General features: G+C 61.2%; 58 protein-coding genes (1 of these 58 running past the window's edge). 27 read left to right on the plus strand and 31 right to left on the minus strand.

Going from position 1 to position 54,847, the window contains the following annotated elements; genetic code table 11:
• Positions 1–59, plus strand: the 3' portion of a protein-coding gene (locus tag JAO85_RS16030; RefSeq protein ID WP_012839638.1) for a 5-carboxymethyl-2-hydroxymuconate Delta-isomerase. 307 nt of this gene lie to the left of the window's left edge; the window shows 59 of its 366 coding nt (coding positions 308–366); its start codon lies beyond the left edge, outside the window; the stop codon is at positions 57–59.
• Positions 60–180: 121 nt separating this feature from the next.
• Positions 181–864, plus strand: coding sequence for a tRNA-uridine aminocarboxypropyltransferase (locus JAO85_RS16035; RefSeq protein WP_039049692.1), 684 nt, complete (start codon positions 181–183; stop codon positions 862–864).
• A 27-nt stretch (positions 865–891) separates the two neighbouring features.
• On the opposite strand, the gene yiaA is transcribed toward JAO85_RS16035, so the two are convergent.
• The 6 genes from yiaA to JAO85_RS16065 form a co-directional block, all read right to left on the minus strand.
• Entirely contained in the window at positions 892–1,410 is a 519-nt protein-coding gene (gene yiaA / locus JAO85_RS16040) for an inner membrane protein YiaA (protein WP_003065781.1), read from the minus strand.
• Between the two features lie 253 nt (positions 1,411–1,663).
• Positions 1,664–2,236, minus strand: a complete 573-nt coding sequence (locus tag JAO85_RS16045; RefSeq protein ID WP_003065778.1) for a DUF4274 domain-containing protein — start codon at positions 2,234–2,236, stop codon at positions 1,664–1,666.
• Positions 2,237–2,285: 49 nt separating this feature from the next.
• Positions 2,286–2,918: an aminotransferase class IV gene (locus JAO85_RS16050; RefSeq protein WP_039049690.1), complete on the minus strand. Its 633-nt coding sequence runs from the start codon at positions 2,916–2,918 to the stop codon at positions 2,286–2,288.
• On the minus strand, positions 2,915–4,099 hold the full coding sequence (pabB, locus tag JAO85_RS16055) for an aminodeoxychorismate synthase component I (protein WP_202788510.1): 1,185 nt from the start codon (positions 4,097–4,099) through the stop codon (positions 2,915–2,917). The genes JAO85_RS16050 and pabB overlap by 4 nt, the downstream gene beginning before the upstream one ends.
• A gap of 162 nt (positions 4,100–4,261) precedes the next feature.
• Positions 4,262–4,561 carry a DUF4148 domain-containing protein gene (locus JAO85_RS16060; protein WP_003065771.1) on the minus strand — a complete coding sequence of 100 codons (300 nt, stop codon included), beginning with the start codon at positions 4,559–4,561 and terminating at the stop codon, positions 4,262–4,264.
• A 129-nt stretch (positions 4,562–4,690) separates the two neighbouring features.
• A complete protein-coding gene (locus JAO85_RS16065; RefSeq protein WP_039049688.1) occupies positions 4,691–5,425 on the minus strand; it encodes a Crp/Fnr family transcriptional regulator in 735 nt (244 codons plus the stop codon).
• Positions 5,426–5,629: 204 nt separating this feature from the next.
• Between JAO85_RS16065 and panB the strand changes: the two genes are divergently transcribed.
• Both panB and panC read left to right on the plus strand, forming a co-directional pair.
• On the plus strand, positions 5,630–6,499 hold the full coding sequence (gene panB, locus JAO85_RS16070) for a 3-methyl-2-oxobutanoate hydroxymethyltransferase (protein WP_039049687.1): 870 nt from the start codon (positions 5,630–5,632) through the stop codon (positions 6,497–6,499).
• Between the two features lie 40 nt (positions 6,500–6,539).
• Positions 6,540–7,379: a pantoate--beta-alanine ligase gene (panC, locus tag JAO85_RS16075; RefSeq protein ID WP_202788511.1), complete on the plus strand. Its 840-nt coding sequence runs from the start codon at positions 6,540–6,542 to the stop codon at positions 7,377–7,379.
• Positions 7,380–7,532: 153 nt separating this feature from the next.
• On the opposite strand, the gene JAO85_RS16080 is transcribed toward panC, so the two are convergent.
• Positions 7,533–7,934, minus strand: a complete 402-nt coding sequence (locus tag JAO85_RS16080) for a hypothetical protein (RefSeq protein ID WP_012839647.1) — start codon at positions 7,932–7,934, stop codon at positions 7,533–7,535.
• Between the two features lie 98 nt (positions 7,935–8,032).
• Between JAO85_RS16080 and JAO85_RS16085 the strand changes: the two genes are divergently transcribed.
• Both JAO85_RS16085 and JAO85_RS16090 read left to right on the plus strand, forming a co-directional pair.
• Positions 8,033–8,482 (plus strand): MaoC family dehydratase, encoded by a 450-nt coding sequence (locus JAO85_RS16085; RefSeq protein WP_012839648.1) that lies wholly within the window; start codon positions 8,033–8,035, stop codon positions 8,480–8,482.
• 91 nt (positions 8,483–8,573) lie between these two features.
• Positions 8,574–10,055 carry a SulP family inorganic anion transporter gene (locus tag JAO85_RS16090; RefSeq protein WP_202788512.1) on the plus strand — a complete coding sequence of 494 codons (1,482 nt, stop codon included), beginning with the start codon at positions 8,574–8,576 and terminating at the stop codon, positions 10,053–10,055.
• 20 nt (positions 10,056–10,075) lie between these two features.
• Here JAO85_RS16090 and JAO85_RS16095 read toward each other — a convergent pair whose 3' ends face one another.
• Positions 10,076–10,447 (minus strand): polyhydroxyalkanoate granule-associated phasin, encoded by a 372-nt coding sequence (locus JAO85_RS16095; RefSeq protein WP_003066750.1) that lies wholly within the window; start codon positions 10,445–10,447, stop codon positions 10,076–10,078.
• Positions 10,448–10,534: 87 nt separating this feature from the next.
• Complete coding sequence (locus JAO85_RS16100; protein WP_054074903.1) at positions 10,535–11,461, minus strand: LysR family transcriptional regulator; 927 nt, start codon at positions 11,459–11,461, stop codon at positions 10,535–10,537.
• A 106-nt stretch (positions 11,462–11,567) separates the two neighbouring features.
• On the opposite strand from JAO85_RS16100, the gene lysA reads away from it, so the two are divergent.
• Together lysA and JAO85_RS16110 are read left to right on the plus strand one after the other, a co-directional pair.
• Positions 11,568–12,815: a diaminopimelate decarboxylase gene (gene lysA, locus JAO85_RS16105; protein WP_202788513.1), complete on the plus strand. Its 1,248-nt coding sequence runs from the start codon at positions 11,568–11,570 to the stop codon at positions 12,813–12,815.
• A 265-nt stretch (positions 12,816–13,080) separates the two neighbouring features.
• Positions 13,081–13,971 carry a DMT family transporter gene (locus tag JAO85_RS16110; protein ID WP_202788514.1) on the plus strand — a complete coding sequence of 297 codons (891 nt, stop codon included), beginning with the start codon at positions 13,081–13,083 and terminating at the stop codon, positions 13,969–13,971.
• Positions 13,972–14,107: 136 nt separating this feature from the next.
• Here the strand turns inward: JAO85_RS16110 and JAO85_RS16115 are convergent, their stop codons facing one another.
• The 4 genes from JAO85_RS16115 to JAO85_RS16130 form a co-directional block, all read right to left on the minus strand.
• Entirely contained in the window at positions 14,108–15,118 is a 1,011-nt protein-coding gene (locus tag JAO85_RS16115; RefSeq protein WP_039049683.1) for an NAD(P)H-dependent glycerol-3-phosphate dehydrogenase, read from the minus strand.
• Positions 15,119–15,234: 116 nt separating this feature from the next.
• Positions 15,235–15,696, minus strand: a complete 462-nt coding sequence (gene secB / locus JAO85_RS16120) for a protein-export chaperone SecB (protein WP_003066740.1) — start codon at positions 15,694–15,696, stop codon at positions 15,235–15,237.
• 197 nt (positions 15,697–15,893) lie between these two features.
• Positions 15,894–16,151, minus strand: a complete 258-nt coding sequence (gene grxC / locus JAO85_RS16125) for a glutaredoxin 3 (protein ID WP_003066738.1) — start codon at positions 16,149–16,151, stop codon at positions 15,894–15,896.
• Positions 16,152–16,223: 72 nt separating this feature from the next.
• Entirely contained in the window at positions 16,224–16,631 is a 408-nt protein-coding gene (locus tag JAO85_RS16130) for a rhodanese-like domain-containing protein (protein WP_003066735.1), read from the minus strand.
• A 285-nt stretch (positions 16,632–16,916) separates the two neighbouring features.
• Between JAO85_RS16130 and gpmA the strand changes: the two genes are divergently transcribed.
• The 4 genes from gpmA to JAO85_RS16150 all read left to right on the plus strand — a co-directional run bounded on the left by gpmA (position 16,917) and on the right by JAO85_RS16150 (position 20,633).
• Positions 16,917–17,660 (plus strand): 2,3-diphosphoglycerate-dependent phosphoglycerate mutase, encoded by a 744-nt coding sequence (gene gpmA, locus JAO85_RS16135; protein WP_003066733.1) that lies wholly within the window; start codon positions 16,917–16,919, stop codon positions 17,658–17,660.
• Positions 17,661–17,791: 131 nt separating this feature from the next.
• Entirely contained in the window at positions 17,792–19,303 is a 1,512-nt protein-coding gene (locus JAO85_RS16140) for a S41 family peptidase (protein WP_003066730.1), read from the plus strand.
• A gap of 75 nt (positions 19,304–19,378) precedes the next feature.
• Complete coding sequence (locus JAO85_RS16145; protein WP_003066727.1) at positions 19,379–20,146, plus strand: HesA/MoeB/ThiF family protein; 768 nt, start codon at positions 19,379–19,381, stop codon at positions 20,144–20,146.
• Positions 20,147–20,252: 106 nt separating this feature from the next.
• On the plus strand, positions 20,253–20,633 hold the full coding sequence (locus JAO85_RS16150) for a response regulator (RefSeq protein WP_003066723.1): 381 nt from the start codon (positions 20,253–20,255) through the stop codon (positions 20,631–20,633).
• A 53-nt stretch (positions 20,634–20,686) separates the two neighbouring features.
• On the opposite strand, the gene JAO85_RS16155 is transcribed toward JAO85_RS16150, so the two are convergent.
• Positions 20,687–21,319 carry a response regulator transcription factor gene (locus JAO85_RS16155; RefSeq protein WP_003051886.1) on the minus strand — a complete coding sequence of 211 codons (633 nt, stop codon included), beginning with the start codon at positions 21,317–21,319 and terminating at the stop codon, positions 20,687–20,689.
• Between the two features lie 133 nt (positions 21,320–21,452).
• Between JAO85_RS16155 and JAO85_RS16160 the strand changes: the two genes are divergently transcribed.
• The 5 genes from JAO85_RS16160 to JAO85_RS16180 all read left to right on the plus strand — a co-directional run bounded on the left by JAO85_RS16160 (position 21,453) and on the right by JAO85_RS16180 (position 25,384).
• Complete coding sequence (locus tag JAO85_RS16160) at positions 21,453–22,802, plus strand: CHASE3 domain-containing protein (RefSeq protein WP_003066721.1); 1,350 nt, start codon at positions 21,453–21,455, stop codon at positions 22,800–22,802.
• Positions 22,803–22,960: 158 nt separating this feature from the next.
• Complete coding sequence (locus tag JAO85_RS16165; RefSeq protein ID WP_003051882.1) at positions 22,961–23,122, plus strand: DUF1328 domain-containing protein; 162 nt, start codon at positions 22,961–22,963, stop codon at positions 23,120–23,122.
• 161 nt (positions 23,123–23,283) lie between these two features.
• Complete coding sequence (locus tag JAO85_RS16170; protein WP_012839654.1) at positions 23,284–23,826, plus strand: hypothetical protein; 543 nt, start codon at positions 23,284–23,286, stop codon at positions 23,824–23,826.
• Positions 23,827–23,895: 69 nt separating this feature from the next.
• A complete protein-coding gene (locus JAO85_RS16175) occupies positions 23,896–24,216 on the plus strand; it encodes a BON domain-containing protein (RefSeq protein WP_202788515.1) in 321 nt (106 codons plus the stop codon).
• 112 nt (positions 24,217–24,328) lie between these two features.
• Positions 24,329–25,384 carry a putative zinc-binding metallopeptidase gene (locus JAO85_RS16180; protein WP_202788516.1) on the plus strand — a complete coding sequence of 352 codons (1,056 nt, stop codon included), beginning with the start codon at positions 24,329–24,331 and terminating at the stop codon, positions 25,382–25,384.
• A gap of 4 nt (positions 25,385–25,388) precedes the next feature.
• On the opposite strand, the gene coaD is transcribed toward JAO85_RS16180, so the two are convergent.
• The 4 genes from coaD to JAO85_RS16200 all read right to left on the minus strand — a co-directional run bounded on the left by coaD (position 25,389) and on the right by JAO85_RS16200 (position 29,554).
• On the minus strand, positions 25,389–25,883 hold the full coding sequence (gene coaD / locus JAO85_RS16185; RefSeq protein WP_003066712.1) for a pantetheine-phosphate adenylyltransferase: 495 nt from the start codon (positions 25,881–25,883) through the stop codon (positions 25,389–25,391).
• 160 nt (positions 25,884–26,043) lie between these two features.
• Positions 26,044–26,754 (minus strand): 16S rRNA (guanine(966)-N(2))-methyltransferase RsmD, encoded by a 711-nt coding sequence (rsmD, locus tag JAO85_RS16190; RefSeq protein WP_003066710.1) that lies wholly within the window; start codon positions 26,752–26,754, stop codon positions 26,044–26,046.
• Positions 26,751–28,103, minus strand: a complete 1,353-nt coding sequence (locus tag JAO85_RS16195) for a pitrilysin family protein (protein WP_202788517.1) — start codon at positions 28,101–28,103, stop codon at positions 26,751–26,753. Before JAO85_RS16195 ends, rsmD begins: the two co-directional genes overlap by 4 nt.
• A gap of 17 nt (positions 28,104–28,120) precedes the next feature.
• Positions 28,121–29,554, minus strand: coding sequence for a pitrilysin family protein (locus tag JAO85_RS16200; RefSeq protein WP_202788537.1), 1,434 nt, complete (start codon positions 29,552–29,554; stop codon positions 28,121–28,123).
• A 64-nt stretch (positions 29,555–29,618) separates the two neighbouring features.
• On the opposite strand from JAO85_RS16200, the gene ftsY reads away from it, so the two are divergent.
• Entirely contained in the window at positions 29,619–30,776 is a 1,158-nt protein-coding gene (gene ftsY, locus JAO85_RS16205; protein WP_202788518.1) for a signal recognition particle-docking protein FtsY, read from the plus strand.
• A gap of 107 nt (positions 30,777–30,883) precedes the next feature.
• On the opposite strand, the gene cutA is transcribed toward ftsY, so the two are convergent.
• Together cutA and JAO85_RS16215 are read right to left on the minus strand one after the other, a co-directional pair.
• Complete coding sequence (gene cutA, locus JAO85_RS16210; protein ID WP_003066702.1) at positions 30,884–31,258, minus strand: divalent-cation tolerance protein CutA; 375 nt, start codon at positions 31,256–31,258, stop codon at positions 30,884–30,886.
• A 42-nt stretch (positions 31,259–31,300) separates the two neighbouring features.
• Positions 31,301–32,305, minus strand: coding sequence for a 2-dehydropantoate 2-reductase (locus JAO85_RS16215; RefSeq protein ID WP_202788519.1), 1,005 nt, complete (start codon positions 32,303–32,305; stop codon positions 31,301–31,303).
• A gap of 238 nt (positions 32,306–32,543) precedes the next feature.
• On the opposite strand from JAO85_RS16215, the gene JAO85_RS16220 reads away from it, so the two are divergent.
• Positions 32,544–32,756, plus strand: coding sequence for a hypothetical protein (locus JAO85_RS16220; protein ID WP_003066698.1), 213 nt, complete (start codon positions 32,544–32,546; stop codon positions 32,754–32,756).
• 82 nt (positions 32,757–32,838) lie between these two features.
• On the opposite strand, the gene JAO85_RS16225 is transcribed toward JAO85_RS16220, so the two are convergent.
• The 5 genes from JAO85_RS16225 to JAO85_RS16245 all read right to left on the minus strand — a co-directional run bounded on the left by JAO85_RS16225 (position 32,839) and on the right by JAO85_RS16245 (position 38,605).
• Entirely contained in the window at positions 32,839–34,287 is a 1,449-nt protein-coding gene (locus JAO85_RS16225) for an aldehyde dehydrogenase family protein (RefSeq protein ID WP_202788520.1), read from the minus strand.
• A gap of 114 nt (positions 34,288–34,401) precedes the next feature.
• On the minus strand, positions 34,402–35,331 hold the full coding sequence (locus tag JAO85_RS16230; protein WP_202788521.1) for a dihydrodipicolinate synthase family protein: 930 nt from the start codon (positions 35,329–35,331) through the stop codon (positions 34,402–34,404).
• An 11-nt stretch (positions 35,332–35,342) separates the two neighbouring features.
• Positions 35,343–36,515, minus strand: coding sequence for an L-rhamnonate dehydratase (locus JAO85_RS16235; RefSeq protein ID WP_202788522.1), 1,173 nt, complete (start codon positions 36,513–36,515; stop codon positions 35,343–35,345).
• A 60-nt stretch (positions 36,516–36,575) separates the two neighbouring features.
• Positions 36,576–37,625 carry a 4-hydroxythreonine-4-phosphate dehydrogenase PdxA gene (locus JAO85_RS16240; RefSeq protein ID WP_202788523.1) on the minus strand — a complete coding sequence of 350 codons (1,050 nt, stop codon included), beginning with the start codon at positions 37,623–37,625 and terminating at the stop codon, positions 36,576–36,578.
• Positions 37,626–37,627: 2 nt separating this feature from the next.
• Entirely contained in the window at positions 37,628–38,605 is a 978-nt protein-coding gene (locus tag JAO85_RS16245) for a tripartite tricarboxylate transporter substrate binding protein (protein WP_012839665.1), read from the minus strand.
• A gap of 115 nt (positions 38,606–38,720) precedes the next feature.
• Between JAO85_RS16245 and JAO85_RS16250 the strand changes: the two genes are divergently transcribed.
• A complete protein-coding gene (locus tag JAO85_RS16250; protein ID WP_202788524.1) occupies positions 38,721–39,665 on the plus strand; it encodes a LysR family transcriptional regulator in 945 nt (314 codons plus the stop codon).
• A gap of 152 nt (positions 39,666–39,817) precedes the next feature.
• Here the strand turns inward: JAO85_RS16250 and JAO85_RS16255 are convergent, their stop codons facing one another.
• Positions 39,818–40,762 carry a LysR family transcriptional regulator gene (locus JAO85_RS16255; RefSeq protein ID WP_012839667.1) on the minus strand — a complete coding sequence of 315 codons (945 nt, stop codon included), beginning with the start codon at positions 40,760–40,762 and terminating at the stop codon, positions 39,818–39,820.
• Positions 40,763–40,889: 127 nt separating this feature from the next.
• Between JAO85_RS16255 and JAO85_RS16260 the strand changes: the two genes are divergently transcribed.
• From JAO85_RS16260 to JAO85_RS16270, 3 genes are all read left to right on the plus strand, one after another.
• On the plus strand, positions 40,890–42,464 hold the full coding sequence (locus JAO85_RS16260; RefSeq protein ID WP_012839668.1) for an MFS transporter: 1,575 nt from the start codon (positions 40,890–40,892) through the stop codon (positions 42,462–42,464).
• Between the two features lie 619 nt (positions 42,465–43,083).
• Positions 43,084–43,989: a 3-hydroxyacyl-CoA dehydrogenase family protein gene (locus JAO85_RS16265; protein ID WP_237734884.1), complete on the plus strand. Its 906-nt coding sequence runs from the start codon at positions 43,084–43,086 to the stop codon at positions 43,987–43,989.
• A 12-nt stretch (positions 43,990–44,001) separates the two neighbouring features.
• Positions 44,002–44,817, plus strand: coding sequence for a 3-keto-5-aminohexanoate cleavage protein (locus JAO85_RS16270; RefSeq protein WP_202788539.1), 816 nt, complete (start codon positions 44,002–44,004; stop codon positions 44,815–44,817).
• Between the two features lie 8 nt (positions 44,818–44,825).
• Here JAO85_RS16270 and JAO85_RS16275 read toward each other — a convergent pair whose 3' ends face one another.
• Together JAO85_RS16275 and JAO85_RS16280 are read right to left on the minus strand one after the other, a co-directional pair.
• A complete protein-coding gene (locus JAO85_RS16275; protein WP_202788525.1) occupies positions 44,826–45,512 on the minus strand; it encodes a GntR family transcriptional regulator in 687 nt (228 codons plus the stop codon).
• 6 nt (positions 45,513–45,518) lie between these two features.
• Positions 45,519–47,276 (minus strand): IlvD/Edd family dehydratase, encoded by a 1,758-nt coding sequence (locus JAO85_RS16280; protein ID WP_202788526.1) that lies wholly within the window; start codon positions 47,274–47,276, stop codon positions 45,519–45,521.
• A 111-nt stretch (positions 47,277–47,387) separates the two neighbouring features.
• Between JAO85_RS16280 and JAO85_RS16285 the strand changes: the two genes are divergently transcribed.
• The 4 genes from JAO85_RS16285 to JAO85_RS16300 all read left to right on the plus strand — a co-directional run bounded on the left by JAO85_RS16285 (position 47,388) and on the right by JAO85_RS16300 (position 52,281).
• The gene (locus tag JAO85_RS16285; RefSeq protein WP_202788527.1) at positions 47,388–48,401 is read left to right on the plus strand and encodes a tripartite tricarboxylate transporter substrate binding protein; all 1,014 of its coding nucleotides are present in this window, start codon (positions 47,388–47,390) and stop codon (positions 48,399–48,401) included.
• Between the two features lie 53 nt (positions 48,402–48,454).
• Positions 48,455–49,372, plus strand: coding sequence for a LysR family transcriptional regulator (locus JAO85_RS16290; RefSeq protein ID WP_229228831.1), 918 nt, complete (start codon positions 48,455–48,457; stop codon positions 49,370–49,372).
• 377 nt (positions 49,373–49,749) lie between these two features.
• Positions 49,750–51,537 (plus strand): allophanate hydrolase, encoded by a 1,788-nt coding sequence (gene atzF / locus JAO85_RS16295; protein ID WP_202788528.1) that lies wholly within the window; start codon positions 49,750–49,752, stop codon positions 51,535–51,537.
• Between the two features lie 66 nt (positions 51,538–51,603).
• Positions 51,604–52,281: a GntR family transcriptional regulator gene (locus tag JAO85_RS16300; RefSeq protein ID WP_202788529.1), complete on the plus strand. Its 678-nt coding sequence runs from the start codon at positions 51,604–51,606 to the stop codon at positions 52,279–52,281.
• Positions 52,282–52,311: 30 nt separating this feature from the next.
• Here JAO85_RS16300 and JAO85_RS16305 read toward each other — a convergent pair whose 3' ends face one another.
• From JAO85_RS16305 to JAO85_RS16315, 3 genes are read right to left on the minus strand one after another with little or no spacing between them, the layout of a single operon-like run.
• Positions 52,312–53,109, minus strand: a complete 798-nt coding sequence (locus JAO85_RS16305; protein WP_237734876.1) for an alpha/beta hydrolase — start codon at positions 53,107–53,109, stop codon at positions 52,312–52,314.
• Between the two features lie 14 nt (positions 53,110–53,123).
• Positions 53,124–53,924 (minus strand): ABC transporter ATP-binding protein, encoded by an 801-nt coding sequence (locus JAO85_RS16310; RefSeq protein WP_202788531.1) that lies wholly within the window; start codon positions 53,922–53,924, stop codon positions 53,124–53,126.
• Positions 53,917–54,816, minus strand: coding sequence for an ABC transporter permease (locus tag JAO85_RS16315; RefSeq protein WP_237734877.1), 900 nt, complete (start codon positions 54,814–54,816; stop codon positions 53,917–53,919). Before JAO85_RS16315 ends, JAO85_RS16310 begins: the two co-directional genes overlap by 8 nt.
• Positions 54,817–54,847: the final 31 nt, after the last annotated feature.

The following is a 54,847-nucleotide window of genomic DNA, read 5'->3' on the forward strand; positions in this document are numbered from 1 at the left end:
AGCTGAGCGTGGACGTATCCGATATGGACAAGGCCACCTACTTCAAGGGTCGCCTCTAAGTCCTTCAAGACTCCCGCAACAGCGCCCGCAGCCCATGCTTGCGGGCGTTGCTGTTTCAGGGACATCGGCCTGAATAAAAATCGCCTTGCCTTCTCCAAAGGCACAAACAGCTCTTGAATCATGAGCAGACCTGACTCTCGCCCCCGCTGCCCCCACTGTCACCGAGCGCTGCGCACCTGCATCTGCTCGCTGGCCCAGGCGGTCGCGCATCAGGCCGAAGTGCTGATCCTCATGCATCCCATGGAAGTGCATGAAGCCAAGGGCACGGGGCATTTGCTGCATCTGTGTCTGCCGCATAGCCGGGTGATGGTGGGCGAGGAATTCGATGCCGCCGAGCTGGAAGCGGCTCTCCATGGAAGCTGGACCAGTTGGGCCGATACCGATGGTGCGCCACGCCACAGCCTGCTGCTCTACCCCGATACCGCAGAGCAGGATGCCGCCCTGGGGTTGGCTGCGGCCAGCCCCCTACCCTTGCCCTGGCCGCAGCCGCCAGAGCGCCTTCGGCTGGTGGTCATCGACGGCACCTGGCGCAAAAGCCGCAAGATGCTCTATCTCAATCCTGCTCTGCAAGCCCTGCCGCGCCTGCCCCTCCAAAATGTGGAGGACTCCGGTTACGCCATCCGCAAGGCCCATCTGCCAGGACAGCTCTCCAGCTTCGAGGCAGCGGCCCAGGCCCTGGCACAGCTGCACAACTGGACCGTAGATGGGTCAGCCAATGCAACACTGCATGAAGTCTTCAAGCAGTTTGTGACGCAGCAAATGCAGCTGCGCCAACACAATCAGGCACCCCAAAGGAGCGCCTGATGTTCAGCCGTCAAACGGCTTTTCGACTCAGCGGTTGTTGACCACCTGCTCGGGCACATCGGCAGGCTTGGCGGGATCGGTCACCACCAGAGCGGGGCCGCTGCGCTCGCTCTTGCCGCGCTTGCGCTCTGCTGCTCCATCGTCGGCGCTCAGGCTGTCGCGGGTGTTTTTCTGCACGGCAATCGCACCAAACAGAGCCAGTGCAAAAGCCATGGCATAGAACCCTTTTTCGCTGAGTTGCAACGTGGCGTTGAAGAGACCTGTGCCCAGAAGCAGCACCGCGATGATCAGCGCCACCCAGCTGATGCCGTAGTAAATGCCGGTCACGGCAACGCCTTCGAGCTTGTCGCGCACGGTTTTCTGCAGCGAGATGGCCGAGTACAGGCCCAGCACCAACACGGCAAAGTAAAAGCCTTTCTCGTTGAGCTGCATGGCTGCATTCCACAGCCCGGCCATGAAGGCTACGACACCCAGCAGCAAGGCGGCCCAGGATGCGCCGACAAAGGCGGTTGAAGGCTTGTGGCTGGTGACGGCTTGAGAGTTCATGAGCTTGTCTCGAAAGTTGTGGTGAACGGATAGTAGAAAATCCATTCTCTCAAGCCAAGAGTTTCTTCACAAGGTATCGCCAGAAGATACCCAAAGAGCTGTTTCACTCATCAGCCACTGGCTTGCCTGAACCGCCCCGGCTACGAACCCCGGCGGCAGCGGCTTCATCCGGAGCACGGCCATCTGCCGCTTCATGCGCTGCAGTGGCCCGAAGCAGAAGCCTGCGTGAGCGCAACAACCGGGCGCGCAGGCGCTAATCCTCATCCTCGACTTCATCTCCATCCATGGCGGCATTGAGCTCCTCCTGGACATGGGGCGGCATGCCGTCTTCCCAGCCATGCTCGTCGACATAGGCATAGATATCGGGTTGCTCGCCGGGCACGGCCTGCAGCATGATGGCCGGAATCTGCCATTTGGCTTCATCGCCCTTGACGGCTTCGCTGGTCCAGTCATAGCCAGGATGCTTTTCATTGCCCGTGGGCGAAGCCAGATCGTTGGCCGGATCCCAGCCAATGGTGGCCGGAGCAAGATTGCCCTGTTCAAAGCGCTGGCTCAGCGCCTGCACACGGGCCCAGCCTGAGCGGTTGATGCTGGGAACCTTGTCCTGCGAAGCATAGTGCTGGAAGTAGCCCGGCTGCTGATACCAGTACAAGGCCTTGGCAACGGCCGGCTCCAGCTTGGGATGCTTGCTGATCCAGTCGGGCAACGCGCTGCCGTTGTCGTAGTTCATGGTGGTGACCACGGCCAGCCACTGAAGGGGCGTGGCAGTGGCCAGGAATTCCTTCATCAGGTCCAGATACAGGGCATCAAAGTCGTCGTCATCCATGGCTGAGACTCCTCCAGGTTGCTTACATCCGCACGATAACAAACCAGGCCTAGGCGATCAAACGAGCATCCAGCCAGCCACGCAGGCTATTGATAAAGGCCCAGCCGCTGGCATGGCTTGCCTCTTGCAGCGTCACCACCTGCTCTGTCAGCCGGCCCTGGGACAGGGCCAGTGCCCGCCCCACGCCCGGCAGCAGCCCGCATTGCAGCGGCGGGGTGACCCAGCGCCCATCGAACTGCACGGCAATATTGCCGCGCGTGCCTTCGGTGATCTGACCGTCCTCATTGAAAAGCACGATATCGAAAATGCCGGCGCTCTGGGGCTTGAAAGCGTCGTAATGCTGACGTACCGAGGTTTTGAAACGCACCACATCGCTATGCGCCACCGCGCTTGCAATGGGTTGATGCGCCAGCTGCAGCGCCACCGGCTGGACCGTGGGCGGCAAGGGCTCAGCCGTGATCTGCACTTCACCGGTGATCGAAAGCGCCAGCCGCACGCGCCAGTCGCCCATGGCATGAGTCTGCCTGGCCATGCGCTCCATATCGGACTCCAGCTGCATCTGCATCAAGGGATAGCGAAAATGCTGCGCAGTGATCTGCAGGCGCGCCCAATGCAGGGCCCAGTTCTGCCAGCGGCCATCCTTGAGCGCCAGGGTTTCGAGGATCTCAAGATTCGTGTTCATGCTCCAACACCTTGCTCAAGCACCTTCAGAAAAGCCTGCTTGTGTTGCCATTCCATCCATTCATCGGCCGCATTGGCGCTGGCCGTGATACCGCTGCCTACGCCGCAGCTCAGGCGCCCATTCCTGAGCACCACGGTGCGAATGGGAACATTGAAAGTTGCGTGAATACTCCCCGGCTTGGCCCCGGGTCGCACCACGCCCAGCGCACCGCAGTAGACGCCACGAGGCTCGGGCTCCAGCTCGCGAATCAGGCGCATGGCCTGGCGCTTGGGCGCCCCGGTGATAGAGCCGCAAGGGAATAGCGCCCCGAATACATCCACCAGCCGCACATCCGGGCGCGTGCGTGCCACCACATCCGAGGTCATCTGCCAGACGGCCGGCAGTGCCTGGACCTGAAACAGCTGCGGCACTTTCACGCTGTGCGGCACGGCTATGCGTGACAGATCGTTGCGCAGCAAGTCCACGATCATCACGTTCTCGGCCCGCTCCTTGGCCGACTCGCGCATGGTTTGCGCGGCCTTCGCATCGGCTTCGGGGGTCCTGCCGCGCGCCGCCGTGCCCTTCATGGGGCGGGTCAGAATCCGCTCGCCGTCCCAGTCGAAAAACAACTCCGGGGACAGCGACAGCACCTGCATGTCGCCACAATCAACCAATGCTGCATAGCCTCCGGGCTGGGCCCGCTGCAGCCTTGCAAACAGCTCTTGGGCCAGGGCGGAAGTGTCGGACTCTTTCTCACCCGATAGCTCTGCAGTCAAGGGGGCCGTGTAATTGATCTGATAGCAGTCGCCCGCTGCGATGGCCGCATGAATGCGCGCCACATGGGCATCGAACTGTTCGCGGCTCAGAGCCGTCTGCCAATGTATTGCAGCAGAAGGCACGGGCGGGTTCTGCCCGCAGGCAGCCAGCGGCGCGCGATGCAGGCCGAACCAGGCCAGCGGCTGGCCAGTGGAATTCCTATGCACGGCCTCGGCATAGGCGCGATCAAACCCGCTGGCCGCCTCATAGGCCAGCCAGCCCACGCACCACAGGCCTTGCTCGGCGGCCTGCTGCACGGCTTCCAGCACGGCAGGCACGTCCTCGGGAGCATGGGCTTGCAATATGCGCTCGGGCTCGTCAAAGCCATGCTGCAAACGGGCAGCACCCGTCTGCCAGGGAGCGGTGAAATCAAGAACGGTTTTCAAGTCAGATCACCTGCAAGCACACTATCAATATGCGCCGAATGCTATCAAACTTGCTATATCCATCAGCCTGGCATTGCCGGCATAAAAAAACGCGCTGAAGGAATCCCTCAGCGCGCATCCACCAATGGGCCACCTCTGTCGGATGGCTAAGAGAGAACTCTGTTACTTGCCGCCCAGTTGCGACTGGTACTTGGCCACGGCAGCCGTGTAGGCGGGGCTGGCCAGCAGACGCTGGTATTCGGCATAAGCCTTGCGGTACTCGGTGCTGAATTCTGTTTCGACATAAGCCGCAGGCGTGGGCATATAGCCCAGACCTGCACGCTGGTACATCTCAAGGTCGGCCATCACTTCGGCACGACTTTTGCTGGCGGTTACGGAAGTTTGAGGGAGGTCTTGAGCCATGGCAACCGCGGCGCTGGCGGTCAGCACAGCTGCGGTCAACAAACGGGTGAGGGAGCGCATTTTCAATCCTTTCAACGGCGCAGCGGCGGAAAGAAGACCTGCCGCGTACTGCACGACTGAACTATGCGCCCTGCCCCCACGGGCCGTCTGTGCGTTTTCTCACGCAAAAAATCATTTCACATTGCGAAATCAATGCGCTTCTTCGAGCAGCAGCCGCAGGCCATCGACGCGGCAAAGACGCAGATTGCGCCCTTCACGTCTGAGCAGGCCCAGGCGCGTGAGCCGCGACATCTCGCGTGCGACTTCTTCGCGGCTGGTGCCCAGCATCAAGGCCAGATCGTTCTGGCGCGGAGCCGGCGACAGCAGGGCCTCGTCGTTCTCGATTCCCGCCATCTCGGCCCGCTCCAGCAACTGGGCATGCAGGCGGCCCCGCACCGTGAGGGTTCCCAGGCTGACCACACGCCGCGCCAGCACCCCGGCCAGCTCGCTGAGCCGCTGGACCACGGCCCGCATGACCAGAACATCGCTCATGATCAATGCTTCGAGCTCTGCACTGGAAAGCGATGCCACCAGGCTTTCATGCGTGGCCTGCACCTGCACGGACACATGCCTGACCAGAGGCTTGGGCGCGAAAGCACCAAAAAAGAAACCGGGCTCCAGATAACCCAGAATCATGGCCCGCCCGCTGGTGCTGTAGCTGCCGACACTGAGCTGGCCGTTGATCAGCATGTACATGCGCTCATCGGTATAGGCCCCGTGCAGCACCTGTCCCGACTCCAGCCGGTGCCAAAGGCATTGCCCCGCCAGCACGGACAGCCTCTCGTCGGAAAGCGACTCCAGCCAGCTCACGTTGCGCAGCCCCTGCCAGGCAACGGCTGACACAGGCGCTGAAACCGAGGGCTGCGGGGACTCGAGCATGGACATGAACCACCTTGTGCAAAAAGAAATGGAAGGCCGCTGAACGCAGGGCCATGCAATGCATGGCCACACAGCATAGTAAGGTGGCCGACAGCAGCCATACCCTTTTTCAACGTGGCGCTGCAGCGCAGCATCGCATAGACTCGCGGGCAAATTTGCCTGCAGGCTTTTCTGCGGGGCCCAGCCATAGACAAGACCAGGAGACACCCCATGACCGCTACCGGCACGCCTTACGGCACCATCCCCCCCTCTTCGCCCCAGCCCCAGCGCCGCCCCGTCAGCCTGCCGCGCTTGGCTCAGATGCGCGCGGCCGGTGAAAAAATCACCATGCTGACGGCCTATGACGCCACTTTTGCCGCCGTGGCCGACGCGGCCGGGGTGGAGTGCATCCTGGTCGGCGACTCGCTGGGCATGGTCTGCCAGGGCCTGCACAGCACCGTGGGCGTGACGCTTCAGGATATGGCCTATCACACGGCCAGCGTCACGCGCGGCCTGCATCGCGCCCAGGCCACAGCCTGGGTGATTGCCGACATGCCCTACGGCAGCTATGCCGAAAGTCCCGAACAGGCCATGCGCAGCGCCTGCCAGCTGATGCAGGCCGGCGCCCATATGGTCAAGCTCGAAGGCGGTGGCTGGACCGCACCCACCGTGCGCTTTCTCGTCGATCGCGGCGTGCCCGTCTGCGCCCACCTGGGACTGACGCCGCAGACCGTGCATGCACTGGGCGGCTACCGCGTCCAGGGCAAGGACGAACAGGCCGCCGCTACGCTGCGCCAGCATGCGCTGGAGTTGCAGGACGCCGGGGCCGCCATGCTGGTGCTGGAGATGGTGCCCGCAGCCCTGTCCGCCCAACTGACCGAAGAGCTGCCGCTGTGCCACACCATAGGCATTGGCGCGGGCAATGGCACGGCCGGCCAGGTTCTGGTGCTGCACGACATGCTGGGCGTGAACCTGGGCAAGATGGCCAGGTTCGTGCACAACTTCATGGCCGATGCAGGCAGCGTCAAGGGCGCCATGGAAGCCTATGTGCAGGCCGTCAAGAATGGCCGCTTCCCCGACAATGCCCTGCACGCCTGGTGAGTCCGGGCTTTTGTTTTTGTTTTCCCCCACTGTTTGAGTCATGCAAATCGTTCACACCATCGCCGACCTGCGCGCCGCCCTGGCCGGTCGCGGCCGCCCTGCTTTTGTGCCAACCATGGGCAATCTGCACGAAGGCCATCTCTCCCTGGTGCGCCAGGCCCGCCAGCATGGCGATGTGACCGTGGCCAGCATCTTCGTGAACCGCCTGCAGTTTCTGCCTCACGAAGATTTCGACAGCTACCCGCGCACCTTCGATGCCGACTGCGCCAAGCTGGAAGCCGAGGGCTGCGACATCGTCTTCGCCCCCAGGGAGAAAGACCTCTACCCCGAGCCGCAGACCTTCAAGGTCCAGCCCGATGCGCAGCTGGCCGACATTCTGGAAGGGCACTTCCGCCCCGGCTTCTTCACCGGCGTCTGCACCGTGGTCATGAAGCTGTTCCAGGCCGTGTTTGCCACCACGGGCGGCGGCACGGCCGTTTTCGGGCAGAAGGACTATCAGCAGTTGATGGTGATCCGCCGCATGGTGCAGCAGTTCGCACTGCCCATAGAGATCATCGGCTGCGCCACGGCACGCGCCGACAGCGGCCTGGCCCTGAGCTCGCGCAACGGCTACCTCAGCGATGAGCAGCGTGTGCAGGCCATGGCGCTGTCGCAGGCGCTCAAGGCACTGGCCGATGCCGCACGCCAGGGCGGCAATCTGGCCGATCTCGAAGCGCAGGCCATGGCCGCGCTGCGCGCCAAGGGCTGGGAGCCCGACTATGTGAGCGTGCGCCAGCGCAGCGATCTGCAGACACCTGTCGATGCGCGCAGCGGCGATCTGGTGGCCCTGGGCGCGGCACGCCTGGGTAGCACCCGGCTCATAGACAACCTGGAGTTCTAGGCCTTCTTAGGCGCTTTGTGGCGAGGCATGTGGGCAGCGGGCGGCACACCCGCTGCGGCGCGGCCAACCCAGGATCAGGCCCTTGCCTCGTGTCTCTGATTCAGGCCCCGCCAGCGTCAGGCATCAAGACCAATGCAGAGGCGAGTAGCGCTCTCAGCACTGGTAGGAGTCCGTCGATGACCGACCGGGCAGAGGCTGCAGCTCAAGTCCCTGCCCATTGAGCCGGCAGAACAGGCCGCTGCCCATTTCCAGCTCCAGCACAAAATCGGCATCGCTGACAAAAGGCAGGGGCAGGCTGCGCAGGCGCTGACCAGCAATATGCAGCTGCGCTTGCCGGACACGGCCCACGGCGGCCAGGATTCGCGCCAAATCGGCCTCCGGCACTTTGTCAGCCTGCGCAGTTTGCTTGCATATCAATAGCATCGGCTGCCACAGGCCCTCCCCGGCCCCGACTCGGTCACCGTCAAGCACACGGGCAGCGGAAAAGCGGATCTGCAATGCGCCGTTCTGCAGGCTGATTGCGGCGACCTCGGAATCTTCAAACTCGAAATTCATGGGCCCGAGCATAGCGCTCTGGCACCTTGGCAACAGCGGCCAGGGCCGCTGCCGCGCATACTGTCGGCTACTCCACACAAGAAGGAACGAGGAGCCAAATGAGCGAAAAACTGTATCTCGATGATCTGTACGTGGGCCAGAAGTTCGTCAGCGAAGGCTACCCGCTGGATGAGGCGCAAATCATTGCCTATGCCAGGCAGTTCGACCCCCAGGTCTTTCACCTCGACCCCGAAGCCGCCAAGCACACCTTCTTCCAGGGCCTGGCCGCCAGCGGCTGGCATACGGCCTCCATCAGCATGCTGCTGGTGACGCAAAGCATTCCCCTGGCCGACGGCGTGATCGGCGGCGGCATGGAAGAGCTGGCCTGGCCCCAGCCCACACGCCCTGGTGACGTGCTGCAGGTCGAGTCGGAAATCGTGGAGATCATTCCTTCCCAGTCCAAACCCAACCGGGCCCTGGTGCGCGTGCTCTCCCACACCAAAAACCAGCGCGGCGAGGTGCTGCAGCGCTTCAGGCCCAAGATGGTGTGCTTCAAGCGCCCGGCCTGACCCTTGCGCAGCAAAAGTCCTGGGCACTGCTTAATATCGCCCACCGGCGCTGCCTGCTCTGCACAGGCAGCGCCTCACTTGCTGCTGCGATATGAATCCCCATTTTTCTCTGAGCCGATGGCGCGCCGAATGGGCGCCCAGCGTGCCGCGTGAGCTGCTGGCCGGCGCCGTCGCCACGTTTGCGCTGATTCCCGAGGTCATTGCCTTTTCCTTTGTCGCGGGTGTGGACCCGGCCGTGGGGCTGTATGCCTCCTTCATCATCAGCATCGTGATTGCCGTGTTCGGCGCACGTCCGGCCATGGTCTCGGCAGCGGCCGGCTCGGTGGCCCTGGTGGCGGCTCCGCTGGTCGCATCGCATGGTCTGCCATATCTGCTGGCCGCAGGCTTGCTGGCCGGCGTCATGCAGATCGCTTTCGGCCTGTGCAAGATGGGCAGCCTGGTGCGCTTTGTCTCCAGTTCGGTGCGCACGGGTTTTGTCAACGCGCTGGCCATTCTGATCTTTTCAGCCCAGTTGCCGCATCTGCAGGGCGCCAACACCGCCACCTGGGCCATGCTGGCCCTGGGCCTGGCCCTGATCTACGGCCTGCCCTGGCTGGGACAGAGACTGCAGCTCAAGGCGCTGAACGCCATTCCCTCACCACTGATCTGCGTGCTGGTGCTGACGCTGCTCGCCAGCTTCATGGGCCTGCCCCTCAAGACCGTGGCCGATCTGGGCCATCTGCCGGACAGCCTGCCGCTGTTTGCACTGCCCGAAATCCCCGCGAGTCTGGAGACGCTGCGCATCATCGCCCTGCCGGCCCTGGCGATTGCCATGGTGGGTCTGCTGGAGTCGGTGCTCACGGCCGCCGTGGTGGACGACCTGACGGGCACGCCCAGCAACAAGAGCCGCGAGTGCACGGGCCTGGGCCTGGCCAATGTCTCGGCCAGCCTGTTCGGCGGCATTGCGGGCTGCGGCATGATAGGCCAGGCGGTTGGCAACGTGAAATACGGCGGCCGCGGTCGTCTGTCCACCCTGTTTGCCGGGGTATTTCTGCTGATTCTCATGGTCGCCCTCAAGCCCTGGGTGTCGCGGGTACCGGTGATTGCTCTGGTGGCCATCATGGTCATGGTGTCGGTCTCGACCTTCGACTGGAAGTCGCTGGGCAATCTGGTGCGCCACCCGCGTCTGTCCAGCTCGGTGATGCTGGTGACGGTGGTCATCACCATCGCCACCCACAATCTGGCCGCCGGCGTGGTGGCAGGCGTGCTGCTCTCGGGCGTGTTCTTCACCTTCAAGGTGGCCCATATGCTGCAGGTCCGGGGCAGCCTGGACGAGGCCGGCGGACTCTATACCTGGACGGTGAGCGGCCAGGTGTTTTTTGCCTCGGCCGATGCGCTGATCGAAGCCTTCGACGTGCGTGCCGCGGCCGGCAAGCAGGCCCGCATCGATGTAAGTGGCGCTCATTTCTGGGACATCACTGCCGTGGGCGCGCTGGACAAGGTGATGGAGCGCCTGCGCCAGCATGGCTGCCGCGTGGAGCTGACGGGGCTGGACGAGGCCAGTCAACGACTGATAGAACGCATCAGGGTCTAGGTTTGGCGGCTGGTGGCCGCTTATTTCAGGCTGGTCTGCGACAGGCGCTTGGCATTGGCCACGGCCTTGCGGCGAATCGGCGCCAGGCTTCTGGCCGCCACCTTGTCGGCCGCCACAGGCAGCTTCTGGCTCATGGTCCAAGGGTTGCGCATCCAGGCCAGACACAGCTGCTGCTGCACCTTGAACATTTCAGCCCCCATGGTCAGCCAGGCCTGGCTGAAGGCGACCTGCTTTTCCACCACCATGCGCGTGAACTCCTTCTGGTCGCGCGCAGAGAGCACCGGACCGCTGAGGGCCATGCGCGTGAGCCGGTGGTTGATGACCTGAGGCACGGCCATGCTGATGTCCAGCAGTTCGCTGGCAGTGCGGTGGGGGATGGCGGATTCAGGCATGTGTAACTCCTTGCATTCAGGCATTTTATTGTGCACTGCAACATAGAAGTTTGCGCAAGCTCACCTGCGAAAGCCCTATCGCCGAATTCAGCGCCTGTGCCCAAGCAGGCTGAGTGCCTCCTGCTCCAGTGCCGCCGTCAGCCAGGGCAGGCCCGCATCGGCAGGCCGGTGCAGCGGCAGCAGCATATGCACCTGGAACGCTATCGAGAACGCCAGCGGCCGCACCACCAGCTGTGGGCCGGCGCAGGCCCGCGCAGTCAGCGGGTTGACGATGGCCAGACCCAGGCCATGCTGGACCATGGCGCAGACGGCAACGGCGCTGGCGGTCTCCAGGCTCAGCCGGCGCTGTACGCCGGCACGGGCGAACACCGCATCGATCTGGGCCCGGTAGGGGTCGTCGCGCGCCAGGCTGATGAAGGATTCGCCCTCAAAGTCCCGCTCGCTCAGCAGCGCCTTCTGCGCCAGCGGATGGTTGGCAGGCAGCACGGCTACCTCGTCCATGGCCGGCAAGGGCTGGCTGCGTGTGCCCGGCGGCGCCTCGGCCAGCTCGGACAGGCCCAGGTCGAAGCGCTGGGCAGCCATCCATTCCTGCAGCAGCGGTGCCTCCTGGGTGCTCACGCTCACGGCCACGGCGCCATGACTGACCTGCAGACGCGCCAGCGCGCCCGGCAGCAAGGCGTGGCTGAGTGCCGGCAGGCACAGCACGCTGATGCTCGCGCCCTGCGGGCGCCCCAGTTCCACGGCACGGTCTATCACGCGCTCCAGACCCTGCCAGCTGCGCCGCACCTCGTCCCACAGCAGCAAGGCCCGCGCATTGGCGCGCAGCCGGCCCTGCACGCGCTCGAACAGTGCATAGCCCAGCAGTTGCTCCATGCGCGCCAGCTCGCGGCTGACCGTGGGCTGGGAGGTATAGAGCAGTTGTGCCGCGCCCGTGACGCTGCCGGCCGTCATGACGGCACGGAACACCTCGATATGGCGATGGGTGATGCGCTGAGAAGCTTCTGAATCAGTCATGCTCAAAGCATATCAATATTGAATAATCTTAATAAATCAAGCTATTGGACTGAATAGACAGCCGCATGCATGATGCGCTGAACTATTCCCTTTCAAGAGACCGCCCATGGCAAACCCCTTCTCTCCCGCACAGCTCTGGAACCTGGCCGACCAGTACGGCACGCCGCTGTGGGTTTATGACGCCGCCACCATCCGCGAGCGCATTGCCCAGCTCAAGGCTTTCGACACCGTGCGCTTTGCCCAGAAGGCCTGCTCCAACATTCACATCCTCAAGCTCATGCGCGAGCAAGGCGTGAAGGTGGATGCGGTCTCGCGCGGCGAAGTCCTGCGCGCGCTGGCGGCGGGCTTCACGCCCGGCTTCGGCGAACCTGCCGATATCGTCTTCACGGCCGACGTGATGGACGAGGCCACGCTGGCCACCGTGGTGGAACACCAGGTGCCTGTGAACGCGGGCTCCATCGACATGCTGCACCAGCTGGCCGCCGTGTCCAAGGGCCACCATGTCTGGCTGCGCATCAACCCCGGCTTCGGCCACGGTCACAGCAACAAGACCAACACCGGCGGCGAGCACAGCAAGCACGGCATCTGGCACAGCGAACTCGAAGCCGCGCTGGACGCCATCAAGGCCGGCGGCCTGGTGCTGGCCGGCCTGCATATGCACATCGGCTCGGGCGTGGACTACGGCCATCTGCAGGAAGTCTGCGGCGCCATGGTCAAGCTGGTCGAGCGCACCAAGGCGGCGGGCGTGGACCTGCATGCGATTTCGGCCGGCGGCGGCCTGTCCATCCCCTACAAACAGGGCGATGCCACCATCGACACCAACCACTACCACGGTCTGTGGGATGCGGCGCGCAAGCAGGCAGAAGGCATCGTGGGCCACAGCCTGGGTCTGGAACTGGAACCCGGCCGCTTCCTGGTGGCCGAGTCCGGCGTGCTGCTGGGCACCGTGCGCGCCACCAAGAATGCGGGCAGCAACCACTTCGTGCTGGTGGACACCGGCTTCAACGAGCTGATGCGCCCCAGCATGTACGGCAGCTACCACGGCATGGAAGTGCTGCGCCGCGACGGCCAGAGCCTGCCCGCGCAGGACAGCGTGGTGGCCGGCCCGCTGTGCGAATCGGGCGATGTCTTCACCCAGGGCGACGGCGGCGTGGTGCTGCCGCGCTCGCTGGCCGGCGCCAGCGTGGGCGACCTGCTGGTGATTCATGACACGGGCGCCTACGGCAGCTCCATGTCCAGCAACTACAACACCCGCCCGCTGGCCGCCGAAGTGCTGGTCGATGGCGCTCAGAGCCAGCTGATTCGCCGTCGCCAGACGGTGGAGGAACTGCTGGCCCTGGAGATTGGTTTGTAACTCCCCCTGAGCCGCTTGCCTGGGCGGCCCCGCGCCTTCCCCTGGCCGGGCGCCCCTCTCTCTACGCGCTGCGCGCTATGGGAGGGGGACGCAGCCATCGCTGCGGGGCGGCCCTTGCTTGGCTGCTCTTGTTTGGCCCGCGCCCTTTAGCAATTGCATCTTCAAGTTAAATAGCAGCTAGCGCTTATCTTTAAAGGGTTTCAGGCCAGAATCACCTGAATTTCTTTTCTCTATGGCACCGCGCAGTGCCCAATGAGCTCTCTCCATGTCACAGCAACCCGCCACTTCCCCCCATCACCACACGCTGACGGGTATTGGCTTCACAGTGCTGGCCTGCGCCTGTTTTTCGATACTCGATACGGGCTCCAAATATGCGGGCGCCGTGCTGCCGCTGCTGATGGCGTTGTGGCTGCGCTATGCGCTGCAGTCGGTGCTGACCGTGGGCTTTGGCGTGGCAAGACATGGGCTGGAGATTTTTCGCACCCAGCGCCCGGGCTTTCAGTGTCTGCGCGCCATTCTGTTTTGTCTGAGCAATGCGCTGGCCATGCTCAGCCTGCGTTATCTGCCACTGGCGGAGTTCACGGCCATCGTGGCGCTGACGCCGCTGGCCCTGACCTTGCTGGCCGCGCTCTGGCTGGGCCAGCAGGTCAGCCCCTTGCGCTGGGTGCTGGTGGCGCTGGGCTTTGCGGGCACGCTGGTCATCTTGCGGCCGGGCGGCGGCCAGTTCAGCGGCTGGGCCCTGGTCTGGCCTGCGCTGCAGCTGCTGGCCAATACCGCCTATCAGATCCTGAGCAGCCGCATGGCGGGAAAGGAGCGCCCGCTGACCACGCAGATCTACACCAGCCTCGTGGCCCTGAGCCTGAGCTGCATGGCCCTGCCCTGGTCCTGGCAGCTGCCGGACAGCGCCGCACTCTGGCTGGCCGCGATTGCCATGGGCGCAGGCAGCGCAGTCGGACACCTGATGCTGCTCAAGGCCTATGAAAAAGCCGAGCCTGCGACCATCACGCCGTTTCTCTACAGCCAGATTCCCTGCGCACTGCTGGCAGGCTGGCTGGTCTATGGCCATATCCCCGACCAATGGGCCGTGCTGGGCATGGTCGTCATTGCGCTGTGCGGGGCGGCGAGTGCCTGGCTCAGCGTCAGAGAGGCGAAGTAGCGTGCCTGAATTCGCAGGTCAGCGCCATGAAAAACAATAGCTGCTACCGCCTTTATCCATTGATTTTCAGATAGAAATGTATCTGAGATCCATGAATATCAAGCGCTAACAGCTATCGTTTTATGGGCTTATTGGCTTACTCGCCGCGCGGATCGCGCACCATCAGATGCTGCACGGCTTCGGTCACCGGCAGCTGACCGTCCAGCAAGGCAACCACGGTTTCGGTAATGGGCATTTCCACACCGACCTGGCGTGCCCGTGCGAGCACGGTGCGGGCGCTGTACACACCCTCGGCCACATGGCCCAGCGATGTCACGGCCTGCTCCAGGCTCTTGCCTTCGGCCAGCAGCAGACCCACCTTGCGATTGCGCGAGAGATCGCCGGTGGCGGTCAGCACCAGATCGCCAAGGCCGGACAGGCCCATGAAGGTTTCGGCGCGCGCGCCCAGCGCCACGCCCAGGCGCGTCATCTCGGCCAGGCCGCGCGTGACCAGGGCCGCGCGCGCGTTCAGCCCCAGCTGCAGGCCGTCGCAAAGACCCGTGGCAATGGCCAGCACATTCTTGACGGCTCCGCCGACTTCCACGCCCACGATGTCCTGATTGGCATAGACGCGCATGGCCTCGCCGTGAAAGGCCGACACCAGCAGCTCGCTCACGCCCTCATGGGCGCTGGCTGCCACCAAAGCCGTAGGCTGCTGGCGCGCCACCTCGGCCGCAAAGCTGGGGCCGCTGAGCGCACCGCTTTGCAGCTGCGGCGCCACCTGCTGGCAGACTTCATGCGCCATCAGCCCATAGCTGCCGGCAGGTGCGTCGGCGGCCACGGCCTCGAAGCCCTTGCACAGCCAGACCACGGGCCGGCGGCAATCCTTGAGCTGGCCCAGCCACTGGCGCAGCGCCGCCATGGGCGTGCCCAGCACGATCAGATCGGCATCCGCCACATGGGCCATCACATCTCCGCTGACCACCGTGAGCGCATCCGGGAATCGGATGCCGGGCAGATAGCGGCTGTTGGCGCGCTCGGCCTGCATGAGCTGCGCCTGCACCGGGTCACGCGCCCAGAGTCTGACGCTGCCCTGCTCGGGATGGGTGGCCGCGCTGATGGCCATGGCCGTACCCCAGGCGCCAGCGCCGATGACAAGAATTTTCATACCTGAATTTTGATAGCAGTTTGCGCACAACCCACAAGAAAAAGAGGCCGCTAGGGCCTCTTTCTTGCCTGGCTGCCGATTCTTGCACATCGCAGGAATCAGCAATTGCCGTCAGCTTACTGGGGCAGCTGGCCTTCGGCCTGTGCTGCGGCAGCCGCTTGCTGCTGCTCGTACATGGCCTGGAAGTTGATTTCGGCCAGGTGCACGGGAGGGAAACCGGCGCGGGTCACCACGTCGGCCACGTTGCCGCGCAGATAGGGGTAGATGATCTGGGGGCAGGCAATGCCGATCACGCCGCCCATCTGGTCTTCGGGCACGTTGCGGATCTCGAAGATGCCGGCCTGCTTGGCTTCGACCAGGAACACGGTCTTGTCCTGAATCTTGGTCTGAACCGTGGCGGTCACGGCCACTTCGTAGACGCCTTCAGCCACGGGAGTGGCTTCCACACCCAGCTGGATGTCCACGCTGGGCTGCTCTTGCTCCAGCAGGATGGCGGGAGAATTGGGCTGCTCCAGGGACAGGTCCTTCAGATACACGCGCTGGATCTGGAACACGGGGCTGTTGTCTTGTTCGGCCATGATGAGCTAGGTCTTTCAGAAAATCTTGAGAGGGAAATGCAAATGCCTGCGCAGAGGACTAGCACGCAGCTATCCTCACAGCAGGCATTTCCATGAAATAGCGCTTTGCATTATGCAGTGACAGCCAGAGGCTGCATCGTAGCAAGCAGCACAAAGCGCAAATTCATGCCGTTTGGCGGCAGTGGCACGGCATGTAATCAGCTTTGCAGCAGGGGCAGCAGACCGCCCTTGGCATCCAGCGCCATCAGATCGTCGCAACCGCCCACATGGGTATCGCCAATGAAGATCTGGGGTACGGTGCGGCGGCCGGTGACCTGCATCATGTGATCGCGGGCAGCGGTATCGAAATCGATGCGCACTTCCTCGATCTGATCCACGCCCTTGGACTTGAGAATCTGCTTGGCACGAATGCAATAGGGGCAGACGGCGGTGGTGTACATCTTCACGGCTTGCATGAGCACTTCCTTGTAGTTTTTGCAATGCAGCACGCTGTGCTGCAGTCGTCACAGTTCTCAGTTGCGGCCGAATCAGGCTTTTTCAACCGGCAGGCCGGCATCGCGCCAGGCCTTCATGCCGCCAGCCAGCGCCTGGGCCTTCTCGTAACCCAACTTCTTGGCCACCGCTTCGGCACGCACGGCACGGGCGCCCGATGCACACACCAGCACCACGGGCAGTTGCTTGTTCTTGACGGTAGTGGGCAGCTTTTCTTCCAACTGGCTCAGCGGCAGGTTCCTGGCTCCGTTGACATGGCCGGCGGCAAACTCTTCGGGCTCGCAGACGTCCAGCACCACGGCTTTTTCGCGGTTGATCAGGTGCACCGCAGCCGCTGCCGACAGCGAGCCGCCTGTGGCACCGCGCAGTGCGGGCAGCAGCAGCATCACACCCGAAGCCACGGCAATCAGGATCAAATACCAGTTATCAATGATGAATTTCACGTCATTCCTTGGGATGGCAAACCGAACGATTTTAGAGGCAGGCTTGCCGGCGGATCGCGCCAGAGGGCCACAGCCCCTGTTCTCGCAAGCCAAAACCCTCTGTTCACACGCCCTAGGCCGCAAGTGAGTGCTCTTCACAATCCCCGAAGGGCCCAACAGGAATAGCTTGGCGGCCAGCGCTGGGTGCGATCGGCTTACCTTGCCTCAAGCCCGGACAAAGGCCAGCCCCTAAAATGCACGGTTTTGACTTTGTGTCATTACTGCTTTGCTACTTTGAGAGAATCCATGTACAAGCTCGTTCTGATCCGCCACGGTGAATCCACCTGGAACCTTGAAAACCGCTTCACCGGCTGGACCGATGTGGATCTGACTGCCACCGGCGTCGAACAGGCCAAGAAGGCCGGCCAACTGCTCAAGGCAGAAGGCTATGACTTCGATGTGGCCTATACCAGCGTGCTCAAGCGCGCCATCCGTACCCTGTGGCATGTGCAGGATGAAATGGACCGCACCTGGCTGCCCGTGGTGCATAGCTGGCGCCTCAACGAACGCCACTACGGCGGTCTGCAAGGTCTGAACAAGGCCGATATGGCCAAGCAGTACGGCGACGAGCAAGTGCTGGTCTGGCGCCGCAGCTACGACGTGCCGCCTCCCGCCCTGGAAGCCACCGACCCCCGCAGCGAACGCAGCGATGTGCGCTACGCCAAGCTGCAGCCCGAGCAGATCCCGCTGACCGAGTGCCTCAAGGACACGGTGGCCCGCGTTGTGCCATTCTGGGACGAGTCCATCGCACCCGCCATCAAGGCCGGAAAACGGGTGGTTGTGGCCGCACACGGCAACTCCATCCGCGCCCTGATCAAGTATCTGGACAACATCGCCGACGACCAGATCGTGGGCGTGAACGTGCCCAACGGCATTCCTCTGGTCTATGAGCTGGACGCCGACCTCAAGCCCATCCGCCACTACTACCTGGGCGACGCCGAAGCCGCAGCCAAGGCTGCAGCGGCAGTTGCGGCCCAGGGCAAGGCCTGAGAGAGACCTCTTCACCGTTCCTGTTCAGACCGCTTGCGCAGTCTGAACAGGACTGACACGGCAAAAGGCCTTGGAACCTCATGGGCCTTCCGCCGTCCAAGGTGTATATTGCGAATGGTTTAAGGGGTGCTATGGGTCAAAAAATCAAAATTGCAGGCTGGATCTCTGTGGGCGTGGTCGCCGGTGCGTTGACCACCGTATCCCTGCAGACGCTGGCTCGCGGGGGTGTGACGCCTCTGCCACTTGAAGAAATCCAGCAGTTGTCGGCCGTCTTCGGCCTGATCAAGACCGATTACGTGGAGCAGGTCAGCGACAAGAAGCTGATCACCGACGCCATCTCCGGCATGGTCTCCAGCCTGGACCCTCACTCCCAGTACTTCGACAAGAAAACCTACAAAGAATTCAAGGAAGGCACTTCCGGCAAGTTCGTTGGCGTCGGCATCGAGATCACCATGGAAGACGGGCTGATCAAGATCGTCTCCCCCATCGAAGGCTCGCCCGCTTTCCGCGCGGGTCTCAAGACCGGCGACCTGATCACCAAGATCGACGACACGGCCGTCAAGGGCCTGACGCTCAATGACGCTGTCAAGCGCATGCGTGGCGAACCGAATACCAAGGTGCGCCTGAACATCCTGCGAAAGGATGAAAGCCGCAGCTTCCCCGTCACCATCACCCGTGAAGAAATCAAGACCCAATCGGTCAAGGGCAAGGTGATCGAGCCTGGCTACGCCTGGATCCGCCTGAGCCAGTTCCAGGAACGCACCGTCGATGACTTTGTCCGCAAGGTCGAGGAAATCTACAAGCAGGAACCCAATCTCAAGGGACTGGTGCTGGACCTGCGCAACGATCCAGGCGGTTTGCTGGATGCTGCCGTAGCCATCTCTGCGGCCTTCCTGCCACCCGATGTGCCCGTGGTTTCGACCAACGGCCAGTTGGCCGAAAGCAAGGCCGTCTACAAGGCATCGCCCGAGTTCTACGCCCAGCGCGGTTTTGGCGACCCCTTGCAACGCCTGCCTGCAGCCCTGAAAAAGCTGCCTCTGGTGGTGCTGGTCAATGAAGGCTCGGCCTCGGCCAGCGAAATCGTGGCCGGAGCCCTGCAAGATCACAAACGTGCCACCGTCATGGGCAGCCAGTCCTTTGGCAAGGGGTCGGTGCAAACCGTGCGCCCTCTGGGCCCCGATACGGCTCTCAAACTGACGACGGCGCGCTACTACACGCCTAGCGGCAAATCCATTCAGGCCAAGGGCATCGTGCCCGATGTGATGGTGGACGAGACTGCAGACGGCGATTTGTTTGCGGCACTGAGCATGCGTGAAGCAGACCTTGAAAAGCATTTGTCCAGCGGACAGGGTGCGGAGGTCAAGAACGATTCGCTTGAAAAGGCCCGTGAGGAAGCGCGCAAACGCCTGGAAGAGGAAGCCAAGAAGCCAGCCGCCGAACGCCGCCTGCCGGAATTCGGGTCTGAAAAGGACTTTCAGCTGCAACAGGCACTGAACAAGCTCAAAGGCCAAGCTGTCAAGGTCAGCAAAACCCTGACGGAGCGCAAAATCGAAGAGAAGCCCGGAGACGCGACGGCCGCGGACAAAAAGCCCGCTGACAAGAAAGCGCCCGAAAAAGGCGAATCCGACAAGAGCAAAAAATAAGCACCGGGTTATGGAACCCGCTCAAAATCAGCCGGGCTTGCCCGGCTTTTTTCTTGGAACCATGGAAGCAAACCGATGAATGACGATCAATTGCTACGCTATTCCCGTCACATCATGCTCGACGAGATCGGCATCGAAGGCCAGGAGCGCATTCTGGCGGCGCATGCAGTGATCATTGGAGCCGGCGGCTTGGGCTCGCCTGCCGCACTCTACCTGGGCTCGGCAGGTGTGGGGCGCATCACCATTGTCGACAACGACGTCGTGGACATGACCAATCTGCAGCGCCAGATTGCCCACACGACCGAGCGCATAGGCATGGCCAAGGTGGAATCGATCCGCACTGCCGTACATGCCATCAATCCCGGGATCGAGATTCGCTGCATCCAGCAGCGTGCAACCGAGACCCTGCTCGATGAACTGCTGCCCGAGGCAAGCATCGTGCTCGACTGCACCGACAACTACAAGACCCGCCAGGCCATCAATGCCGCTTGCGTACGCCACGGCGTACCCCTGGTCGAAGGAGCTGCCATCCGTGTCGATGGCCAGCTGATGGTCATTGATCCACGCAACCCCGACAGCCCATGCTATGCATGCGTCTTTCCGCCAGAGGCTGAATTTGAAGAGGTTCAGTGCTCAACCATGGGCGTCTTTGCTCCGCTGGTTGGACTAATCGGCACCCAGCAAGCTGCGGAAGCACTGAAGCTGATTGTCGGTTTTGGCCGATCTTCTGTCGGACAACTTCAAATGCTTGATGCACGCTCCATGGAGTGGAGTAGGATGAAAATTGCTAGGGTTAAAACCTGTGATATCTGCGGAACGCCAAACACAAATTACAAAAAATGACAATACAATGATTTTTTCATGGGCCGTAATTGATTTTCCACATTGAGAATTGAAATGACTCTCGCCGCTTGATCCTTGGCGTCCACCTCATCAGCTTGCTACCGTCGTGAAACTGCGTACCTTTTTTGTTGAAGACAATCCCACGATTCGCGACAACCTGATTGCGACGATGGCGGAGCTTGCCGATGTGGAAGCGGTGGGGGTGGCAGAGACCGAAGCCGATGCCGTACGCTGGCTCAGCCACAACCCTGACGCCTGGGATCTGGTCATCGTGGACCTGTTCTTGCGCGAGGGCAGCGGTCTCGGCATCGTCACAAGCCTTCAACATCGACCACCGCAGAAAAAGCTGCTCGTGTTGAGCAATTACGCGACCGCCGATATACGACAGCGCTGCCTTGAACTCAGCGCAGATGCCGTATTTGACAAATCCAACGAAATCGATGCGCTTATCGATTTCTGTATTGATTTAAATACCAGTAAATCTTGAAAATAATACAAAATAAAAGGCTTGAATATTCAAGCCTTTTATTTGAGTCTTCATTAATCGATCAATCGATTTTTCAACGCATAGTATGTCAGATCGCTATTTGAGGAAAGGCCCATTTTTTCCATGAGTCTTGTCCGGTAAGTGCTCACTGTTTTCACGCTCAACGAAAGCGATTTGGCAATGTCTCCGGCCGTCTCGCCGCGCGCAAGCTTCAGGAATACCTGAAACTCACGCTCCGACAATTGCTCGTGTGCCGGAACATCATCCTTGCGGTTGAGTTGCTGGGCCAGGAGATCGGCCACCGCCGGCGTCAGGTAACGCCTTCCCAGAGCCACGGTGCGGATGGCCTCTGCAATATCCTGGGGATCGCACTCCTTGTTGAGATATCCGCTGGCTCCCTGACGAATCAAGTTGATTGCGTAATGCTCCTCAGGGTATCCACTAAGTATCAGGATGCCCATATCAGGTGCTTTGGCTCTGAGCATTGCCAAGGCATCTATGCCGCTTTGCCCTGGCATGGACAAGTCCATCAACAGCACGTCAATTTCATGCTCCCGAACCAAGTCAATGGCCTCCCGCCCATTGCCCGCTTCTCCCACGACCCTCAGATCTACATGTTCCGACAGGAATTGGCGTAATCCCGAGCGAACAATCGCATGGTCATCCACTATGCCTACTTTTATCATGAACACCTCTTTTCATGAAACTGCGCTCATCTCCAGGGCGCATCACATTTTAAGACCCGCACTATGATGTCAGTCGTTGACGCTACGGTTATGCAGAATATCAGGTAATTGCCTTGTAGGTGAGAGGATGTAGATGCGTTGGACCAATATCCGCAAAATTGCAGTCAGCCTGACGATCGCAGTCATTGCGGCAGTCTTAATGGTAAGCATTAATGAAGCAGGCTATAAGCGCTCGTTGCAGGCTCTGGACACACTCACCAAGACGCAAGCCACCAGAGCCAAGCTCAATTTGCTGATGCAGCAAATGCTGGATGCGGAAACCGGCCTGCGCGGCTACCTGCTGACAGGAGAGGAGCGCTATCTCGAGCCCTATAACTCTGCCTCCGCCGCTATCAGCAGCAGCATGGATGACCTGCGCGGCATCTTCATCATGGACCCCAAGGAGCTGGCAACCTTTACTCCGCTGGCCCGCCAGGTCGAGCGCAAGACCAGCGAAATGGAGCTGAGCCTGCGCCTTTATCGCCAGGGCAACGATGAAGCGTGGCGCTTTGTGATGTTTACCGACGTAGGCATGGAAAACATGGATGCCATACGGGGCCATATCAAGACCCTGATGGACAGCATCGATCAGCGCGTCAAGTCCAATCTCGCGGATATCGAACAAACGCTGGGTCTGTCACGCCTGGGAATTGCGACAGTGACCGCTCTGGGGATTCTGGGCTTCTTCATGTATCTGCGACAGGCCAATGCGTTGCAGCACTCACATCAGCGCGAGCAGGAGATTCAGCGCGATGAACGCAATCGTCTGGAGGAAGTCGTTCGCGACCGCACAGCGGCCCTCACCGAGCTGGCAACCCATTTGCAGCAGGTACGCGAGGATGAGCGAGCGCACTTGGCACGCGAGTTGCACGATGAACTGGGCTCGCTGCTGACCGCCGCGAAACTGGACGTTGCGCGCCTCAAGTCCAAGATCGACACCTCGACACCCGACGTCTCCGAACGCATCACCCATCTGATCGAGACGCTCAACAGCGGGATTGCACTCAAACGCCGCATCATTGAAGACCTCCGCCCCTCTTCTCTCTCCAACCTGGGCCTGACCACCGCGCTGGAAATCCTGACCCGGGAATTCGGTGAACGCAGCAACATCGAGGTGGAATGCAGCCTGGAGCAAGTGGACCTGCCTGAATCCACGCAGCTGACGGTCTATCGCGTCGTACAGGAGTCGCTCACCAACATCGGGAAATACGCCAGGGCCAGCCATGTCATCGTCACGGTGCACAACTATCCCACCTATGTGGCCGTGCAGATCCAGGACGATGGCCAAGGCTTCGAGACGGCCAGCATGCGCCCCAACTCCCATGGACTGGCAGGCATGAAACACCGTGTTGAAGCTGTCGGCGGCAGGCTTACCGTGGCATCCCAGCTCGGCAAGGGAACCACGATCTCGGCAGTCATTCCTTTGACAATGGCAAGCACCTGAACTGGGCGCACATGTCAACGCAGTCCTACATGACTGTCCCTAAATACCCCGACCCTGGTGACAGAAGCTCACCGTCAAGCTTGGGCTGCTCAGTTCTCTACATTCAATACATGGCCGCACGGCAATGCCTGTCGGCCTGCATTCGATAGGAGAAAACCATGTTGCACTACGCCATTGTCTTTCTGGTGATTGCCTTGATCGCTGCAGTGTTCGGCTTCGGTGGCATCGCGGCCAGCGCCGTAGGTATCGCCAAGATTCTGTTTTTCGTGTTTCTGGTCATGGCCGTCATCACCTTCCTGATGGGCCTCGTGAAGAAATAGCACTGGCGCCAAATGTGTAGAACTTTGTTCCTGCACATTGCACAAACCACCAGTATTCGCCATGATCGCTCTCAGCTTCTGCCTCCGATAGGCCGGGTTACGAAGACTGGCGTTACTTCACGCTGTCACGATAATTTCTAGATTTCAGGGAGTTCCAAACAATGAGCCAAGCCGTAAAAGACGCCAAGGACACGGTTGAAGATCTCAAGGACGCAGCCAAGGAGCTGGCTGCCGATGCCAAGGACTCGGCAAAGCATGCCGCCCAATCCGCCCAGAATGTGGCCCACAAGGTAGCCGATGCCGCAGAAGATGCAGCGGACTCCGGCAAGCAGGCCGCCCAGAAAATGGTGAATGAGGCTCAGGATGTGGCAGAGGACGTCGCCGACAAGGTTTATGACGCCGCACGCCGCGCACGGCGCACAGCCTCCGAGGCCATCGACTCCACGGGGCGTCATATGCGCAATATCGACGACAGCGAAAACCCGCTGATCGACAACCTTGCCAACCGCGCTCAGGATCTGGCCGAGCGCAGTATCAACTTCTGGGCCGACAGCTCGCACCGCGCACGCCGTCAGTTCAACACCGCAGCGGATGCGACCACCAAGTATGTGTCCGAACAACCTGGGCGTTCCGTGCTGATCGCCGCGGCGACCGGGGCGGCTCTGGCGACGGCCTTCTTTCTGGGCCGCTCGCGCAGGAAGTGAGCAGGAATTCACTCTGAGCCGTTTTTCGCAAGCGTTCTTTGCGCCTTTTCAAAACCAAGGGAGAACCATATGAAGAATCTGACTCGCGCTTTGGCTTTCAGTCTGGTCGCCGCAACGACCGTGCTGGCAACCACGGGCTGCTCGGTGGCTCGTGACCAGCAGACTGTGGGCTCCTATGTGGACGACGCCGGCATCACCACTGCGGTGAAGGCCAAGATGGCCGAAGACAAGAATGTCTCTGCAACCGCCATCAGCGTGGAAACCATGAACGGCACCGTGCAGTTGTCGGGCTTTGCCAAATCCGAAGCAGAAAAGGCCCGTGCCGGCGAAATTGCCCGCACGACCAAGCATGTGCGCGAAGTGCGCAACAGCATCGTGGTCAGACCCTGATCTGCCCGCATGAAGCAAAGCCCTGCTGCACTTCCAGCCCCAAAGCCAGCTTTTGAGCTGGCTTTGTTTTTTCCTACAACCGGGTCGCTGACTTCGCCATTAAAGTGTCCGCATGCAAGTTTTCAACTGCGAGGCCTGCGGCCACCTGATCTATTTTGAAAGCCTGCAATGCGTGCATTGCGGAGCAAGCCAGGCCTTTCTGCCCGACCAGTTGCGCGTCGGCATTCTGCCCCCGGCCGGGGGCCACGAAGTACGCTACCGCGCCTGCGCCCACCGACACAACATCAGCCTGTGCAATTTTGCGATAGAGGCCTCAGACCCGCAGCCGCTCTGCGTTTCCTGCCGACAGACCGAATGGCTGCCGGACGGCAGCGATCCCGCCAATGAGCTGCGCTGGGCCAAGATCGAGGTCGCCAAGCGCAGGCTGTTCTACACCCTGGCCAGGCTGGGCCTGCTGGACCCTCATGGACACCGCGTGGCCGAGCCGCGCTTTTCCCTGCTCGCAGACCTGCCCGGCCAGAATCCCGTCATGACCGGCCACGCCAGCGGCATGATCACGCTCAACGTGGTCGAGGCAGACGACGATGAACGTGCCAAACGCCGCCAGGCCTTGCACGAGCCCTATCGCACGCTGATAGGACATCTGCGTCACGAATCGGGACATTTCTACTGGGATCAGCTGATAGCTAACAGCGAGCATCTGGAGCGCTTCAGGGCATTGTTTGGCTATGAGAATCAGGACTATGCCCAGGCCCTGCAGCGCCACTACGGCAAGGACCCTCTGGACAACAGCTGGCGCGGTCAGTTCATCAGCGCCTATGCCACCTCACACCCCTGGGAGGACTGGGCCGAAACCTGGGCTCACTATCTGCACATGGTGGACTTGCTGGAGACCGCTGCCAGCTACGGCACCTGCATTACCGTGCCGGACATCCCCAGCACGGGCCAGCAACTCATTCAAAACCCGCTGGGGCCGGTGCCACCCGATTTTTCGGTGATGCAGTCCCAGTGGGTGCCGCTGACCCTGCTGCACAACAGCCTGAATCGCAGCCTCGGCCATGGCGATGCCTATCCGTTTGCCATTTCCGGCCCGGCCTGGGACAAGCTGCGCTTTGTCCACGAAACCATCAGCAGCTATCGCAGCAGGGCGACTAGCCAGGGAGGCTGAAAGCTCAGGCCTTGCGGCCGACCTTGAGCATCAGGCGCTCATGCACGCCCTTGGAGACAAACTTGTCCACATCGCCATTGAGCGTGGCAATCTCGCGCACAAAGGTGGAGCTGATGAACTGATAGCGATCGCTGGGCGTGAGGAACACGGTTTCCACCTCGGGCATCAGCGTGCGGTTCATGCCGGCAAGCTGGAACTCATAGTCGAAGTCCGTCACCGCACGCAGGCCGCGCACCATGGCCTTGGCGCCGCGCGCGAGCACAAAATGCGCGAGCAGCCCGTCAAAGCTCTCCACCTCCACCTGAGGATAATTGGCACAGGACTCGCGCACCATGGCAATGCGCTCCTCCAGCGAAAACAGCGTCTTTTTGTGATGGCCTGCCGCCACGGCCACGATGACCTTGCCAAACAGCTGTGCAGCCCGGCGCACCACATCTTCATGCCCCAGGGTGATCGGGTCAAAGGTTCCGGGGTAAACAGCAATCAGGTCCTGGCTCATGGCTTATCTCTCTCCTGCGGGTCTTGATGAGGGTGAGGGCTGCTGCAGTGCAGCGTAAAGAGATTATGCATTCAGGCCTGCACAGCGCTGCCCCATACAAAAAAGAGCTGCTGACGCATCTGATCAAAGCGCCTGCAGCTCCCGGTTCAATAGCAAAGGTCTACTGCTTCTTCAGCAGATGCGCATGGACGGCGCCGGCCTTCAGATAGCGATGCAGCTCCAGTCCCATTTCCAGCAGGCGCTCTTCGGCCCAGGCTTCGGGAGCTTCCAGGTAAATGAAACCGCCGTCGTTCAAGGCCGCGATGGCCGCCTTGAGCGCGGGCTCGAACAGCTCGGTCTGGCCGAATGGCGGGTCCAGCAAAATCAGATCCTGGCCCGCCACGGTCTTCAGGCAGCTCAGCGCATCGCCGCGCTGCACCTTGACCATCCTGGCATCGAGCTTTTGCTGCAGACGCTGCAGCTGCTGCACCAGGGCGGCATCCTGCTCGTTCATGATGACGCTGGTCGCGCCGCGCGATGCGGCTTCGAAACCCAGTGCCCCGGTGCCCGAGAAGGCATCGACGCATTTCCAGTTGCTCAAGTCCTGGCCCAGCCAGTTGAACAGGGTCTCGCGCACGCGATCGGGCGTGGGCCGCAGACCGGGCTTTTGCGCCACGACCAGGCGCGTGCGACGCCATTGCCCGCCGATGATGCGGATTTCACCGGCCCCCGTGGCGGCCGGCTTGGCTGCAGCGGGCTGGGCAGCCTTGGCTCCGGGGCGGGCCGGACGGCTGGCCGCCAGCTCCTGCGCCTTGCGCTCGGACTCGTGAATCATCTTGTCCAGCGCCTTGCGGCCTGCCGGGGTGTGTAGCTTGATGGCGCTGCGGCTCATGGCTTGGCTCCGAGAGTGATGGTGACCATGCGCTCGGGCTGGACCATGCGCTGCATCGCCTCCTTCACGTCCTTGGTGGTCAGAGCCTGAACGCGATCGGTCCAGTGCTCCAGATAATCGAGCGGCAGGCCATTCCAGGCAATATTGGCCACATTGCCCAGCAGCTTGCGGTTGCTGTCTATGCGCAAGGCAAAGCCGCCTATCAGATTGTCCTTGGCCGCCTTGAGTTCCTTGTCGCTAGGACCTTCGGCTATGAATTTGCGCAACACGTCCTGCGAGACCTTGAGTGCCTCGGCCGCCTGATCGGGCCGGGTCTGCAGGCCGATGATGAAGGCGCCGCGATCCAGACCCGGTGAGAAGTCGCTGGAGACACCGTAGGTCAGGCCCCGCTTTTCACGCACCTCTTCCATCAGCCGCGAGGTGAAGCCACCGCCACCCAGAATATGGTTGCCCACCATCACGGCGAGAAAATCGGGGTTGTTGCGCGCAATGCCGGGCTGGCCGATCAGCACCTGGGCCTGGGCCGACTCGAACGGAATGTTCTCGACCTTGGCTTGCTGCAGGTCCTGCACCTTGGCCACGGCAGGCAGCGGCGGGCAGTCGTTGCCATTGGTGGCCTGCAGCGGCCCCAGCAACTGCTTGACCATGGCATCGGCCTGCTGGCGATTGACCGCCCCCACCACGCTGACCTTGGCGCGGCAGGCGGCAATCAGCTTGCGGTGAAAGTCCTGCATGGCCGAAACATCGATCCGGCCCAGGCTGTCGACCGAGGTCTGATAGCCATAGGGCGAGTTGCCGAACACGGCCTTGCGGAAGGCCTTGGAGGCCACGGTGCCGGGACGCGTATCGGCTTCCTTGATGGACGCGCTCCAGCGCTCGCGGTCACGCTGCCACACGGCTTCCGGCCAGCTTGGCGAGGCAATCTGGCGTGCCGCCAGGGCCACGGCCTTTTGCTGCAGATTGGGCTCGGTCAGAGTGCGCAGGCCGTAGCTGAAGCTGTCACGCCCCGCACTGGCGCCAAAACTGGCGCCCAGGTCGGCCCAGGCCTGACCCAGGCCATTTTCATCCAGCGCAGGCGCATCGCCTGCCGCCTTGATGCCCTTGGAGGACATCATGGCCACGGCTGTCGCCAGACCTACCTTGTCCTCGGGATCACGGCGGCTGCCGGCGTCGAAGTCCACCTGCACATCCACCATGGGAATGCCGGGACTTTGTACCAGCCAGACCTGGGCGCCACTGGGCTGGGTCCAATGCTCTATCGGCAACAAGGCCCAGGCAGATTGGGTTAAAAAACCCATTCCAGCGCTTACTACAAAGGCGCTAGCAGCTATCTTTTTCATAGTTTTCATAGGTTTCTCCGCTGCGCTCAGTGCATGGATTTGTCTGCATCCGCCTTGCCCGACATGGGACGTTGGGGCTTGCTACCCGCCGGCAGAGGCTGAGGCACCAGGGTGCCGACAGTGAGCTGGTCGTCGCCAAAATATTTGGCGGCCACGGCCTTCACATCGTCGGAGGTGACTTTCTGCAACTCGGCCAGCAGCTTGTCCTCGGCATCCAGCGGCATGTTCTGAATCCAGTAATTGCCCAGGTTCTGGGCCTGGCCCATGACGGAATCACGCTCATAGACGTTGGAGGCCATCCACTGCGTCTTGACGCGCTCCAGTTCATCGGCCTGCACGCCCTCATCAGCCACCTTCTTGATCTGGGCACGCAGCGCAGCCTCCACATCGGCCACGGTCTTGCCCTGGGCCGGCACGCCGGTCAGCATGAACAGGCTGGGCCCGCGCCCCATGATGTTGGCCGAGCTGCCGGCACTGTCGGCCACACGGCCGTTGGCCTGGCCTTCGCCCTGCACCAGGGCACGCTCCAGGCGAGCGCCGTCATAACCGTCCAGCACGGCGGACAGCACCAGCAGCGCCAGCGCTTCCTTGTCCTCGGCCTGCAGCTTGTCCACGCTCTTCAGGGTGGGCGTGCGATAGGCCATGGCGATAAAAGCCTGCTCGGCCGGCTGCTTGACCTCGATGCGGCGCACGCCGATCTGGCTGGGTTCGGTCTGCGGCTTGCGCTGCGGCAGGGCTCGCGCGGGAATGCTGCCGTAATACTTCTCGGCCCAGGCACGCACCTGGTTGACGTTCACGTCCCCGACCACGACCACGGCGGCATTGGACGGCACATACCAGCGCTTGTGGAAGTCGCGCACATCGCCGGGCGTCATGGAGTTCAGATCGCTCATCCAGCCCACCACGGGGCGGCGATAGGGCGAGGCCATGAAGGTGGCCGCCATCAGTTGCTCCATCAGCATGGCGCGCGGCTGGTCGTCGGTGCGCATGCGGCGCTCTTCCTTGATGACCTCGATTTCCTTCTTGAATTCGGAGTCCGGCCACTGGTTGTTGGCAAAACGGTCGGACTCCAGCTTCATCACGTCTTCCAGACGGCTGGACGGAATCTGCTGGTAGTACCCCGTGTAGTCACGCCAGGTGAATGCGTTTTCCTGGCCGCCCAGCGCCGCCACGCGACGCGAGAAGTCTCCGGGCTTGACGCTTTTGGAGCCCTTGAACATCATGTGCTCCAGCGCATGGGCCACGCCCGTGGTGCCGTCGACCTCGTCCATGGAGCCTACGCGTACCCAGACCATGTGCACGGCCGTGGGCGCGCGCCGGTCGGGCTGCACGATCAGCTGCATGCCGTTCTTCAGTGTGAACTGCTGCACTTGCGGCGCGGCCGCCGTGGCGGCAGCAGGCACAGGTTGCGACGATGCGCCCGGCGCAGCCAAGGCTGCCCCAGCGCTCAAACAGGCCATTAAGCCCAGTACAGGGAGTGCGCGTACATGTTTCATAGAATGATGCGATTCTAAAAACCCGCCAATGTTCAGTTTTTTCAAGAAAAAGCCCAGTTCACCCGATGCAGTGAACACCACGCCCGCTGCCGAGGCAGCCGCGGCGCCCGCTCCTGCCCCGCAAACCGGGCCCGCTCCACAGGATACGCCTGCCGAAAACGGCAGCAGCTCCTGGTGGCGCAAGCCCTTTGGTGGCGGCGCGACGGCCAAGGCCGCCGAAGATCAGCCTGCCACTCAGGATTTTGTAGCAGCCCCCGAGCCTACAGCAAAGCCGCAAGCCCCAAATTCCCGTCAAAACTGGATGGAACGGCTGAAAGCCGGTCTGCGCAAGACCGGCTCCAGCATCGCCACCGTCTTTACCGGCACGCAGATCGACGACCGGCTCTATGAAGAGCTGGAAGACGCGCTGCTGATGGCCGACACCGGCGTCAAGGCCACCCAGCACCTGCTCGAAGACCTGAAGCGCCGCGTCAAGGAAACCAAGACCACCGAGCCTGCCGCCGTCAAGGCGCTGCTGGCCGATGCGCTGACCGATTTGCTGAGGCCCCTGGAAAAGCCGCTGACCATCGGCGAGCACACACCGACCGTCATCATGGTGGCCGGCGTCAACGGTGCGGGCAAGACCACCTCCATCGGCAAGCTGACCAAGCATCTGGCCGACAGCGAGCAGTCCGTGCTGCTGGCCGCCGCCGACACCTTCCGCGCCGCCGCGCGCGAGCAGCTGGGCGTCTGGGCCAATCGCAACACCGTGGAGATCATCAGCCAGGACGGTGGCGACCCCGCCGCCGTGAGCTTCGATGCCGTCTCCGCCGGCAAGGCACGCAAAAAGGATGTGGTGCTGGTCGATACGGCCGGACGCCTGCCCACGCAGCTGCATCTGATGGAAGAGCTCAAGAAGATCAAGCGCGTGGTGAGCAAGGCCGACGGCACGGCGCCGCACGAGGTCCTGCTGGTGATTGACGGCAATACGGGCCAGAACGCGCTGACCCAGGTGCGCGCCTTCGATGACGCGCTGCAACTCACGGGCCTGATCGTCACCAAGCTCGACGGCACGGCCAAGGGCGGCGTGCTGGCCGCGATTGCGCAGGAGCGCCCCGTGCCTGTCTACTTCATCGGCGTGGGCGAGAAGATCGAGGATCTGGAAACCTTCAGCGCACGCGAGTTCGCCCAGGCCCTGCTGTCCTGAAGCACAAAAACCATAGCTGCCAGCGCTTTATCTATCAAGTTTTCAGATAGATTGAGTACTGAAACCTAATGAAGGAGCGCGCAAGGCGCTCCTTTTTTATTCAGGCTTCAGAGCTGCACCTGCTGCTTGAGCCATTTGGCATAGTCGTTGAGGCAGCGCTCGGTGCGCATGGTGATCTGGGGCACTTCATAGCTGTGATGACTGCGCAGCAGCTGCGTCAGCCGCGGCAGGGCCTCGGGCAAAGTCTTGCAGATCAAACGCCATTCGGGAGCGGTCTGCAGCACGCCGTCCCACTCGTAATACGAGGTGATGCGCTCGGTCTGCACGCAGGCCGCAGCCTTGGCCGAGACCAACGCCCGCGCCATGTCCTCGGCCTCGGCCGAATGCCCCACGGTCGTCGTCACCACGCACAGCGTGGCCCAATGGCTGTCCTGCGCAGGAGCGGACTTGAGAGTGGCGGTCTGGGTAGATGTGGTGCTCATGCCATCTAGTCTAGGCCCAAGAGCGCCCTGCCCGCCACCGCCTTACACCGGATACAGACCCAGCTGCTGCGCGCGCAGCCGCGTCAGTCCCAGCAGCGCATCGGTGAACGGAGTGGTCATGCCACACATGGCGCCCATCTCGCGCACAGCGCCCACCAGGGCATCCAGCTCCACCGGCTTGCCGGCTTCCACATCCTGGAGCATGGAGGTCTTGAAGCCGCCCAGCTTGAGCGTGACCTGATGGCGGTCCTGCGGACTGTCGGCAATCGGCAGGCCGATGCGCGCGCCGATTTCGCGGGCTTCCAGCATCACGGCCGTGATGAAGTTGCGCACCAACTCATCGCCCAGAATCCTGTCCGTGGTCGCGCCCGTGATCGCACTGACGGGGTTCATGGTCATATTGCCCCAGAGCTTGTACCAAGCGTCGCGCTGGATGTTGTCGCTGAGCCTGACCTCGAGACCACCCGCACGCAGTAGCTCGGCCAGCGCCAGCAGGCGCGGCGTGGGCGCATCGCCGGACTGGGCCGTGGGCTCGCCGACGATGAGGCTGTTGCCGAAATGCCGGCGCACCACGCCGGGAGCGTCGAGCGAGCAGCTGGCATGCACCACCGATCCCAGCACCTGTCCGGTGGGAATGGCGCGCGCGATCTCGCCCTGCGGATCCACGGCCCTGAGCTGCAGACCGCGCAGGCTGGCATCCACGCCACCGGCCAGAAACCACCAGGGCACGCCGTTCATGGCGGTCAGAACCAGGGTCTGCGGGCCGAGCAGCGGTGCGACGGCACGCGCCACATCGGGCATGGACGGCGCCTTGACGGCAATCACCACCACATCCTGCACGCCCAGCGCAGCCGGGTCCTGCTGCGCATTGACGGCCACGGTCTCGCGCTCATCTCCATGCACCAGCGTCAGGCCGTTGTGCTGCAGCGCAGCCAGCGTCTGGCCCCGCGCCACGGCGCTCAGCTCGCAGCCGGCCCTGGCCAATGCCACGCCAAGCCAGCCGCCAATGGCTCCGGCACCGTAGATACAGACTCTCTTCAGACTCATGCTCTTGTCTCTCCTGTCTTATAGAACTCTCAAAAACAGTAGCTGCCGGTGCTTTACCGTAAAGCATCTGAAGACTTTTCGCCCTTGAAACCAGACGAGATCTTCGCGGCCGCTGCTCATTGTTGATACGTTAACAGCAGTATCCACCCGCGCGACACTGAAGGCCGTTGACAGCTGGAGACCCCGCACTGCGCACCATGCCCGCTGCCCTGTTCATCGCATTTTCAAGGACCGATTCATGAGTTCCAACACCACCGTCGTCAATCTCACAGCCCAGATCACGGCACTGGCCACCGCCTTGCGCATCGTGCTGGACGCCAGCCCCCAGGCTGCCCAGACACGCGAGCAGCTGGCCGCCGCGCTGGACAAGACCATTCACGACGCGCTGGAAGAAGGGGTCTGGGACAACGCCGACGGTGTCAAGACCATCAGGGCGGCGCTGCTGGGTTAAAGAGCGGCCCCCCGAATGAAAACCGGGCCCAAGGCCCGGCAAAAGAGAAGCAACAATCAACGATCTCGCTCAAGCCAGCGCATCAGGCCAGCGTATAGGCCGTCTTCACCGTGGTGTAGAACTCCTGGGCATAGCGGCCCTGCTCGCGCGGGCCGTAGCTTGAGCCCTTGCGACCGCCAAACGGCACGTGATAGTCCACGCCCGCCGTGGGCAGATTGACCATGACCATGCCTGCCTGGCTGTGGCGCTTGAAGTGCGTGGCGTACTTGAGGCTGGTGGTGGCAATGCCGGCCGACAGGCCGAACGGCGTGTCGTTGGACACGGCCAGGGCCTCTTCGTAGTCCTTGACGCGGATCACGCTGGCCACGGGGCCGAAGACTTCCTCACGGTTGATGCGCATGCCGGCTTCGCTGTCCACAAACAGCGTGGGCGCCATGTAGTAGCCCTGCTTGCCGCTGCCCGTGTGGCAGGCCACGCGGGCGCCGCCGGCGGCCAGGCGCGCGCCTTCGGCCTTGGCGATTTCCACATAGCTCAGATCCTGCTCCAGCTGGGCCTGGCTGACCACGGGGCCCATGTCGGTGCCAGCGGCGCGTGCGTCACCGACCTTGATCTTGGCCATGCGCGCCTGCAGGGCCTCGATGAAGGCCGGGTAGATCTTGTCGGTGACGATGAGGCGGCTCGATGCCGTGCAGCGCTGGCCCGTGGAGTAAAAGCCGCTCTGGGTCGACAGCTCCACGGCCTGGGCGAGATCGGCATCGTCGAGCACGATCTGGGGGTTCTTGCCGCCCATTTCCAGCTGCACCTTCTTGCCGCTTTTGACGCAGGCTTCGGCAATGCCGCGGCCCACGCCCACCGAGCCCGTGAAACTGATGGCCGCCACATCGGCATGGTTCACCAAGGCTTCGCCGATCACGCGGCCTCGGCCCATGACCAGGTTGAACACACCGGCGGGGATGCCCGAGCGGTGGATGATGTCGGCCAGGGCCCAGGCACTGCCGGGCACTAGATCGGCGGGCTTCAAGACCACGCAGTTGCCGAAGGCCAGGGCCGGGGCGATCTTCCAGGCCGGGATGGCGATGGGGAAGTTCCAGGGCGTGATCAGACCGACCACGCCTATGGGCTCGCGCGTGATCTCCACGCCGATGCTGGGACGCACCGAAGGCAGGGTCTCGCCGCTCAGGCGCAGGCATTCACCCGCAAAGAACTTGAAGATCTGGCCCGCGCGGCCGACTTCGCCAATGGCTTCGGGCAGGGTCTTGCCTTCTTCGCGCGCCAGCAGCTCGCCCAGCTCCGCCTTACGCGCCAGGATCTCCGTGCCTATCTTGTCCAGGGCGTCGGAGCGCGCCTGGATGCCCGAGGTGGACCAGGCCGGAAACGCGGCAGCGGCAGCAGACACGGCGGCCTGCACGTCGGATGCGCCACCCTGGGCGTACGCGCCGATCAGATCGGACAGATCGCTGGGATTGGTGTTGGGGCAATAACTGTCAGCAGCCGTCCACTGGCCGTTGATCAGGTTGAGATGTGGGGTCATGGATATGCTCTTGATAGAGGAGCTTGCTGCGCCTGTTATTCATAGATCTCAGCATGAAAAGCATCTGAATTCCTGAATCAAAAAGCGTAACCAGCTCCTGTATTCATAGTCGATTCAACGGGCCCAGCGCAGCACCAGCGGATCCAGCCGGCGTGCGATGTCGATGAGCTGGCGGCGCACCTCGGGGTGCATGGGCGGCCAGGGCGAGCGCGGCGCATCGCAGGCGATCACGCCGCCTTCCTTCATCAGCGCCTTGGCGGCCAGAAAACCGGCCTGGCGGTTCTCGTGGTTGATCAGCGGCAGCCAGCGCTGGTACTCGGCAAAGGCCTTGTCCTTGTCGCCAGCGCGGTGCGCCTCGATGATGGGGCGGATGCCATCGGCGAAGCCGCCGCCGGTCATGGCGCCTGTCGCGCCGGCCTCCAGGTCGGCAAGCAGGGTGATGGCTTCCTCGCCGTCCCACGGGCCTTCGATGGCTTCGCCGCCCAGTGCGATCAGCTCGCGCAGCTTGCCCGCCGCACCGGCGGTTTCCATCTTGAAGTAGCTGACCTGCGCTATCTCGCGCGCCATGCGGGCCAGAAAGGCGGGCGACAGCGGCGTGCCTGCGGCTGGTGCGTCCTGGACCATGATGGGAATGTCTATCGCATCGGACACGCCCTGGTAGAAGGCCTGCACCTGGGATTCGCCGAAGCGGAAGGTGGCGCCGTGGTAGGGCGGCATCACCATCACCATGGCCGCGCCCATGTCCTGTGCGCGGCGGCTGCGTTCGGCGCAGATCTTGGTACTGGTGTGCGTGGTGGTCACGATCACGGGCACACGGCCGGCCACATGCTCCAGTGCCGTGCGCGTGAGGGTTTCGCGCTCCTCGTCCGAGACCAGGAACTGCTCGGAGAAGTTGGCCAGGATGCACAGGCCGTCCACGCCCGAGTCGATCATGAAGTCGAGGCAGCGCTTCTGGCTGGCGAGGTCCAGCCTGCCGTCCTCGTGAAAGGTGGTGGGCACGACGGGGAAGATGCCCCGGTAACGGGGATTGGAGAGTCCGGGCATGCTGCGGCTCCTTACTCGATGATGTGGAACTGGTCGAGGTACTCGGTCTTGAGCGTGAGGCCCAGGCCCGGCACGTCGTCGCGCAGCTGCAGGAAGCCGTTGTCGGCCACCGGTTCGCCGTCGAAGATGTACCAGAACAGCTCGTTGCCGACTTCCACGTCGAAGATGGGGAAGTACTCGGCCATGGGCGAGGCCAGCGTGCTCATGGTCAGGTGGTAGTTGTGCATCTGGCCGGCATGCGGAATCACGGGCACGGAATAGGCTTCGCACAGGGCATTGATCTTGTGCGCCGCCGTGATGCCGCCTACGCGGTTGGTGTCGTACTGCACGACGGAGACGGCCTTCCTGTCCAGCAGCTGCTTGAAGCCGTAGATCGAAAACTCGTGCTCGCCGCCCGAGATGGGGATGATGTTCATGGCGTTCAGCTCGGCGTAGCCGTCGATGTCGTCGGCGATCACGGGCTCTTCCAGCCAGCGCGGCTCGAACCTGGCGAGCTTGGGCAGCATTCGCTTGGCGTACTCCAGGTTCCAGCCCATATAGCACTCCAGCATCAGGTCGGTGTCGTAGCCGATCACTTCACGGATGGCCTCGACGGACTTGAGGTTCTCCTTTACACCCTCCTGCAGATGGGCGGGCCCGTAGCCGAAGCGCATCTTGAAGGACTTGAAGCCCTGATCCAGGAATTTCTGGGCTTCCGCCTGCATCTCTTTGAGGTCGGTGCGGTAGAGCTTGCTGTAATAGCAAGGAATCTTTTCCTTGGTGCGCCCGCCCAGCAGCTTGAACACGGGCTTGTTCACGCTCTTGCCCAGGATGTCCCAGATGGCCAGGTCAACGGCCGAGATGGCGGCCATGGTCACGCCCTTGCGGCCCCAGGCATGGGTGGCACGGTACATGCGCTGCCACAGGTATTCGTAGTCCCAGGGGTCCTGACCGATGACCAGGGGCGCCAGGTACTCGTCGATGATGGCCTTGGCGATCTTGGGCGCCAGGGCCACGTTGCCCAGGCCGATGATGCCGTCATCGGTTTCGATCTCGACCACGGTCCACGAATGGAAGCGGAAGGTGCTCATGGACTCGGTGTTGGAGTACACCAGATCCATGGCGTTGGAGCAGAAGTTGCCCTGGGGCGGAACGGTCTTGCCCTTCCATTCAAAGACACGGGCGCGGACGGACTTGATCTTCATACAGACCTCGGAAGAAAGGAGTGAGTAGGACAGGCGGCCCAGGCCGCCCGGAAAACGGGCTCAGACGGCTGGGGCAGCCTGGCGATCACGGTGCGCGGCCCCCATGCGTGCGGCAATCTGCAGCGCCTGCCAGGTGGCTTCCACATTGGCCTTGCCCTGGCCTGCGATGTCGTAGGCCGTGCCGTGGGCCGGCGTGGTGAGGGGAATCGGCAGGCCGCCCTGCACCGTCACCCCGCGCGAGAAGCCCAGCAGCTTGATGGCTATCTGGCCCTGGTCGTGGTACATGGTCACGATGGCCTGGTACTCGCCGGCCTGGGCCTTGAGGAAGATGGTGTCGGCCGGAAACGGGCCGTGGAACGGCGCATCGCTGGGCCAGTCGCGCGCCTGCAGGGCCTGGACTGCGGGCCCGATGATGTCGATTTCCTCGCGGCCGCAGGTGCCGCCGTCGCCGTTGTGCGGGTTGAATCCGGCAATCGCCACCTTGGGAGCAGCCAGGCCGCTGGCGCGCAAGGCCTTGTAGATCAGCTCGGCCGCCTGGCTGATGCGCTCCACGCTCAGGTAGCTGGCCACATCCTTGAGGGGTACATGCGAGGAAATGCGCGAGGTCCAGAGATCACCCAGCGTGTTGAACTCGCAGAAGTATCCGGTCACGCCCAGGTACTCGGCAAAGTGGTGCAGCTCGTCCTCGTGGCGCAGGCCGCCCAGCTTCATGGCCTGCTTGTTCAAGGGCGCAAAGCAGATGGCATCGATATCACCGGCCAGGGCCGCATCCATGCATTGGTCAAGCACCTGCAGCACCGAGCGGCCGCCCGCCGCCCCCACCTGCCCCGGCACCACATCGGCCTGGGCGACCGTGTCCACGGCCACAAAGGCCGGCAGCCGTGTATCGGCACGCTCGCGCGCAGCGGACAGGCCGGCCAGCGGAACCGTTGCAACCTGCAGTCCGGCGATGCGCTGGCCTTGCTCCCAGAGCCAGGGATCGCCTATCAGCACCAGGTTCGCCTGCTCGGTGGCTTGCGGCCTGGCCAGCAAACGCGCAATCAGTTCGGCGCCGATGCCAGAAGGATCGCCCAGGGTCAGGGCGACAACGGGAAGAGAAGCCTTGCTCATGCTCAGTCCAGCTTGATGTTGTTCTTGCGAATGATGTCGCCGAAGCGCTTGTACTCGGCGAGGTGAAAACTGCCGAAGTCGGCCTGGGGCATGGGCCGCAGCTCGGCACCCACGGCTTCGAGGCGGGTCTTGGTCTCGGGCATGGAGATGACCTTGTTGACCTCGTCATGCACTTTCTGCTGAACCGCCTTGGGCGTGGAGGCGGGCATGTAGATGCCGTACCAGGCGCTGATTTCCACGTCGCGCAGACCCGCTTCGGCCATGGTCGGCACCTGGGGCAGCTGAGGGTTGCGCTGGGGCGAAGTGACCGCCAGAGCACGCAGCTTGCCGGCCTTGATCTGGCCTATGACCGAGGGCATGGTGTCGAAGCTCATCTGCACCTGGCCGCTGACCAGATCGACCAGGGCCGCGGCGCTGCCCTTGTAGGGTACATGGGTGATCTGAATGCCTGCGGCATCCTTGAACACCTCGGCAGCGATATGCTGGGTGCTGCCCGTTCCACTGCTGGCGAAATTGATCTGATTGGGATTCTTCCTAGCCATGGCCACCAGCTCCGCCACCGTGTTGGCGGCAACGGAGTTGCCCACCACCAGCACATTGGGCACGGAGCCGACAAAGGCCACGGGAACCAGGTCCCGGTTGTTGTCGTAGCCGAGTTTGAGCAGATGCGGTGCGATGGCATGGGCTGTGACCACGCCCATGACCATGGTGTGGCCGTCCGTGGACTTGGCCGTCATGTCTACGGCCAGCGTGTTGGAGACGCCGGGCCGGTTCTCCACGATCACCGGCTGCTTGAGCAGCGGCCCCAGCCTGTCGGCCACGGCGCGGGCCATGGCATCGGTGCCGCCTCCGGGCGCTGACCCCACCAGCATGCGCACGGGCTTGACGGGCCAGTTCGCAGAGTCCTGGGCCTGGGCCTGCCAGGGCAGCACGGCGGCGCCGCACACAGCGGCTATGGAAAGTAGATGACGTCTTTGCACATTTGTCTCCTTGGCTTTTTTATTTCATCGCAGCCCGATGCTAGGGAAGGCGCTGATATGCGTAAATTGAAAGTTATTGATTAATCGATAACCTGAAGCAATAAGAAGCCATGCCATGGGATCGATAGACAAGCGCGACAACACGCCACAGTTGCTGAACCGGCTGCGCATGCGCCAGGTGGCCTTGATACTGGCCATCGACGAGCGCCAGACCTTGCGCGCGGCAGCGGCCGAGCTCGGCCTGACCCAGCCTGCCGCCACCAAGATGCTGCAGGAGCTCGAAGACGCCCTGGGTCAGCCGCTGTTCGAGCGCGTGGGCCGGCGGCTGCAGCGCAATGCAGCCGGAGAGCGGGTGCTGGAATATTTCCGTTCGCTGCGCGGCAATATCGAGGCCCTGAATCGTGAACTGGGTGAGCTGCGCCAGGGAAGCTCGGGACGGCTGGCCGTGGGCAGCATCATGGCCGCATCGCCCGGGCGGCTCACCCAGGCCTTGCTGGAGCTGAAAAAGCAGCTGCCCCTGCTGGAGCTGGAAGTGGCCGTGGATACCAGTGATCGCTTGCTGGCCCAGTTGCGTGAAGGGGTGCTGGAGGTGGTCGTCGGGCGCATGACCAATGAAGCCGGCAGCGATTGCAGCTTTCGCGCCATCGATGACGAGCAACTGGCCTTCATCGTGTGCGAGGGACATCCTCTGCTGTCGCTGCAGCGCCCCGCCCTGCAGGCTTTGCAAGGGTATGGTTGGGTCATGCAGCCGCCTGGCAGCCCCATGCGCAGCTTGATAGAGCAGGAATTCCGCGAGCACAGTCTGCCGCTGCCACGCGGCCTGATCGAAACTGGCTCCATACTCACCACCATCAATCTGGTGCGAAACTCGAACATGGTGGGAGTGATTCCGCGTACGGTGGCGGACCTTCATGCCGCCCATGGCATGCTGCATATCCTGCCGTATCAGACAAGGCGCAGCCTGGAGGCTTATGGCAGCCTGGTACGCAAGGATAGGCCTATCAGCCGATCGGCACAGATGTTCCTGGATCTGCTGCACCATCAACGTACGGCTGCCTAAACAGCGTCGACCGTTCGCTCAAAGTCGATTTTTTCGCACTGATCGGGCCAGTCAGAATTTAGCCCGGAGTGCTAAAAACCGTCCGCCGCCACTTTTCCCAATGCCTTGAGCCTCAAGCTCGGGCATTCCACGGTGGCGGAAACGCACAAACCTTACCGAGAATGGACCGCATCCTCAGGATTCAGCAAAGCCGGAATCTCGGCCACCAGCGCGTCGATGGCCACCCGCAATTTGCAACGCAATTGCCGTGCCTGTGGCCAGAGTGCATGGATCTCATAGGAGCGTGCCCGATAGTCGGGCAGGATATGCACCAGCTCTCCACGCTTGGCATAGCTGCTCAGCAGCCAACAAGGGACCCAGGCAATGCCATAGCCCGCCACAGCAGCAGCGGCAATGGCCTGTATATCGTCCATGCTGATCTGGGTGCGCACCTGCAGGCGGTAGTCCGAGCTGCCACCTCGCCCAGCAACTGGCGAAACATTCCACGGGGCGACAACACCCGAGTGCGAGTAACCGATGACCGCATGACCATCGAGCTCTTCCAGTTTGCTAGGCGTGCCGTGGCGTGCCAGATAGGCCGGGGAAGCTCCGACGCTGATGTGCTGTGTGCCCAGCAGGCGCGCAGACAAGGTGCCGCTGTCTTGCAGCGGGCCTATGCGTATGGCCAGGTCAAACCCCTCCTCGATCAGATCGACTGTACGGTCGCCAAACGACAGATCGATGCTCAGCTGCGGATACAGACGCGTCAGATTCAGCAGTATTGGCGCCACGCACAGCTGCCCAAAGCCTTCTGGCACGCTGACCCGCAGGCGCCCGATGGGCTCCATGCGGCCACTGTCCAGATCCGCCTCGGCTGCATCCAGCTCCTTGAGTGCACGGGTGCAGCGCTCGTAGTAGATCTGCCCTTCCGCAGTCAGGGTCTGGGTACGCGTATTGCGCTGCAGTAGCCGCGAGCCCAGACGTGCCTCCAGCCTGGCAACGGCCTTTCCCACGGCAGAGCGCGTCACGCCAAGCCGCTTGGCAGCAGCAGTGAAGCCGCCCGCTTCCACCACCTGCACAAAGGTGGAGACTCCTTCCAGAGGGTCTTGCACAGTCATGTCGATTGGATCCTTCAACTCCCCAATGATGGGAAATCAGTGCGTAAATTTAAGAATTTTATTCCCATAAACTCGCGTTGAACGTTCTGCGCCAGAACGCCGTTTCCCTTTTCTGGAGTGCGCAACCATGTCCTCGAATGATGTTGATCTCTTGAACACCAGCAGCCTGGAGCCGGCACCGACCCGGCGCAATCGCATTGCGCTGCTATCGGTCTGTCTGGCCGCACTGATGTTCAGCCTTGAAATATCCAGCGTGCCTGTCATCTTGCCCACGCTGGAGTCCGTTCTGCACAGTGACTTCAAAGACATTCAGTGGATCATGAATGCCTACACCATCGCCTGCGTCTCGGTGCTCATGGCCACCGGGACACTGGCGGACCGGTTTGGCCGCAAGCGGATCTTTCTGATCTCCATAGCCCTCTTTGCGTTTTCATCGCTGCTGTGCGGCCTGGCATGGAACACACCGATGCTGATTGCCAGCCGCGTGTTCCAGGGGGCCAGCGGCGGCGCCATGCTGATCTGCCTGGTAGCCGTCCTCTCGCATCAATTTCCCCAAGGCGCCGAGCGCAGCCGCGCCTTCAGCACCTGGGGAGTCATGCTCGGCATAGGCTTGGGCTTTGGCCCGCTGATTGGCGGCATGATCGTCGCCCTATCGGACTGGCGCTGGGTATTCTGGGTACACGTGCTGATTGCCACGCTGACCTTCTTTCTGGCCGCCATCGCCGTGAAGGAATCGCATGACCCAAAGGCCGGCGCGCTGGATCTTGCGGGCATCGTCACGCTGTCTCTCGCAGTATTCGGTCTGGCCTTCTTTGTGACGCAGGGCTCCGATACCGGTTTTGGCAGCATGTCTGCGCTGGCCGCCATGGCTGTGGGTCTGCTGAGTTTTGCAACCTTTGTGTGGGTGGAACTGCGTGCCCAGCATCCCATGTTCGACTTCTCCGTCTTTCGGGTGCGCAATTTCTCCGGTGCGCTGATGGGCTCCATGGGCATGAACTTCAGCTTCTGGGCGTTCATCATCTACCTGCCCATCTATTTTCAAAGTGCGTTAGGTCAGGATGTCACGGCCGCCGGCGTCTCGCTGCTAGCCTATACCCTTCCCACGCTGGTGTTCCCGGTGGTTGGAGAACGCATCGCCATGCGCTATGGCCCGCGTATCGCCATTCCGCTGGGGTTATTCGCCATCGGCCTTGGATTCATGCTGATGCTCGCTGGCAGCCAGCTCGCCCACAGCCACTGGCTTTACGTGCTGCCGGGCTGCATGATTGCCGGTGCAGGGCTGGGTATCACCAACACCCCGGTGACAAATACCACCACGGCAGCGGTCTCCAGCACACGCGCCGGCATGGCGTCCGGCATCGACATGAGTGCCCGCATGATTACGCTGTCGATCAATATCGCGCTGATGGGTTTCCTGCTGGTGCATGGCGTACAGCAGCACCTGCAAACCGCATTGCGCGACCCTGTCGATGCTGCAGCGCTGCGCGAGATGGCCAACGGCATTGCCTCTGGCAACCTGCAGGCCCTGTACGCCCAACAGGCAGGCGCTGGCGCCGTCACTTCGCCACAGGCACTGACAGACATTGCCCGCGAGGCATTGGTGCACAGCTTTGGCGGCGTAATGCTCTATGCGGCCATCGCCGTGTGGCTGCTGGCACTGGGCAGCTTTGTGATCTTTTCGGGTCGCAGGGCAGCACGGTGACTTGTATGACGGTCCAAGCCGATGGGCAAGAATCTGCTCGCTGATCTGCAACTTGGTTGCCTGCATTGTCATGGACATCGATTTCCTGCCTGGGCAGCAAGCGGCAGGCCTCGACAACCTCACAGACATTGGCAACCGTGTCACCTGCTGTGTGCACCAGGCCAGAATCAGCATCCATGCCAAAGTACCACTGCTTGCCTCTCCCGCTCTGGTGCATCTCTTCACCATGCACCTTGTTTCTATTCCTGGTGAATGCCAGTGCAGCACTCAGGGTAGCGCCCACGGTGGTGCCAGTGTGCGGCATAGCTGCCCAATGCGTTGCCGTGGCAAATTCATGACACGCTCCAAGTCGATCAAAGACTGCCGTACTTTGGCACCACCTGCGATTTGCTGAATCGTGTCGACGGCTCTTCACAGATAAAAGAGGCACATCGCAATATATTTAAAAATCAGGATATTTATCCCAATAAATTTGTTTAACAAATTTATCGAAACCATCCAGACTTCCTCCAAGACTCATAGGACTTGGAGACATCTGTTGGAGCAAAAAATTTTCAGTGCGCCTGGGCACTTTTTCCGCCCCTCGCGTTCACATGCTGTTGTTATTGGCGGCGGGACTATGGGAGCCGATGTCGCGGTCGTCCTTTGCCGAGGAGCTTGCAAAACGACTGTTGTCGAGTCCAATCCCGACCGGGCTGCCAAAGTCCCTGGGCTGGTCCATCACGGCTTGACCCAACTGGATGCGGCGCAGCAACTTGCCCACCTGTCCGTCGTCTCGTCATTGGACAACCTCGACTGGAGCTCTGTGGATCTTGTGATCGAATGCATCCCGGAGCGCCTGGACATCAAGCAAGCGCTTTTCCAGCAACTCGAGCAGCGCGCCCGCAAGAATGCATTGCTGGCCAGCAATAGCTCTAGCTTCCCCATTACAGCCATTGCACAAGGCCTGGCAACGCAGGAACGCATGCTGGGTCTGCATTTCTTCATGCCTGCGCACCTGACGCCTCTTGTCGAAGTGGTGTGCGGCGAGGCATCCCGCATGGAATGCGCAGAGAACCTTCATGCCTTCATGCGCCAGTGCGGCATGGTGCCGGTGCTGGTCAAGAAGGATTTGCCAGGCTTTTTGGCGAACCGCCTTCAGCACGCGCTGGCTCGCGAGGCTTTTGCACTGATTGAAGCGGGCATTGCATCGGCCGAGGATGTGGATGCAGCCGTGCGCTTTGGCTTCGGTTTTCGCTTTCTTGCAGCGGGCCCCGTGCTTCAACGCGACCATGCGGGCCTGGAAGTCCACTGCGCCGCTGGAGCGACTATGTATCCGTCTCTGGCGGACAACAAGGAGCCAAGCCCATGCCTTTCGCGAAGAGTGGCTGAAGGCAAGTTCGGCATGAAGTCCGGTGAAGGATTTTTCAAGTGGACCCCGGAGAGCATCGCGCAAGAGAAACAGCGCTACCAGAAGACGCTGCTGGCAGGTCTCGAACTTCTCAAGAGCGAATTGCCTTCCGTGGGCGACGCTGCCGAGCAATAGGAGGAGCGCATGATGAATACACCTCTGATCATCACCGTTGCCCCCAACGGAGCCTACAAGACCAGGGAGCAGCACCCTGAGGTTCCATTGACTGCCGCCGATCTGGCACAGACCGCCAAGGAATGCCTGGACTCCGGGGCGTCCATGATTCATATGCATGTACGCAAGCCTGACGGCAAGCATTTACTCGATGCCCGCGCCTACATTGAAGCCACTGCTGCAGTGCGCAAAGCAGTGGGCCGGGAACTGGTGGTTCAGGTCACCACTGAAGCGGCACAGGTCTACCAGCCATACGAGCAGATGCGGGTTGCCCGCGAAACGGCTCCGGAAGCGATCTCTGTCGGCTTGCGCGAAATACTCAAACCTGAAGTTCCCGAAGCGGATATCCGGTCCTTCTTCTCATGGCTCAAGCAGAGCAATGTGATGACCCAGGTCATCCTGTATGACGTGGCGGACGTGCAGGCCTGGCAGCGCCTGCTTGCAAGCGGCGTCATCCCGGCAAACAAATGGTTTCTGCTTTTTGTACTGGGCCGCTACTCCGCCGGTCAGACCTCTTCGCCCATCGATCTGCTGCCGTTCCTGAATGCCCACGACGATGCCCATCCATGGGCGATGTGTGCCTTCGGCCCTCAGGAAAATGCATGCGCGATGGCTGCTGCAAGTCTTGGAGGGCATGCGCGCGTCGGCTTCGAGAACAACCTGTTCCTGAAGAGCGGCGGGCCGGCAGCAAGCAATGCCGCCTTGGTCACCCAGGTTTGCGAGGGGGCCGCAGCGCTGGGCCGTCCTCTGGCCACGGCTCACGATATTCGAGACATGTTCCTGAACTGATCAGCACTTCAAGGCAGCAGCGCCTCTTGTGTCTTCAAGTAGTGATCTCTTGGAGGCACAAGATGCTCTGCCGTCAGGCGGATCAGGCGCTCCCTCGACCCCTCCCCCTGCGCCAGCGCCGCCAGCAGCTCGTGATGCTCCTTTTGGGATTGCAGCTGACGCTCTCTGGACATCAGCGTTCCAAATCGAATCGCATGCGTTTGGCGCGCGAAGTCTTCGATGGACTGCGACAGAAAAACATTGCCGCATTGAGCAAACAAAAGCCGATGAAACTCCTGGTTGGTTCGAAAAATGCCGCGCGGGTCCTGTTGCTGGATAGCTGCGTCGTGCCCGGCCTGAATGCGCCTGAGCTGCTCCAGGGCCTCACGGTCCAGAGGCAGCGCAATTCTGCGCATCGCCTCCAGCTCGAGCAGCTCTCTCATTTCGTAGAGATGAATGACTTCATCTCTGCTGAAAGCCTTCACCATGGAACCAATGTTGCGCCTGCGCTCAAGCAGGCCAGCACTTTCCAGTTGAGCCAATGCGTCTCGCACCACATGTCGCTTGGCTGCGAACCTTTCCATCAGCTCATCTTCGACAAGACGCACTCTGGGAGCCAACAGACCCAGAACAATGTCTTCCTCCAATGTCGCGGCAATCACGGATGCACCGTCCTCGGATGGACGGCGCTCCTTGGCAAAAGCGCCCGTCGGCATATGAACTTAACTCCTTGGAATCGAACCCTTGCGCTGCGTCGCGGTCAAGAAATCAAAGTCTGCGCCACGATCGGCCTGCAAAACAGTTTTCTTGAACAGATGCGCGTAACCACGCTCTGCCACAGGAACTTGAACAGGCTTCGCATTCTGACGCATAGCCAGCTCTTCATCGCTGACCAGCCATTCAATGCAGCGCTCGCGCACCGACAGGCGAATTCTGTCCCCGGTTTGCACCCAGGCCAATGGTCCGCCAATCGCCGCCTCTGGCGTCACATGCAGGACGATGGTGCCGAAAGCGGTGCCGCTCATACGGCCATCGGAAACACGCACCATGTCTTTCACGCCTTGGGCAGCGAGTTTCTTGGGAATGGGCAGGTAACCCGCTTCCGGCATCGCCGCTGCTTTGGGACCGATATTCTTGAGCACCAGCACATCCTCGGCCTGAACATCAAGCTCGGGCGAGTCGATACGAGCGGCCAGATCCTCTGCATTCTCGAAGACAACGGCACGGCCCTCATGTTCCATCAGCTCGGGGTTGGCTGCGGACTGCTTGATGATGGCGCCTGCCGGGGCAAGATTGCCGTGCAGCACGGCAATGCCTCCCTGTGGATACAAAGGGGCATCCAAAGTCTTGACCACATGCTGCTTGAAGCCTGGGCCGGCCGCCTCCAGCTCCTCGCCCAGGGTGCGCCCCGTCACGGTCAGAGCATCCAGGTGCAGCAGGGGCTTGAGCTCTCGAAGCAGGGTATGCATGCCGCCGGCTGCATGAAAGTCCTCCATGTAGTGGTCGCCGGAAGGCTTGAGATCGAGCAACACGGGAGTATTGCGGCTCATGGCGTCCAAAGCCTTGAGATCCAGCTCGTAGCCCAGGCGACCCGCGATCGCGGCCAGATGCACGATGGCATTGGTCGAGCCGCCCATGGCCAGCAGCACGCGCATGGCATTTTCGAAGGCAGCAGGCGTGAGAATCTTGTCAATGCTCAGTCCAGCACGCGCCATGTGCACGGCCACCTCACCGGATCGCTCCGCAATTCGAATGCGGTCGGCAGTAACCGCAGGAGGAGTTGCACTGCCAGGAATGCCAATCCCCAGAGCCTCTGCAATGCAGGCCATCGTGCTGGCAGTGCCCGCCACCGAGCAGGTACCCACGCTGGCGACGAGCTGATTGTTGACGTCGGAAATTTCCTCAGCATCAATTTCTTCGGCACGAAATTTTCCCCAGTAGCGCCGGCAATCGGTGCACGCACCCACTCTTTCGCTTCTATGCGATCCCGTGAGCATGGAGCCGGTCACCAGTTGCACTGCCGGCAGTCCGACCGAAGCGGCTCCCATCAGTTGAGCCGGCACCGTCTTGTCACACCCCCCGATCAACACGACCGCATCCATGGGTTGCGCTCGCAGCATCTCCTCCGTGTCCATGGACATGAGGTTGCGCAGATACATGCTGGTCGGCTGGGAAAAGCTCTCGTGCAGCGAGATGGTCGGGAAGTCCATGGGCAGACCACCTGCCATCAGGATGCCGCGCTTCACTGCCTCGATCAATTGCGGCATGTTTCCGTGACAAGGGTTGTAGGAGCTGCCTGTGTTCGAGATACCGATCACAGGCCTGTCCAGCGCCTTGTCGGTATAGCCCGCTCCCTTGATGAAGGCCTTGCGCAAAAAGAGAGAGAAACCGCGATCACCGTAGTTGGTGAGTCCTTTGGAAATGCCGCTCGAAGCGGCTTCCGGATGAATCGTGGCTTGCTGGTCTGGCTTGTTCGTCATGGGAGGGTTAACCATTGTTGATGCACTGATTATTAATAATATTATTGATTAAAAGAAAAATCGAGCGCTCAAACAAGAAAGCGCATCCCTGAAAACCCTAAAGGAGACTTCATGAAACCCACAGAACTCGTTAATCCGGGCATGCGCCGCCGCAAGCTCATTAACCTGGTTGCAACCGCCCTCGTCGCATCTGGTACATCGGGAGCAGCCTGTGCGCAAACTGACTACCCCACCAAACCCGTGAGGCTGGTAGTTCCCTATGCTCCGGGTGGAGCGACCGATGTCATCGGCCGCGTTCTTGCCAAGCAGCTTTCAGACGCACTCGGGCAGCAGTTCGTCGTCGACAATCGCGCCGGAGCTGGCGGTAGCCTTGGTGCAGGTCAAGTCGCCAAATCACCTGCCGATGGCTACACCTTGCTGATGGGTGCATTCACAAGCCACACCATCAATGCAGCGCTAACGCCTGCTGCGACTCCTTTTGACATCCATAAGAGCTTCTCTCACATCTCGGTCGTAGGTACCGTGCCGCTGGTATTTGTGGTCAACCCCAATGTTCAGGCGAAGTCCGTCAAGGAACTGGTAGCGCTTGCCAAGGCCAGCCCCGGCAGCGTCACGTTTGCATCCGCAGGCAATGGCTCGCCTCAGCATCTCTCGATCGAGATGTTCAAGCGTCAGACACAGGTTGAAGTCGTTCATGTGCCCTACAAAGGCAGCGGACCCGCTCTTTCAGATCTGCTCGGCGGTCAGGTCAATGCCATGATTGACACCGTTCCTGCCGCACAAAGCCAGATCAAGGCAGGCAAGCTCCGGGCCCTGGCCACCACGACCAAAGAACGCGTTGCCTCGATTCCAGACATCGCTACTGCCGTGGAAGCTGGATTTCCAGACATGCAGGTCAGCTCCATGTTTGCACTTTCGGCTCCTGCAGGAACTCCAGGTGCAGTCATTCAGAAGATCAATTCAGCGCTGAAAGTGATTCTGTCCAAGCAGGATGTCAAGGACTCCATGCTCGCCCAGGGCACTATTGCTACCTACAGCACGCCGGACGAGTCGGCCAAGATCATCAACGCCGAATACGCCAAGTGGGCCCGATTGATCAAAGACAGCGACATCAAGGCTGAATAAGCGAAGATAACGGAGCTCCAGGACGCTGCAGCTCCGCTACCTATACTGCTGTGGTGGAAGCCAACCTATCAACCAAAGACCTGAGAGCGGTAGTAGCCCTGAGCCAGACCAAGAGCTTTGGTCAAGCCGCCCTCCTGGTTCACCTCTCCCAATCTGCGCTGTCGGCCCTGATTGCGCGTGTGGAAGCCCAGATCGGAGCAAGACTGTTTGAGCGCACCACTCGCGCTGTCGAGCTGACCGATGCGGGGCATGTTTTTATTGCCCATGCCCAGGAGATCTTGCGAGATACGCAGCGAGCTCTACGGGCCGTGACGGACACCGTCCAGCTCAGAACGGGATCGGTGACGGTTGCCGCACTCCCCTCTTTGGCTGCCTCGCTGCTGCCAAAGGTCTTTGCCGAATTCACGCGGATTCATCCCGGGGTACGCTTGTCCTTGCTTGATACCTTATCTGGCCCTGCGTTTGATCTCGTTCGTGATGGCAAGGTCGACTTTGCACTCACTGCAGCAGATCCCAAGCAAGAAGACCTCGCCTATGAGCAATTGATGGAGGACCAGTTCTTTCTCATCTGTCCCGATGACCACCCTCTATCCAAGCAGGCAGGTCCCGTCGCGATCGAGAACACCCTGGACTATCCGCATGTCTCCATGCCCAGTTCTGCCAGCGTCCGGCAGTACATTGATGCGGATCTGCACTCAAAAGGGCTTTATTTCGCTCCTGTCTTTGAAGTTGACCATATTGCAACCATCGGCGCCTTGGTCAGTGCTGGTCTGGGCATCAGCGCACTGCCTGAAACAGCCGTATCGCTGTTGCAAGCTGGCCGCCTTGTGCAGATTCCTTTGTCGCCCCCTGGAATTCAACGCCCCTTGGGCATGGTGATGCGCCGCCACGCACCTCGAAGCTCGGCGGCCAAGGCATTGGAGGCGTTAATCAGAGCGAGCCTGCACAACCTGGCCTCTCATTCAAGCTAGAGCACTGCTGCAGATTCCGCAAAAGAGAGAGGTCGAAGGGAATGTAAAAAATTCTCCACGAATCGTGTCGATTCTCATTGAGTCTTGTACTCGCCTCCACAAACAATCAACGGCTTAGCGCTGCGTGAAGAGGCTAGTTTTGTACCCGCTTCTCACTGAGTGTTGTACTTTCCGGAATTTTTCTCACTCAGTTTTGTATTTTCCGAGATGGCAGGTTCAGAAGCCTGGGCACAACCAACGTGGCCAGCAATTTCTGACCGACTGCCCGCTGCCTTCATAGCCGAACTGGCTGGGAACTTCGGAACGAGGATGGATTACCGCAAACTGGCACACAACCTGCTTAAACCAAGCATCTTGTATACATTTGGGTATTCATCATGCTGATTGGTTCATTTGAAGATTGGAAGCGGGCTTATCAAGAAGGCGCTGACCCTGCTGCATTGCTTGAGCAGCAGCGTCGTAGTCTGGCAAGAGATGACTCGGCCTGGATCAGCATTGCCAGTGACGCGCAATTGAAAGCGCAGTTGCTGCAACTGGAGGCACTTCAGCAAACCCAAGGCCGTGAGCGTCTGCCTTTGTACGGCATCCCCTTTGCGGTCAAGGACAACATCGATGTAGAGGGCTTTGTCACCACGGCGGCCTGCCCTGCTTTCGCCTACCAGGCACAGCGCGATGCTGTGGCCGTTCAGCGTCTCAGGCAAGCCGGGGCCATTGTTCTGGGCAAGACCAATCTGGACCAGTTTGCCACCGGTCTCGTCGGAACGCGCTCACCATTTGGTGCCGTTCCCAATACGTTTGACAGCAGACTTATTTCCGGCGGCTCCAGCTCAGGCTCGGCATCTGTGGTGGCGCGTGGTCTGGTTCCATTTGCCCTGTCCACGGACACGGCTGGATCGGGCCGCATTCCTGCGGCCTTCAACCAGATCGTCGGAATCAAGCCCACTCCCGGTGCAGTGCCCGGCACTGGTTTGGTGCCTGCCTGTCGCACGCTGGACTGCATAGGCGTTCTGGCGCTGAATGTGGCCGATAGCGCTCAGGTCCTGTCACTCATGGAAGGGCCTGACACACAGGACAGCTATGCCCGCTCACGCCCCTTCATCGCCAAACATACCCCGCTGTCTCAACTGCGCGTGGGGGTGCCTGATGCACGCAAGCTTTCCAGCGACTATGAGGATGCATTTGCTGCGTTTCTTGCACATCTGAGGCCGCAAACCGAACGGGTACAAGCCTTGCCCTTCGATGCACTGTTTGAAGTCGCCAATCTGCTGTATTACGGCCCCTGGGTGGCTGAGCGGGTTGTCGGAGCACGTGGAATATACGAACAACAGCCAGAAGCCTTGCTGCCAGTGATTCGCCAGGTTCTGGACGTACACCAGCGCTTCAACGCTGCCGATACCTTCAATGCCCAGTACCAGTTGCAAGACCTCAGACAGCAAGCCGAGAATATCTGGCAAGAATGTGATGTGCTGTGTGTTCCTAGCGCACCGCGCCACCCATCCATGGCCGAGGTGGACGCTGACCCGATCGGCGTCAACTCGGAGATGGGAACCTATACCAATTTCGTCAATCTTCTCGGTTGGTCGGCGATCGCAATCCCTGCATCGCAACTGCCAGACGGCCTGCCCTTTGGCATCACCTTGATAGCGCCGGGCTGGCGCGAGCCTGATCTGGTGCGCTGGGCTCAGCAGTTGGAAGCACAAACCAATCTGTGTGCCGGCGTTACAGGCCTTCCCGCCCAAAACGCTGGCTCACTGCCCACATGGCGGGTACCGACACAAGGCGAGACCATCGAAGTAGCCGTGGTGGGTGCACATCTGCGCGGCATGCCTCTCAATCATGAATTGCTGGCTTGTGGTGCGCGCTTTCGCGAGGAGACGAGCACCGCCTCGGACTACCGCCTGTATGCGCTGCAAGGCACAGTACCTCCCAAACCTGGAATGGCACGGTCAGACGAAGGGGCTGCCATCACCGTTGAAGTGTGGGATATGCCAATTGCCAACTTTGGCCACTTTGTAGCCGGCGTTCCAACGCCTCTGGGCATTGGTTCGGTGCAGCTGAAGGATGGACGCAGCGTGAAAGGCTTTATCTGTGAAGGCCACGCATTGACGCAGGCCCGGGACATCACCACGTTCGGCGGCTGGCGCGCGTACTGCCAGTCTCTGTGAAGCACGCTGCGGCGCACAGCCCCGTGCGCGGCGCCGCAGCCAAAGAAAAAACAAGGAGCCCATATCATGTCTTCCACCAGCCTGGCCAGCCTTGCTTACGAAAAACTACGCCAAGCCCTGGACAATTTTCAATATGTGCCTGGTGACCGCTTTAGCGAAAACGAAGTTGGCGCGGATCTCGGCATGAGCCGAACCCCTGTGCGCGAGGCACTCGTACGCCTGCAGCGCGAAGGATATATCTCCGTCATACCCAAGCTCGGCTGGATCGTGAACAGCATTGACTTCACGATGTTCGAGCAGTTGTACGATGTGCGTTCAGTACTGGAATGCGCAGCGCTGGATCTACTTGTTCAGACCCCCGACCTGGAAATACGCCTGCATGAGCTGACCGCGCTGTGGTGCATCCCCGCGCCACAACGGCTGTCTGAAATAGCCACTGTCTCGCGCAACGATGAGCAGTTTCACATGGCCTTGGTGGCGGCCAGCGGCAATCAGGAAATGGCCCGCATCCACCGAGATATCACGGACCGAATTCGTATCGTGCGGCGTCTGGAATTCACGCGCAACTACCGCATTGACGTGACCTACGAGGAGCACGGCGACATCCTCAGATCATTGTTAAGCCGCGACGGCTTGCAGGCCAAGTCGTTGCTGCAGCAACATATCCGCGTGAGCCGTGACGAGGTAAAAAACATCACCTTACATACCCTGCAGAATGCAAGGCAGAAGCAGCCTTCCCTCTAAGTTTCACGAGCACTGCCGTTGATCTTTGGCTCACCGATGCTGCAGCAAAGCCTGCAGCAGCACTCCATCCTCTTGAGCCAGCGCATTCAGGATGCTGAAGTGATCCGCGCCTTCTATGGCTACTTCTGCATCACCCTCCATGCCACAACGATAGGCCGCAAAGGCTTGACTCTGCGCCTGCAATTGGGGAAGTTCTGCTGTTCCATAGGCTGTCACAAACGGCTTGCGTGTTGCAGGCAGGCATAAGGGACTCAGTTGCTCGATTTCAGCGCCAGACAGCCGGAGCGCCTGGTTCAGGTAGGTATGAGCAATCGGTGCCAGGTCGTAGATTCCGCTGATGCCCAGGCCTGCAACCACTCCCTCGCAATTCAGGCCCATTGCAGTGAGATGACCACCCGCGGACCAACCGCATAGCAAGATGCGTCCGTTGCCTCCCTGCTGCAATGCATGGCGGCGCACAGCCGCGATGCCTGATCTCACCTGCTCCACGATCTGAGTCAGCGTGGTCTCGGGAGCCAGCGTGTATCCAATCAGAGCAGCATGCAGTCCATGCGCGAGCGCGCCCTGAGCCACAAACCGAAAAGTGTTCTTGTGGCGCATCTGCCAGTAGCCGCCGTGAATGAACAGCAGCGTGCTGGCACCGGACTCGCCCTCAAAGAAGTCGTAGCGCAAACGCTCTGCCGTTCCAAACGGCACATCCAGTTGTCCAGCGGATCTCTGCACCAGCTCCACACTGCGGGCTTCGAAATCAGCGAGCTGCCGAGCACTGTCGGCGACGGCACGGGTATTGTCGTAGGCCGCATCACGCGCGACCTGCGGGAGGTTCAATAAACAGTCCAGCATCAAGCGGCCTTGGCATGATGAGCCACATGACTGCTGAGCATTTCCGTCAGCTCCTTGCGCACCAGGTTGAATTCTGGTGCCGTGATATGGCGCGGGCGCTCCAGTGGAATGCGATAGTCACGCTCCACACGACCTGGACCGGCCGTCATGACCACCACGCGGTCAGCCAGCAAAACAGCCTCCTCCACTGCATGGGTGACAAAAATCACGGTCAGCCTGGTCTTTTCCCAGATATCCAACAGCTCCTGCTGCAGCACTTCGCGAGTCAGCGCATCCAGTGCACCGAAAGGCTCGTCCATGAGCAGCACTTCACACTCATTGGCCAGCGCTCGCGCGATCGATACGCGCTGCTTCATGCCGCCTGACAGCTGGTTGGGGAAATGATCTGCAAACTTGGTCAGTCCCACCATGTGCAGATAGTGATCCGAGATTTCTTTGAGCTTGACCTCCGTTAGGCCCCGTTGCTTGGGGCCGAATGCAATGTTCTGACGCACCGTGAGCCATGGAAACAAACCATAGTCCTGGAAGACCATGCCTCGATCCGGGCCGGGCTCGGAAATAGGCGTGTGATACATCTTGGCCACGCCCGTGGAGACTTTCTCAAAGCCCCCCATGATGCGCAGCAGCGTGGATTTCCCACAGCCCGAAGCACCGATCAAGCAAATGAATTCGCCCTTCTGGATCTTCAGGTTCACTTCCTTCAGAGCGTGGATGGGGCGACCATTCAAACTGAAGACCTTGCTGACATTGGCAATGTCCAGAATGGGGGCAGGAGTACGGTGAGCAAGGATTTCAGACATTGTGTTGCGGGCTCCACTTGAGCAGACGATTGTTGAGGGCGACCAGCAGACGGTCGGTGACAAAGCCAGTGAAGCCGATGACGACCATGCCGGCAATCACCACATCAGTGCGCGAGAGCATGCGACCATCCATGATGGCCGCACCCAGTCCTTCGGGAACGCCCGTCATCTCACCGACCACGATCAAAAACCATGCAATGCCGTGACCCAGGCGCAGGCCATTGAAGATGGATGGCATGGCCGCTGGCAGCACCACCTGACGAAACATGGAAGCGCCCTGACAGCCCAGCATGGCTGCGGCCTCAAACAGACGAGGCTCCACCGACTTCACGCCAAAGGTGGTGTTGATGACAATAGGAAAAAATGCCCCGAGGAACACCAGGAAGATGGCCGCGTTGGGGCCGACACCGAAGAAGATCATTGACAGCGGAAGCCATGCCGTCACAGGCACAGGGCGCAACATTTGCAGCGTGGGGTCTACAAAACGGCGTACGGCGGCGTTCTTACCGATCACCAGGCCCAGGGGTATGCCCAGCAGAGCAGCCAGTCCAAAAGCTCCGTAAACACGAGACATGGACTTCAACCAGTGAATGCCCAGAGTTTCGCTGAAGGCATCGTCATAGATGCCGCCAAACGCGAAGTCCCACAGCATCAAGCCGACTTCCTTGGGTGAAGGAACCAGCATGGTTCCGGTCGCACGCACGGCCAAGTCCCAAGCGATCAGCAACAACAGCGGAAGCACGGCAGGCACCAGCCAGGTTGTCATCCAAACCTTGGCGGCATTGGGTTGCGGCGGCATAACGAGATCCGCGGACGTTGAAGCAGCGTGATTGATGGGCACTGCGGGCGCCACAGCCGCATGTGCTTGAGGGTCAAGAGTGGAGGATGACATGGCTAGGATTCCAAAAGCAGGCAATAACAGC

Source organism: Comamonas sp. NyZ500, from assembly GCF_016772095.1.
GTDB lineage: Bacteria > Pseudomonadota > Gammaproteobacteria > Burkholderiales > Burkholderiaceae_C > Comamonas > Comamonas thiooxydans.

What these genes read in the sequence shown, in the direction of transcription:
- JAO85_RS16035 (WP_039049692.1), top strand. Translation starts at nt 181, where the DNA reads ATGAGCAGACCTGACTCTCGCCCCCGCTGCCCCCACTGTCACCGAGCG.
- yiaA (WP_003065781.1), bottom strand. Translation starts at nt 1,410, where the DNA reads ATGAACTCTCAAGCCGTCACCAGCCACAAGCCTTCAACCGCCTTTGTC.
- JAO85_RS16045 (WP_003065778.1), bottom strand. Translation starts at nt 2,236, where the DNA reads ATGGATGACGACGACTTTGATGCCCTGTATCTGGACCTGATGAAGGAA.
- JAO85_RS16050 (WP_039049690.1), bottom strand. Translation starts at nt 2,918, where the DNA reads ATGAACACGAATCTTGAGATCCTCGAAACCCTGGCGCTCAAGGATGGC.
- JAO85_RS16060 (WP_003065771.1), bottom strand. Translation starts at nt 4,561, where the DNA reads ATGCGCTCCCTCACCCGTTTGTTGACCGCAGCTGTGCTGACCGCCAGC.
- JAO85_RS16065 (WP_039049688.1), bottom strand. Translation starts at nt 5,425, where the DNA reads ATGTCCATGCTCGAGTCCCCGCAGCCCTCGGTTTCAGCGCCTGTGTCA.
- panB (WP_039049687.1), top strand. Translation starts at nt 5,630, where the DNA reads ATGACCGCTACCGGCACGCCTTACGGCACCATCCCCCCCTCTTCGCCC.
- panC (WP_202788511.1), top strand. Translation starts at nt 6,540, where the DNA reads ATGCAAATCGTTCACACCATCGCCGACCTGCGCGCCGCCCTGGCCGGT.
- JAO85_RS16080 (WP_012839647.1), bottom strand. Translation starts at nt 7,934, where the DNA reads ATGAATTTCGAGTTTGAAGATTCCGAGGTCGCCGCAATCAGCCTGCAG.
- JAO85_RS16085 (WP_012839648.1), top strand. Translation starts at nt 8,033, where the DNA reads ATGAGCGAAAAACTGTATCTCGATGATCTGTACGTGGGCCAGAAGTTC.
- JAO85_RS16090 (WP_202788512.1), top strand. Translation starts at nt 8,574, where the DNA reads ATGAATCCCCATTTTTCTCTGAGCCGATGGCGCGCCGAATGGGCGCCC.
- JAO85_RS16095 (WP_003066750.1), bottom strand. Translation starts at nt 10,447, where the DNA reads ATGCCTGAATCCGCCATCCCCCACCGCACTGCCAGCGAACTGCTGGAC.
- JAO85_RS16100 (WP_054074903.1), bottom strand. Translation starts at nt 11,461, where the DNA reads ATGACTGATTCAGAAGCTTCTCAGCGCATCACCCATCGCCATATCGAG.
- lysA (WP_202788513.1), top strand. Translation starts at nt 11,568, where the DNA reads ATGGCAAACCCCTTCTCTCCCGCACAGCTCTGGAACCTGGCCGACCAG.
- JAO85_RS16110 (WP_202788514.1), top strand. Translation starts at nt 13,081, where the DNA reads ATGTCACAGCAACCCGCCACTTCCCCCCATCACCACACGCTGACGGGT.
- JAO85_RS16115 (WP_039049683.1), bottom strand. Translation starts at nt 15,118, where the DNA reads ATGAAAATTCTTGTCATCGGCGCTGGCGCCTGGGGTACGGCCATGGCC.
- secB (WP_003066740.1), bottom strand. Translation starts at nt 15,696, where the DNA reads ATGGCCGAACAAGACAACAGCCCCGTGTTCCAGATCCAGCGCGTGTAT.
- grxC (WP_003066738.1), bottom strand. Translation starts at nt 16,151, where the DNA reads ATGCAAGCCGTGAAGATGTACACCACCGCCGTCTGCCCCTATTGCATT.
- gpmA (WP_003066733.1), top strand. Translation starts at nt 16,917, where the DNA reads ATGTACAAGCTCGTTCTGATCCGCCACGGTGAATCCACCTGGAACCTT.
- JAO85_RS16140 (WP_003066730.1), top strand. Translation starts at nt 17,792, where the DNA reads ATGGGTCAAAAAATCAAAATTGCAGGCTGGATCTCTGTGGGCGTGGTC.
- JAO85_RS16145 (WP_003066727.1), top strand. Translation starts at nt 19,379, where the DNA reads ATGAATGACGATCAATTGCTACGCTATTCCCGTCACATCATGCTCGAC.
- JAO85_RS16155 (WP_003051886.1), bottom strand. Translation starts at nt 21,319, where the DNA reads ATGATAAAAGTAGGCATAGTGGATGACCATGCGATTGTTCGCTCGGGA.
- JAO85_RS16160 (WP_003066721.1), top strand. Translation starts at nt 21,453, where the DNA reads ATGCGTTGGACCAATATCCGCAAAATTGCAGTCAGCCTGACGATCGCA.
- JAO85_RS16165 (WP_003051882.1), top strand. Translation starts at nt 22,961, where the DNA reads ATGTTGCACTACGCCATTGTCTTTCTGGTGATTGCCTTGATCGCTGCA.
- JAO85_RS16170 (WP_012839654.1), top strand. Translation starts at nt 23,284, where the DNA reads ATGAGCCAAGCCGTAAAAGACGCCAAGGACACGGTTGAAGATCTCAAG.
- JAO85_RS16175 (WP_202788515.1), top strand. Translation starts at nt 23,896, where the DNA reads ATGAAGAATCTGACTCGCGCTTTGGCTTTCAGTCTGGTCGCCGCAACG.
- JAO85_RS16180 (WP_202788516.1), top strand. Translation starts at nt 24,329, where the DNA reads ATGCAAGTTTTCAACTGCGAGGCCTGCGGCCACCTGATCTATTTTGAA.
- coaD (WP_003066712.1), bottom strand. Translation starts at nt 25,883, where the DNA reads ATGAGCCAGGACCTGATTGCTGTTTACCCCGGAACCTTTGACCCGATC.
- rsmD (WP_003066710.1), bottom strand. Translation starts at nt 26,754, where the DNA reads ATGAGCCGCAGCGCCATCAAGCTACACACCCCGGCAGGCCGCAAGGCG.
- JAO85_RS16195 (WP_202788517.1), bottom strand. Translation starts at nt 28,103, where the DNA reads ATGAAAACTATGAAAAAGATAGCTGCTAGCGCCTTTGTAGTAAGCGCT.
- JAO85_RS16200 (WP_202788537.1), bottom strand. Translation starts at nt 29,554, where the DNA reads ATGGCCTGTTTGAGCGCTGGGGCAGCCTTGGCTGCGCCGGGCGCATCG.
- ftsY (WP_202788518.1), top strand. Translation starts at nt 29,619, where the DNA reads ATGTTCAGTTTTTTCAAGAAAAAGCCCAGTTCACCCGATGCAGTGAAC.
- cutA (WP_003066702.1), bottom strand. Translation starts at nt 31,258, where the DNA reads ATGAGCACCACATCTACCCAGACCGCCACTCTCAAGTCCGCTCCTGCG.
- JAO85_RS16215 (WP_202788519.1), bottom strand. Translation starts at nt 32,305, where the DNA reads ATGAGTCTGAAGAGAGTCTGTATCTACGGTGCCGGAGCCATTGGCGGC.
- JAO85_RS16220 (WP_003066698.1), top strand. Translation starts at nt 32,544, where the DNA reads ATGAGTTCCAACACCACCGTCGTCAATCTCACAGCCCAGATCACGGCA.
- JAO85_RS16225 (WP_202788520.1), bottom strand. Translation starts at nt 34,287, where the DNA reads ATGACCCCACATCTCAACCTGATCAACGGCCAGTGGACGGCTGCTGAC.
- JAO85_RS16230 (WP_202788521.1), bottom strand. Translation starts at nt 35,331, where the DNA reads ATGCCCGGACTCTCCAATCCCCGTTACCGGGGCATCTTCCCCGTCGTG.
- JAO85_RS16235 (WP_202788522.1), bottom strand. Translation starts at nt 36,515, where the DNA reads ATGAAGATCAAGTCCGTCCGCGCCCGTGTCTTTGAATGGAAGGGCAAG.
- JAO85_RS16240 (WP_202788523.1), bottom strand. Translation starts at nt 37,625, where the DNA reads ATGAGCAAGGCTTCTCTTCCCGTTGTCGCCCTGACCCTGGGCGATCCT.
- JAO85_RS16250 (WP_202788524.1), top strand. Translation starts at nt 38,721, where the DNA reads ATGGGATCGATAGACAAGCGCGACAACACGCCACAGTTGCTGAACCGG.
- JAO85_RS16255 (WP_012839667.1), bottom strand. Translation starts at nt 40,762, where the DNA reads ATGACTGTGCAAGACCCTCTGGAAGGAGTCTCCACCTTTGTGCAGGTG.
- JAO85_RS16260 (WP_012839668.1), top strand. Translation starts at nt 40,890, where the DNA reads ATGTCCTCGAATGATGTTGATCTCTTGAACACCAGCAGCCTGGAGCCG.
- JAO85_RS16265 (WP_237734884.1), top strand. Translation starts at nt 43,084, where the DNA reads ATGGGAGCCGATGTCGCGGTCGTCCTTTGCCGAGGAGCTTGCAAAACG.
- JAO85_RS16270 (WP_202788539.1), top strand. Translation starts at nt 44,002, where the DNA reads ATGAATACACCTCTGATCATCACCGTTGCCCCCAACGGAGCCTACAAG.
- JAO85_RS16275 (WP_202788525.1), bottom strand. Translation starts at nt 45,512, where the DNA reads ATGCCGACGGGCGCTTTTGCCAAGGAGCGCCGTCCATCCGAGGACGGT.
- JAO85_RS16280 (WP_202788526.1), bottom strand. Translation starts at nt 47,276, where the DNA reads ATGACGAACAAGCCAGACCAGCAAGCCACGATTCATCCGGAAGCCGCT.
- JAO85_RS16285 (WP_202788527.1), top strand. Translation starts at nt 47,388, where the DNA reads ATGAAACCCACAGAACTCGTTAATCCGGGCATGCGCCGCCGCAAGCTC.
- atzF (WP_202788528.1), top strand. Translation starts at nt 49,750, where the DNA reads ATGCTGATTGGTTCATTTGAAGATTGGAAGCGGGCTTATCAAGAAGGC.
- JAO85_RS16300 (WP_202788529.1), top strand. Translation starts at nt 51,604, where the DNA reads ATGTCTTCCACCAGCCTGGCCAGCCTTGCTTACGAAAAACTACGCCAA.
- JAO85_RS16310 (WP_202788531.1), bottom strand. Translation starts at nt 53,924, where the DNA reads ATGTCTGAAATCCTTGCTCACCGTACTCCTGCCCCCATTCTGGACATT.
- JAO85_RS16315 (WP_237734877.1), bottom strand. Translation starts at nt 54,816, where the DNA reads ATGTCATCCTCCACTCTTGACCCTCAAGCACATGCGGCTGTGGCGCCC.